Genomic DNA, 54,024 nt, shown 5'->3' with positions numbered 1-54,024 from the left:
GCAGGTCCCAAGGGTATGGCTGTTCGCCATTTAAAGCGGTACGCGAGCTGGGTTCAGAACGGCGTGAGACAGTTCGGGCCCTATCTTCCGTGGGCGTAGGAAAGTTGAAGAGATTTGTCCCTAGTACGAGAGGACCGGGATGAACGTACCACTGGTGTACCAATTGTTCTGCCAAGAGCATCGTTGGGTAGCTACGTACGGATGTGATAAGAGCTGAAAGCATCTAAGCTCGAAGCCAACTCTAAGATGAACTTTCCCTGAAGATCCCAGCAAGACTAGCTGGTTGATAGGCTGGATGTGTAAGCGTTGTAAGACGTTTAGCTGACCAGTACTAATAGATCGTTTGGCTTATTTATATTATTTCAATGGCTACTATCTTATTAAGTGTATTAACGCTTGATAATGACAAGTGTTCGAAATCTAAAGACTTTAACAATTTTTACTTATTCTATATATAGAAGTAAGTAATAAATATTCATTGGAATGTTTATTACTTATTTTCTGGTGATTATAGAGAAGAGGAAATACCCAGCCCCATTTCGAACCTGGTAGTCAAGCTCTTCATCGCTGATAATACTGCAGGGTCCCCTTGTCGGAAACGTAGGCCGTTGCCAGATTTAAGTATTTTATAAAGCTTTATCTTATTCAACTCTAAGTTGTTTAAGGTAAAGCTTTTTTTTTGCCCGTATTCACGGGATTTCATGCCTACTAACTTTTGATTTTAATTGAATAGGATTACATAGCCTTTTTTTCTATGCTTTCATAGAAAAAGGATTTCATGGATAATAATTGAGATTTTATAAAAAAGAGCAGTACTTTTTTTGTGAGTTTATATAAAAATAGAATTATTATAATAAAAATAAAAAAAGGAAGTTCTATGTCAACAAAAAATATTAAAGCAAAACTACCAAAAATAACAAAACCTATTGTTAAAAAACAATCTACTTTTGTAAACAATCGCTCATCAACTCCTAAAAAAATAATTGCTACTAATGATGCAACGATAAGAAGATAGTTTTTTAAAAGTGATTCTTAATTAATGAATACCTTAAAAAAGAAATAATTCTTTATTGGTATTTCTACTAAAAGATTAATTAATGAAATGGTTTAATATTTAATACTATACTAACAATAAAGGAAATAAATTGAGCAATAATATATCTGATTCTTTTATAAATAAAAAGCGTCTTTCTTTAATTGAAACACTGTGTGGCAGCGATGAATTAGATAATATCAAAAACTTATTAAATGAATGTTTTGATAATATCATTTCAAATAAGAGTACTTCTACCTATAAGTTACTTAGTTTTATAAGTAGCCTTGATAACATTCATACTTTAGATGATTCTAATAAAAATTTATATCATAATACTAATAGAAAAGAATACATTATAAATAACGATAATGATCTTAAAGAAATAATTCCTTTAATAAATAAATCAAAAATCTTAGGCTTTGATACGGAACAGAAACCTGTTTTTAAAAAAGGAGTTCCAGAAAGTAAAATTGCAATTATTCAATTATGCGATGCGAATAATTCTTATATTTTTCAGGTACAAAAAATTAAAAACATTTCTTCTTTATTAATGATTCTTTCAAATAAAAATATAATAAAAGTTGGTATTGGTTTAAAAAATGATCTTCAAGTATTATACAAAGAGTTTAATTGCAGAATGAATGCTTGCATAGATTTTGGGATTTTATTTAAAGATAAACTTTTTTCGCCTAATGAATTAGGAGCTAAAAAAGCATGTTTATTATTTCTTGATTTAAAACTTCAAAAGTCAAAAAATATAGCCAGGTCCAATTGGGAAAGAGATGTTTTAAGTGAGGCGCAAATTAAGTATGCTAATGAAGATGCATCCTGCGTTTACGATTCTTTTTGTATGATGATATTAAGATATGAATTTTTATTGGAAATACTTCCTTTGTGGTTTCAAGAGAAACACAAAAACAATGATTATAAAAATATTCTAAATGAGTTTTCTAAAAAGTTTTCTTAATCCTTTTTATTTACTTTAAATAATAATTATTTTTTTATTAAGTAAAAATAAGGTAACATTCGAAATAATTTAATTAAGTGAATTATTTTAATTCATGGGAAATAGGTTAAAAGCCTATGCTGCCCCCGCAACGGTACTACGTATATAATATTTTATTATGACAAAATATAAGCCACTGTTTTTTAATGGGAAGGAATATTTTGTTTTGAAAAAGTGCGTTTAGCCCGGAGACCGACTTAATTTTATCAATACAGATCAGGCGGGGTGTCTTGAAATCTTAGTATATACTAATATTATTGCCTAGCATTCCGCTTTCTGTGTTATTAAATTTTTAATAGGATAGATATGTTTTATAAATTACTTTTTTTATGCCTTTCTTTTGTTTTCCTTAATGCCCAAAGCTCTTCTCTTCAGAAAGAAATGTTTGTCGTAGTATCTGACCGTTCTGCATCTTCTATAAATACAGCTGCAAAATATTATATGAAAGATTCGCCTAATAATATCAAGATAAGAAGTGTTTCCCAAGTATTGCAAATGAGCTTGGATGAATTAAATTCATATATTAACAAAGCTGATATTATCTTATTTAGCTCTGTTTTTGGAGAAATAATTGAAAAACTTTCTGGCCTAAATTATCAAAATAAGCAAATGGTTATTTCTTTGCAAGGGGATAGACGTTTATTAAATATAAACCAAGATTCTTTTTTCACACCTTATAAAAATTTCCCCCTTGAATTATTAAATAAAAATAATAGCACAGCATCTTATTTAGATTATTTAAATAAAAAACAAAAAGAATTTCCCTCTTTTTCATTTTATTTACAAGCAAGAGCCTATTGGGAAAATCGAGGAATTGAAAATATTTCAAATTTATTTTCTTTTTTATTTAAAAGTACTTTAAATAATAATGAGTGGCCAGATATTAAAGAATTAAAACAAATACGTTATTTCCTTAATGCTAATGCTTCTAAAACCTACGATAAAATTGATAATATTATATTAGATAAGAATAAAGATATTTTATTTGTATTAGATAATGATAGGGCTGATAGCTCGTCTTCTTGGGAAATCCATGATAAGATACAAACATATGCGCCTTCTTTACAAGTTGTTTCTGTTTTAAGTTCATGGGGAAAAGCAAGTTATTTGGCACTTAAAAATATTGAGAAGCTTGTAGATAAAGTAGGTGATGGAAAACATTATTCTATTATATCTTTACATGATTTTGTAATTGGTGGAGGAGAGTCTAGATTAGAAGTGAATGACAGTTTTAAAAAATTAAATGTGCCTATTTTAAAAGCACTAAGAGTACTTGATAGTACAAGTTATGCCTATAAACTTTCTTCTACTGGTTTAGCTATTAATTCAGTACATTATCGTATCTCAATGCCAGAATTACAGGGAATTGGGCAGGTTCATATCTTAGCAATGAGTGAAGGTTCAAGTAAAGATGAGCGCACGGGTTTATTGCTGTTAAAGATTAAAGTACTTGATGATGAAGTGAAGAATATAGTCAAAAAATCAAAACGTTGGATTTTGTTAAAGAAAATAAAAAATAAAAACAAAAAACTTGCCATAATATATTACAACCATCCTCCCGGACGTCATAATATTGGTGCAGATAATTTAAATGTTCCAGCTACACTTTTTGAAATTCTAAATAAGCTTAAAAAAGAAGGTTATGATGTGGGAATTTTACCTAAAAGTTCTGAGGCTTTATTGGCAATGTTGCAAGAAAAAGCAGTTAATTTACCCAATGACAAAAGTGTTCTAAAAAAACAAAGTTTAGAAGGAAATACTCTTACTTCAAATGAATATGCGTCTTATCTTAATACTTTGCCAAAACATATTAACGAAGAGATGAAGTTTGGACCTCTTGCTGCTTTACATGTACAAATAAAAGAATTTCTTAATACTGAAATTCAAATCGTAGCTAATAGCGACAAACTAAAAGCCTATAAAGCAATGAATAACTATATGAATAAAACAATGAATAATTTACACCATGCTTTGGATGGAGTTAGAAATAAAAGCAGAAAAAGAGCTCTAAATTTACTTTTACAGCTAAAAAATGAATATACAAGTCTTTTGCAACAATCACAAAATGAAAATAAAATTGTTTTAATGAGTGCGAATACTTTAGTTCAAGCAATTATAGATTTAGAAATTGAAGGTATTAGGGGTTGGGGAGAAGTTCCTGGGGAAGTAATGGTTTTTAATAATAAACTGCTTATTCCTTCTGTTGTTTTTGGTAACATTATTCTTGCGCCTCAACCTCCAAGAGGCTGGGAATTAAATGAAGAGTTATTGCATGCCAATTTATCTTTTCCTCCAACTCATCAGTATATGGCTTTTTATTATTATATGAAAAATAAATTTAAAGCAGATGCTATTATTCATTTAGGAAGGCATTCTACTTATGAGTTTTTACCAAGAAAAGCGGTTGGTTTAAGTGCCAGTGATTATCCTCGTATTTTAATTGATGATTTACCAAGTATTTATCCTTATATTGTAGATGGTGTAGGTGAAGGTATTCAAGCTAAAAGAAGAGGTCACGCTATTATGATTGATCATTTAACGCCTCCTTTAGCAACCACTGATTTATATGACAGTCTTTTAGAATTAAGACAATTAATAGAAAGTGCTGAAGCTGCAAGTGATGATAATTTACGTAAGAATGCAATCACAAAAATAAAAGAAGCTATTGATACTATGCATTTAAGAAAAGAATTAGAGGCAAGTATGGATGAAGAATTAAAAGTAAGAGGTATTGCTTTTGATGAAATTGATGATGAATTTTTATTGCATGAAGTGGGGCATTATTTAACCAAACTGCAAGAAGAATTTATGCCTTTAGGTTTACATACCTTTGGAAAAAAATGGAAAAAAGAAGCAGTTTCTATCATGCTTAAATCCATGGAAGAAGAAAATAATGAAAGGGTTAAAGAAAATCTAATTAGCTCACCAAAAAAAGAAATGCAAGCTTTATTTTCTGCTTTAAAGGGTGGATATATTGAAGCTGGAAAAGGAAATGATCCTATAAGAACACCTGATTCTTTGCCTACAGGAAGAAACTTTTATGCTTTAGATGCGGGTTTGATTCCTTCTAAAATAGCTGTTGATACAGCAGGTATTCTTGCCCAAAAAATACGTTCAAATAATAAAAGTGATGTAAGAAAAAAAGAAGCGCTAATACTTTGGGCCTCTGATACAGTAAGAGATGAAGGTGCAATGATTGCTTTGGGTTTAGATTTATTAGGAATAAAAGTTATTTGGAATAAAAGAGGAATTTTAAAAGGACTTGAACGTATTCCCTTAGATAAAAAAAGAAAATACAGAAGAGATGTGTTATTTACTGCTTCTGGTTTATTTAGGGATTTATATGCATCAAAACTTGTTTTATTAAATAAAGCTGTTTTAATGGCACTTGATGCCTCTTCTTTTACTATTATTAAAAAATATCCAGCATTAAGTTTAAGCCTAAATACTGCTTTATCTTCTTTGGGTGAGCAAAAAAGAGGTGGGAATGAAAGTCTGGATGTAAATATTGTTGCATATAATTGGGTAAAAGAAGCAAGAGAAATATTAAAAAACAATAAGAACTTATCTTTAGAAGAAGTAGGATTAAGAGCTTCTTACAGAGTTTTTGCAACAGCACCTGGTTCTTATGGTGCAGGAATTAATAGGCTGGTTGAGCGTTCTAATTCTTGGAGCACAAGGAAAGAATTAGGAGAAGTATTTATTAAAAGAGTTTCATATGTCTATACCTCAAAAGAGGAAGGAATTTTAGCCAAAGATAGTTATGTTAGACAATTAAAAAATGTGGGAAATACCTACTTAGGACGAGCATCTAACTTGTATGGTTTAATTGATAATAATGATACTTTTGATTATTTAGGGGGACTTAATTTAGCCATTGAAACACTTACGGGAAAACATGTAAATTCTTATGTTATTGATCATTCTAATGCAAAAGATCTTAAAATCAATACTTTGCAAAGTACAATATTAGGCGAATTAAGAGGGCGGTACTTAAATCCACAATGGATAAAACCTTTAATGAAAGAGGGTTATAGTGGAGCTCGTACTATGGGAAGTGAATTTATTGAATATTTATGGGGTTGGCAAGTTACTAATCCAGAAATAATTGATACTTGGGTTTGGGATGAAGTAAAAGCAGTATATATTGATGATAAATTAAATTTAGACTTAGATAAATTTTTATCAAGTGATTATAATGTACATGTTCAAACAAATATCTTGGCTGTTATGTTAGTAGCTATTCAAAAGGATTTTTGGAAAACAGATAAAAAAACTTTAGATGATTTGGCAAACAAATTTGCAAAAAATATTATAAAATATGGAATTCCTGGTAGTGGTCATACCCAAGCCAATCATGAGATTTATAATTTTATTAAAGCTTATATTTCAAGTGAAGATTTATCTAAGCTTGAAAAAGTATTAGAAAATAGTAGATTGGATAAAAAAGCTGCAAAAAAAGAACAGTATAAAAGTATACAAGAAATAAAAATAAATGAGCAAGAAATTAAAAATGATGAAAAACAAGAATCAAAAGAAAATAAGCAGAAGAATATGCAAGACAACTCCTATATTATGTATCTTCTAATGGGATTCTTTTTTCTTTTATTAGTAGGAATTTTTAAATCTGTCTTTTTTAATAAACACAAAGGATTATAATGTTTTCGTCAATATCACTTGGATTAATGCATCAAATTACAGCACTTTTACTTGAACCTGTTTCATGGTTATTGCTTTTTTTTGTGGCATTTTCAATTTATGAAATAGGTATTAGTATAGGGGAAAAATCAATTGAAATCAAAAGACTTATTAAAAGTAAAGATATTCCTTTGGTTTTAATACATGCTAAAAAAAGAATAGAGCGAGCAGATTTTTTAACAAGACTTGCTCCGATGTTAGGTTTAATGGGAACACTTATTCCTTTAGGCCCTGGACTTGCTGCTTTAGGTGAGGGTGATGTGAAGATATTAAGTACAGCTATGTCGGTTGCTTTTGATACAACAGTTTTAGGATTATTGGCAGGAATGACAGGTTTTATTATTTCAAGACTTAGAAAACGCTGGTATGATCAAGCTTTAACTCAAATGGAAATAAACAATGAAATCTAGGTTTTCAAGTGGACACTTTGAAAAAGAAGAGGATGAACCCTTAGGTCCATTGGCAAATCTTGTGGATATTATTCTTGTTTTTGCTTGTGGTTTAATTGCTGCTCTTGTAGCTATTAGTCCTAATTTACAAGAACATTTTAATGTTCAAAATAAAGAAATTATTTCTCAAGGGAAAGAATTGACGCATATTCCAAAAGATTTAAAAGAAGCACAAGACTCTTCCAAAGGCTTTGAATCTTTGGGGCAAGTATATAAAGATCCTAAAACAGGAAAGTTAATTTTAATTAGTAAATAAGGAATGTTTTATTGGAAAAACAGAGACAGTTTATCTCTGTTTTTAGTAGTTTAGTCTTCTTTAGAAGCTAAAATTTCAATGCTGTCTATCACATCTTCTTGTTCTATTGAATCCAATACTTCAAAGGATTTTTCATCATTTTGCTCTATTTCTCCAAATACTGTATGTCCACCATCTAAATGAGGCGTAGCTACAAAAGTAATAAAAAATTGTGAACCACCTGTATTTTTACCAGCATGTGCCATTGATAAAACACCTCTGTTATGCACTTGTTTATCTGCACTTGTTTCACATTCAATTGCCCACTCAGGACCTCCACCACCAGTACCTTCTGGGCATCCAGCTTGTGCCATGAAACCATCAATTACACGATGAAAATTTAAACCATCGTAAAAAGTATCATTTGCTAAACTAGCAAAGTTTGAAACAGTATTTGGAACTGCTTCTACAAATAATTTAACCCAGATTACACCCTTAACAGTAGTAATTTTAGCATATTGAAATTTCTCTAATTCTTCTTTTGAATACGAATATTCTTTTAGTTCTTTGGATGATCCAAACATTATTATCCTTGTAATTTTTTTGAATTATATCAGTTTTTGTTTAATATTATATGTTTTTTTAAAAAGCTTTACTTATTAGGGCTTAAATAATTTAATTTTACCAATGTTTGTATCACTTCTTTGTATAAAGGAACAGCAGATTGTGAAGCATAGTGGTAATACCAATATTTTCCTGTTGATATTGGTTCAACTACAGTAACTCCAATAGTATATTTCATTGTAGAATCATTTGCAAAACCAAAAAAAGAAGAAATATAGCGTTTAAGGTATTTACCTCTTCTTGCTAATTGAGCTGTTCCTGTTTTTCCCCCAATTTCTAAACCTTTAATTGCCGTACCTCTTCCTGTTCCTTTTTGTACGGTATTAATTAACATTTGTTTCATTCTATTGGCTGTTCTTTTTGAGATAACTTTTTCTTTGGTTATTTGTGATTTACTAATTTTTTTATTGTTTATTGTGTAGGTATTAACAATTTTTGGCTGTACTGAATAACCATTATTATTAAAAACACTGTAGGCTTTAAGCACTTGCATAAAGGTTGAAGTCATACCTTGACCGTAAGAAACAGTTGCTTTAAATACATTGTCTCTTCCTTTACTTTCACCTGCTTTAAATCTGTATTTAGGAGGCAAGTATCCTGATTTTTCAAAAGGTAAATCTATTCCTGTTTTTTTAGTAAAACCAAAGCGTACAAAACCTTCATAAAAGTCTTCTGCTTTTAAACGTTGAGCAATTTGAAGCGTACCAATATTACTTGAAAATATAACAGTGTCATTAAGTGTTATGTATCTTTTTTTAAAGTTATGATCATCTTTAATTACAAAACGTCCCAAGGGATATCTTCCTTTTGGATAAAAACCTTTGGCATTTGCTTTACCTTTATTATATGCTGAAAAAAGTTCATTTTTTTTAATAAGATTTTTTTCCATTGCTAAGGATAAAGAAATAGGTTTAATAACTGAACCAGGCTCATATTGATGCTCAATTGCAAAAACATTTAAAGAGGGAATGTCTTTTTGTTTAATATGACCTGGGTTAAAACGATTTGAGGTGGCTAGGGTTATTATTTTTCCTGTTTCACTCTCCATTATTGATACTATAATTTCTTTTGCACCATATTTTATTTTACTTTTATCTAAGATTAATTCAATATTTTTTTGCAGTTTTAATGGAATATTTAATTTAAGATTTGCCCCATCTATTCTGTTTTTAATGACAGAATCTTTATTAAAAGAAATGTAAGAAAGCACATCTTTTTGTCCACTTAATATACCATCTTTATTTTCATTTAAAAGTCTATTGTACGAGCGTTCAATACCTTTAATACCTTTTACTCTTGTTTTTCCATTACTTGCTTCAAATTTTCGTATATAACCAACTACAGGGGTTAGTGTGTCTTTATACGAATAAAGTCTTTTTTCTCCACTTTCTCTTACTTCTAGTCCAACCAACAAGCGTGTTCCATTTCTATATAAAGATTTGAAAATTCCCAAACGTCTTAACTTAAATCCCAGTTCTTTTAAATTTTTTGCAGTTCTAGAATTAATATTATAAGATAGAATGATATAACCAGGTCTTTTTTTTAGTGATTTATTGATTTTATTATAAAGTATTTTTTCTTCTATATTTGAATATATTGATAATAATTTTACAAATAAATCAAGTTTATTTTTATTTAAATATCTTGTATCTATTGCAACTTTATAAATTTTTTTGGAAGAAGCGATTTTAAAATTATCATAGGATAAAATATTCCCTCTAATTGCTAATTCACTTTTTGAGATATTTATTCTTGGAAGTTTTCTTTTTTTTGCAACGGTTGTAAATACAACAAGAATAAAAATAATCATTGCAAGAAGAATTACTGCAAGTAATAAAAAAGTTTTTTTTGTTTTATTAACGTTATTGTTATTGTTTGAAGTCATTTTTATCCATAATATACTATAATACGAGAATTTTATCGAAATTAACCCAAATTATACAATATAAAACAATAATAATTTTCTTTATTGTTTCTCTAATAATAAATTAAGGCAAAAAAACTATGTCAAAAACAAAAGAAGCGGATTATATTTTATTTTTACTTTCTTGTACGTTAATTACTGTTAGTATTTTATTTTCTTATTCTTTGTCTGTTTATACTGTTGTTTATTATGATTACAATCAATTCCATTTTTTTATGAGACAATGTTTTGTTGGTATTTTAGGAATGTTAATTATGTGGGTTTTTTCACAAATTCCTCCTGATAAGATTGTTGGAAAAGTGGGAATGACACTGTTTATCTTGTTTTTTTTTCTTATGGCAATTATGCCTCTTTTGCCAGGCTCTCTTGTAACTGCAGCAGGTGGTGCAAACAGATGGATAAGGTTACCTGGTTTTTCTCTTTCTCCCGTAGAGTTTTTTAAAATTGGTTTTATATATTTTTTAGCCTGGTCTTTTCACCGTAGGGTAATGGACCAGCCAAAAAAAATGAGTTTGAAAGAAGAATTTTTATTATTGTTTCCTTATTTTTCTGCTTTTTTTCTGGTGGTATTTCTAGTCGCTTTTTTACAAAAAGATTTGGGACAAGTTGTTTTATTAGGTCTTGTATTAATGGTTCTTTTGGTTTTTGCAAACAGATCTTTTAAACTTTTTTTAGTACTTGGATTATGCTCTTTATTAACGCTAGCTACCTTAATTATTTCAGCACCCCACCGTATTCAAAGAATTTACTCTTGGTGGGCCCTAAATCAAGACAGAATTTTATCTATTTTACCTGACATTGCTAACTCTTATTTAAGAGTTAAAGAACTTCCTGTGCCATATCAAGTAGGTCATTCTTTAAACGCAATATACAATGGCGGTTTTTTTGGTGTTGGGATTGGGGGCGGAAATTTAAAAATGGGTTATTTATCTGAAGTTCATTCGGATTTTGTTCTTGCTGGAATTACTGAAGAATTGGGATTATTTGGTATAATTGTAATTACAATATTGATTTTTTTAGTAGTATGGCGAATTTTCAGAATTTCAAATAGAGTAGAAAATCCTATTTATCATTTGTTTACTTTAGGTATTGCTTTAATGATAATTATCGCTTTTTTAATTAACTCTTATGGAATAACAGGAATCATCCCTATAAAAGGAATTGCTGTTCCTTTTTTATCCTATGGGGGCTCAGCTTTATTAGCTACTTCAATATCAATAGGTTTAGTATTATCAATTAGTAAAGAAATAAGGAAATAAGTAGATGCATGGAACAGTAGTAATTACGGGTGGTGGGACAGGTGGCCACTTAAACGTAGCAAAAGAATTTATTGATGCTTTTTATAAAAGAGGAATTACTCCTATTTTTGTAGGAAGCGAAAATGGAAAAGATAAAGAATGGTTTGCTAGGGATTTTCATATTAAAAAATGTTATTTTCTTAAATCAAGAGGAGTAGTAAATAAAGATTTTAAAGGAAAAGCACTGGCTTTGTTTTCCATTGCAAAAGAAGTCTCTCATTGTTTGGATCTCTTTTCTACTCTTGATGTTAAAACAGTCATTTCAGTAGGCGGATATTCAGCAGCTCCTGCAAGCATGGCTGCTATTCTTAAATCAGGATGTAAACTGTATATCCATGAGCAGAACTCAGTAACTGGTAAATTAAATCATTATACGAAACGTTTTGCAAGTGAATTTTTTTCTTCTTATGATCTTAACTCAAAAGTAAAAGACTATCCTGTAAAAATGGAATATTTTAATGAAGCAAGAATAAGACAGAATGTAAAAACTATTATTTTTTTAGGTGGGTCTCATGGCGCTGCTGCAATTAATAATTATGCCCTGGAACTTGCTCCTTCTTTGAATAAAGCAGGAATTAAAATTATTCATCAAACAGGAAAAAATGATTTTAATCGTGTTGTAGAAGAGTATTCTAAACTTGGAATTTCCTTAGATATATTTGCTTTTGATCAAAAACTTCATTTAAAAATGTCCCAAGCAGATTTTGCAGTATCAAGAGCAGGGGCCTCAACATTATGGGAACTTGCAGCTAATGCAATTCCTACTTTGTTTATTCCTTATCCGAGCGCAGCAGGAGATCATCAATTCCATAATGCTGCTTTTTTAAGAAATAAAGGTTTGTGTTTTGTAGCAAGAGAAAAAGAATTGCATCCCAACATATTAATCAAATGCTTAAAAAGCAATATTGAAAAAATGTCAAAAGGATTAACGGATTGTATTATGTATGATTCTGTTGAGTCAATGATAGATATTATTTTAGAACAAAATCAATAAAACAATACCAAAAACTATTCTATAAATACCAAAAGCAATAAAAGTAAAATTTTCTAAAAAACGTAAAAATATTTTTATTGCAAGGTAAGCTACTACAAAAGATACAGCAAAACCTATAAATAAAACCAAAAGATCAGAAGATAAAAACTCCTCATAGTGTTTTACTAAATCATAAGCAGTAGTAGCACATAATACAGGAATGGCCAATAAAAATGAAAATTCAGCTGCCGTTTTTCTATCTAATTTTACAAGCATAGCTCCAATAATGCTAGATCCAGCTCGCGAAGTTCCTGGAATTAAAGCAAATACTTGCGCTAAGCCAATATAAAAAGATTGTTTATAAGTAATATCTTCAACATCTTTCGTAAGTGCTTTTTCTTCTTTATAAAATTGTTCTACTATTATAAATACAATTCCTCCAATAATAAACATAACAGCCACTATTTGTACGGAAAATAAGGATTTAATAAAATCTGCGCATAAAAAACCAATAATTCCAAGAGGTAAAAAAGAAAGGGCTACTTTCATCCACAAATCAATATATTTAAAAGTAAATTTAGAAGGATAATGCAAAACAACAGCTAAAATAGCAGCAAATTGAATAATCATTTCATAGGCTTTTGTAATAGCATTTTGTTCCAGCCCTAAAAATTTACTAGCAACTATTAAGTGCCCTGTAGAAGATATTGGCAAAAATTCTGTTAAACCTTCAATTACACCTAAAACAATTGCATCAAATATTTGTATCATTTGTAATCCTTTGTTAATTTTAAAAATAGTTTTACTGCTCTTTTTTCTTTATGGCCTATTTTATAATCTATTATTTTTAGGTATTCTAAGATATTATTTTTACTAATTCCTGATCTTTTAGCATATTGACTTAAGATGTACTGAGGAATTTTTATTTTTCTTTTGTCAAAATTTTTAGTAATTTTTTTTAAATATCTTTCATTTTTATTGAAACATAAACGTGCAAATACAAAAGGAAGATTATACTTATCTATCCACGCTTGTGCTAAATCTACATATTCATTTTTATTTGTATTTTCATGGTAGTATTTAAGGGCTTTATCACCAATAATAACTTGACCTTGAATATTTAAAACCTTTGCAAGTGCATTTGACGTTTCAGATTCTATGTCTTTTTTATACTTACCTTTAATTACTAATACAGAAGTCACTGCACTTTTTGCAACAATTCCTAAATCCAATGCATTCTGCGATCTTGAAGCAATAGAAGAAATAAAAGCTGAATCTATTTGTTTCTTTTTAAATTTTTTATTGATATTGGAAGGATAGGATTTTTTATAATTAATTATAGATTTAATTTGACTGGATCTAATATTTTTTTTGATGTAAACGTTAAAGGGCAATAAATTAATATAATCAATTTTACCAAATATCAAGCTCATCATCTACCTTTTTATTAAAATAATTTTGATATAATAGTGAATATTTAGTAAATAAGGGGTTAAAAATGGTAAAAGTAGAATTTTTAGGACCAATTAGTAATGAAGCTTTAAATATTGACATAAATAATTTATCGCAGTTGGGCGAAATCTTGCAAAAAATTGAAAATGTATCTTCTTGGTTAGAAACCTGTGCAGTGGCTGTAAATGATACTATGGTTTCTTCAAAAGACCATGTTTTAAAAGATGGTGATAGAATTTCACTTTTACCTCCTGTTTGTGGAGGATGATTTTAAAGTGAATATTTCAAATGCTTTACAACTAATTGATGGGGACTTACCTGTTCAAGATATAACAAACGCATGGTATGAAGAGTTTAGAAATTCTAATTATGGAGCTATTATTACTTTTGTTGGTATTGTTAGGGATGAGAATGATATAGAAGGTTTGTCTTTTGATATTTATGAACCTATTTTAATTTCTTGGTTTAACACTTGGCAAGAAAAAGCAAAAAAACAAAATGCACTTGTATTAATGGCACATGCAAAGGGCGATGTAGCTAATCATAGGTCTTCCTACATAGCTGCTGTTTGCTCCCCTAAAAGAAGAGTTGCTTTAGAATTAATTGATCAATTTGTAGAAGATTTCAAAAAATCTGCTCCTATTTGGAAATATGATTTAATTGAGGGAAAAAGAGTGTATGCAAAAGAGCGAAGTACACAAATACAAGGTGCTGGTATTTTAAATTAATGAGAGTAGACCTACACAACCATACTGTTCTATGCAATCATGCCGATGGTTCTATGGAAGATTTTATTAAAAGAGCAATTGATTTAAAAATTGATATTTATGGTTTTTCTGATCATGCGCCTATGCATTTTGACCCCAAATACAGAATGAAATTAAGTGAAAAAAACAAGTATGAACATGATGTATTGTTTTTACAAGAAAAATACAAAAATCAAATTGAAATTCTTTTGGCGTATGAAGTAGATTATATGCAAAATACTTCTTTAATTTTAAAAGATGTTTTAGAAAGTAAGGTGGATTATTTAATTGGTTCAATTCATTTTATAGGCAATAAAAATGACGATGGATTATGGGGTTTTGATAATCCAGAATTCATTGGTAAATACAAAGAAAAAAATATTGATTTAATTTGGGAAGACTATTTTTATGTAATAGAAGCTATGGCTAAAAGTTCTTTATTTGATATCGTGGGACACATCGATTTGATTAAAGTATTTAAATATTTACCTAAAAAAGACATAAGATTAATTGCAAAAAATGCATTAAAAGCTATTAAAAAATCAAATATGGTGCTTGAGTTAAATGCTGCTGGTTTACGCAAACCAATAAAAGAGACTTACCCTTCTTCTTTACTTTTAGAAGAAGCTTTTTCTCTTGATATTCCTATTACTTTTTCTTCAGATGCTCATAGTATTGAGCAAGTTGGTTTTGCTTATGAAGAAGTAAGTGCACTTGCTAAAAAGGTTGGATACAGTAAATGTGTAACTTTTAGAGAGCGAGAAAAGATTTTTCTGGAATTTTAAACCCTTCTTTTTTTTATTGTTTTATGCCAAGTATTTTAAATATCAACGCTTATTAACTTTGCTTTCTTTCCTTTCTTACTTTAGTATTTTTTTTAAAAAAAATACTAAAATGTATATTTTTTATACATATAATTTAAGCCACTTTGTTACTTATTTAGTTAAGATTAAAACATAAATAAAAAGGGGTTAGATTAATGGGAAAATTTGTAAACAATAGAGAAGAATTTTTTAAATACTGTGAAGAAAATGAAGTACAATTTGTTGACTTTAGATTTACAGATTTAAAAGGAATGTGGCACCATATTTCATATATGATGAGCGCTGTTACTGCTGAGCAATTAGAATTTGGTATGCCTTTTGATGGTTCATCCGTTGATGCATGGCAACCAATTAACAAATCTGATATGATTTTAAAACCAGATGTTGTAACTGCATTCTTAGATCCATTTACTGCTGATTCTACAATTATTGTTATTTGTGATGTTTATGACATTTACAAGGGACAATTATATGAAAAATGTCCACGATCTATTGCTAAAAAATCTTTACAGCATTTAACTGAAAGTGGTGTTGGTGATGTTGCTTATTTTGGACCAGAAAATGAATTTTTTGTTTTTGATGATGTTAAAATAATTGATTCAATTAATGAATCGTATTATAGAGTTGATTCAGATGAGGGTGAATGGGCAAGTTCAACTGATTATGAATCTGGTAACATGGGTCACAGACCAGGAACTAAAGGTGGTTACTTCCCCGTACAACCAACAGATTCAATGGTAGATTTACGTGCAGAAATGATGCTTGTTTTAGAACAAGTTGGATTAGAAGTAATCTTAGGACATCATGAAGTTGCTCAAGGTCAAGGTGAAATTGGAATTGTTTTTGATGGTTTAATCGAAGCTGCTGATAATGTACAAAAATACAAATATGTTTGTAAAATGGTTGCACATTTAAATGGTAAAACGTGTACATTTATGCCTAAACCTTTATTGGGTGATAATGGAAATGGTATGCATGTTCATCAATCAATTTGGAAAGATGGTAGAAACTTATTTTACAATGAAGGTGAATATGGTAATTTATCTGATATGGCAAGACATTACACGGGTGGTATATTTAAACATGCACGTGCACTTGCAGCATTTACTAACCCATCAACTAACTCTTACAAAAGATTAATTCCTGGATTTGAAGCGCCAAACATTTTGACTTATTCTTCTCAAAACAGATCAGCTGCTTGTAGAATTCCTTATGGTGCTGGTGAAAAAGCGACTAGAATTGAAATGAGATTCCCTGATTCTGCTGCTTGTCCTTATTTAGCATTTGCTGCTATGATGATGGCTGGACTTGATGGAATTAAAAATAAAATTGAACCAATTGGTCCAATGGATGAAGATTTATTTGAAATGCCTTTAGATGAAATTAGAGAAAGAAATATTCCTCAAATGCCTCATACTTTAAGAGGTTCGCTAGAAGCTTTAATTAGAGACAATGAATTCTTATTACCTGCTTTTACAAAAGATATGGTTGATACGTATCAACACTATAAATTTGAAACACAAGTGTGGCCTGATGAAGCCAGACCAACTGCTTTTGAATTTAAAACAACGTATTCTTGTTAAGAGTATTGTGATACAAAAAGGTGAACAGTTTCTGTTCACCTTTTTTTTTGCAAAAAAAAAGGCTCAAACAATATTGTTTGAGCCTTTTTAAAAGAACATTAAACTTAGAACTCTATTTGTTCTTCTTCATTTTGAGGTACTCTTATCACTTCTGGTAACTTAGAAATATCCGTAAAGTATTCTTTTTTGCCATTAATTATTGATGTTCTGACTTCTTCTGGTTTTATAAACTTTCTTGGAATCTCAGGATGTATTTTTAAATAGTTTTTGTAAAAGTAAGCAAACGCTGGACCTGCTGCTCTTCCTCCTGTTTCACGTCTTCCCATAGGTTTATTGTCATCATTTCCAAACCAAGTGATTGTTAGCATGCTTGGGGTATAACCAGCAAACCATGCATCTACATTGTTATTGGTTGTTCCCGTTTTTCCTGCAACATCTAAACCTTTTACTCTTGCCATTCTTCCCGTTCCACGGTTAACAGTATCGTATAATATACTTGTCATTAAATAGGTTTGAGCAGGTGAGGTAATATAGGTTTCTTCTTTTTCAAAGTTTATTTTTGTATTGTTTTTATTAATAATACTGCTTATAAGATAGGGTTTAACTTGTACACCATTATTTGAAAACATAGAATATGCTTGGGTGAGTTTATAAGGGGACATGGCAAAAGAACCCAGTGTTATAGATAAATCAAAAGGAATTTTTTTCATGCCATATTCTTTTAATCCATTGTATACAACATCTATTCCTAAATCAGTTACTAAATTAATCGTTGCTAGGTTTCTTGAATGAACCAATGCTTCTCTTAAAGGAACAAAACCTTTGTAATTACCTTCTACATAATTTCTAGGTTTCCATTGTTTTTCTTCATCTCCATCTTTATATGAATATGTTCTTGAAATATCAATTAAATTAGTAGCAGGCGAATATCCACTGTCTAAAGCTTTTTGATATAAAAATGGTTTTATAGAAGATCCGGGTTGTCTTTGGGACTGAATTACTCTGTTAAAGGAAGATTTTTTATAATCAATTCCACCCAACATCGTAATAATTTTACCACTAGAGCTCTCAATAGTTATTTGTGCTGCATTTAATGTATCTACACGGGTAGAAATAAGTTCTATGGTACTTATTCCTGTTTCTTCATTAATTACTTCTCTTTCTTTTATATAAGCAAGTTTTTTAGGAATGGATAAAGGATTGATCCAATCTTCTCTTTCTTTTCCTTCTTGGTCATATTTTGAAGGAACAGTAAAACTACCATTTTCTACTTTTATTTTTAATTTTCTTATTTTCTCTTTGGCTTTTACGTAGGCTATTTTATCTCTTTCAAAACTCTTGACATCTCTTTTTAAAATTAATGCATAAGCATGATTTAAACCTTCTCTTGCAATTTGCTGTGCTTTTAAATCTATAGTTAATTGTACTTTATAACCAGAGCTTCTTAGGTCTTTCACATTATTTTTTAACTGTTTTAATGCGTAATCAATAATATAAGGTGCTTTGTTTTGAGTAAGTGTTTGTTTATATACAATAGGAACAGCAGTAATAGAAGCATCATATTCGCTTTTATTAATCCAACCAATTTTATGCATTCTTCTTATAACTTGATTAGCCCTAGCAAGTGAGAATTTTAAATTTCTAGTTGGATCGTAAAAACTTGGAGCTCTTGGAAGTCCTACTAACATAGCTATTTCTTTTAAAGACAATTCATACAATTCTTTTTTAAAATAACCCAAAGCTGCTGTTTTAATACCATAATAACCATGTCCAAAATAAACCTGATTTAAATATCTTTCAAGAATTTCTTCTTTACTTAAAATGGTTTCAAGTCTTAGTGTTAATAAAATTTCTTTTATTTTTCGTAAAATCTTTTTTTCTCTGCTTAATACCAGTGTTTTTACTAACTGTTGGCTTAAAGTACTAGCGCCTTCTACAAGTTTTCTTGCTTTTATATCTTTAATTATAGCTCGTGATATTGCATCTAAGTTAATTCCATTATGTTCAAAAAACATAGTATCTTCAATAGCAATTAGCCCTTCTATAATACGAGGAGGGATATCATCGTATTTAACATATAAACGATGTTCTTTTTGAAAAATATTTGCAACCAACTCTCCATTTTTATCAAAAAATTGTGTGGTCAAAGGTGGATTGTAATTAACAACCTTATCTATATCAAATCGTATATTTGCATATAAATATATAATCCATGAAGCAATACTTAAAGAAAGAATTGCGAAAAAACCTAATACATATTTCATTTATTAATATCCTTTGTTACCTTACACTCTTTAATTTCTTAAAAATTTGTACATAATATTTTATATTATATCTTAGCTTAAAATAATGCTTCATCCATTTCTGTAGGAATTGGGAGATTCATTAATTTTAATACAGTAGGTGCAATATTATTTAAAGAACCATTGTTAATTTTATTAACACCTTCTGATATTACAAAACAAAAAACATCACCAACAGTATGATTGGTTAAGACTTTCCCATTTTCATCTTTCATTCGCTCACAATTACCATGATCTGAAGTTAAAACAAGATTGTAGTTTAACTCTTTTACTTTGTCTATTATTCGTTCCAATTGAGAATCTACTACTTCTACAGATTTAAGCGCTGCATCATAAGAACCGGTATGTCCAACCATATCTCCATTTGCAAAATTAACAACAATAAAATCATTGTTTTCTTCCATAGAAGATATAACCGCATCACAAACTTCAATCGCTGACATTTCAGGTTGTAAATCATAAGTAGCAACATTTGGGCTTGGAATTAAAATTCTTTTTTCATTTAACAAGGGCTCTTCAACTCCACCATTAAAGAAAAAAGTAACATGGGCATATTTTTCAGTTTCTGAGGTATGTACTTGACTTAAACCTGCATTTGAAATCACATCTCCTAAGGTATTAAGTGGTATTTCTTTTGGAAACATGATAGGTAAGGGAAGATTTTTATTATATTGTGTCATGGTTGCTATAAATAAATTCTCTTTAAAACGCTTAAATTCACTAAAAGAAGAATCTGAAATACATGCAGACATTTCTCTCATTCTATCGGACCTAAAGTTAGCAAAAATTATACCATCATTAGCGCTAAAGCCTTGATAATTATTAAAAGTACACGGTTCAATAAACTCATCATAAATGTCATTTTCATAAGAGTTAGAAACATAAGATAAAATATCTTCTGTGGAAGTGTTTTTTGCAAAAACAATTGAATCGTATGCTTTTTGTATTCTCTCCCATCTATTATCCCTATCCATTGCATAATAACGACCAGAAATACTTGCAATACTAATATTTTCATTACAAATATCTAAAATTTCTTTAATATAAATGGCACATGAATCAGGTGCTACATCTCTTCCATCTGTAATTAAATGAAGTTTGACTTTTTTGTTTGTTTTAGAAGCAATTAAAGCCAATGCAATAATATGTGAAATATGCGAATGCACACCTCCATCACTTAATAAAGCAAGTATATGAATATTATTTGCACGCTCTAAGGTGTTTTTTAATACTTCATTGTTTTTTAATTCATCTTCTTGTATTGCTTTATTAATTTTTACTAAATCTTGATATAAAACTCTTCCTGTACCAATAGTCATATGCCCCACTTCAGAATTTCCCATTTGTCCATTGGGTAGTCCTACATGTTCTCCGTAAGTATGAATTAGTGAATTTGGAACGCTTTTAAATAGTTTGTCATAAGTAGGTGTTTTGGCATTTGTAAATGCATTAAATGTATTTTCTTCATTATGTCCAATACCGTCTGTTATTACAAGTAATGTTTTATTTGTCATTATTTAAAGCCTTTTCAATATAATATGTAATATAATCTACGCGATTATATCAAAACTTACTCCTATCTTGGCTGAAAACATTGTCTTGGGCATAGCCACAGTTGGAGTTTGTGTAAACACAGGATTTATTTTCCTAAAAAAGAAGGTTTTAATTTGTTTTATTGGTTTTACAGACATATGGATGTTAACATTTTTCAATACATTACAGTACGCGCAGGTATTGCGTTTTTTATAGCATTTTTTCTTACACTTTTTTTAATGCCAAAATTTATTAAATGGGCAAAAGAAAGGTCAAGTGGTCAGCCCATTTATGAATTAGCACCCCAAAATCATCAAACAAAAGTAGGAACTCCAACCATGGGTGGAGTTGTATTTATTTTTTCTATGTTAGTTGCCACCTTATTAACTGCAAAACTAAATAATTTTTATGTGTTTGGGGGTTTACTTACTATTGTTTTGTTTTCTTTTATTGGAATTAAAGATGATTTAGCAAAATTAATGCATAAATCAAATAGCGCAGGATTAAGTTCAAGAAAAAAATTAATTTTACAATTTTTAGCTGCTCTTGTAGTGGTAGTTGTATTTTTATCTTACGATCACTCAACCCAATTGTATACACCTTTTTATAAATTACCAATGTTTGATATGGGCTATTTCTCAATTGCTTTTTGGATTTTTGTAATGATAGGAACGTCTAATGCAGTTAATTTAACCGATGGTTTAGATGGCCTTGCAACAGTACCTTCTGTTATGGCTTTTTTTACTTTATCCGCCATTGTATATATTACAGGTCATTCTATTATTTCTTCGTATTTATTATTGCCAAACATTCAAATTATTGGAGAACTTACTATTTTAGGCGCTGCTTTTATAGGCTCCTTAATCGCTTTTTTATGGTATAACTCCCATCCTGCTCAAGTATTTATGGGGGATTCGGGTTCTTTACCTATTGGTGCATTTATGGGCTATATGGCAATTGCTTGTAAGAGTGAAATTCTGTTAATACTTATTGGTTTTATATTTGTTATTGAAACGGTATCTGTGATTTTGCAGGTTGGTTCTTTTAAATTAAGACAAAAGCGTGTTTTTTTAATGGCACCCATTCATCATCATTTTGAAGAAAAAGGCTGGAAAGAAAATAAAATCATTGTACGTTTTTGGATAATCTCATTTATGGCTAATCTTTTTGCTTTGATGAGTTTGAAAATACGATAAATGGAAAATAAAACAATAAGAGTCTTGGGTAAAGGAATAACTGCCCAAGCTATCAAAAAGAAGTTTGACAATGTAATCTTATACGATGAAAGTGATTTTTCATCCTATGACAAAAAATCACAAGATATTACAGTGGTAAGTCCTGGAATCCCACCTTATAACAAAATGTTAAAAGACTGTAATAATATTCAAAGTGATTATGACTTATTCTCTTCTGTTATGCCTTATAGTATTTGGATATCTGGAACGAATGGTAAAACAACTACTACTCAAATGTTGCAGCATTTATTAGAAGATAAAGGTTCTGTATACGGAGGAAATATTGGTGTTCCTTTGTGTTCACTTGATGAGAAAAAAAATATATGGATTCTTGAAACCTCTTCTTTTACCTTGCATTATACCAATAAAGCCAAACCCAATTTATATATCCTCTTGCCTATTTCAGAAGATCATATTTCTTGGCATGGTTCTTATGATGAATATATTAAAGCCAAACTAAAACCTCTTGATTCTATGCTTGAAGGCGAAATAGCAATTATTCCTGAAGTTTATAAAGATTATCCAAGCAAAGCCTGTAAGATTACTTATCAAAATGCGCAAGATCTTTGTGATGAATTTGGAATCATTAAAAACGAGGTAGATTTTAAAGAGCCTTTTTTATTAGATGCACTTTTAGCCATGGCATGTAAAATAATTCTATTTGATGAAAAAGATTATAAAAAAATAAATACCTTTGTAATCGATGAACACAAATTAGAAGAGCTTAGAGATGAAAAAAACCGTTTATGGGTGAATGATACTAAGGGTACAAATATTGACGCTACAATGAGCGGTTTGGGCTCTTATAAGGGTAAAAAAATATATTTAATTTTAGGTGGAGATGATAAAGGTGCAAATTTAAGACCTTTATTTGATTTTTTACAAGACTTTAATATTGAAATATTTATCATAGGAAGTAATTTCAAGCGTTTGATTACTTTATGCAAAGAATATTCTTTTATGTATTTTTATGAAGGAAATTATATCAAAACATTGGAAAAAATTGATTCAAAACTGGATTTAGAATCGGTTGGAATCCTCTCTCCTGCTGCTTCATCGTTGGATCAATTTACATCTTATGCGCAAAGAGGAAATATATTTAAAGAATTTGTCCGAAATTTAAGGTTAAATTAATCAAAAATATATATAATTTCAATCCAATTTAAGATGGCTCGATAGCTCAGTCGGTAGAGCAAAGGACTGAAAATCCTTGTGTCGACAGTTCGATTCTGTCTCGCGCCACCATTAAATTGTTGGACGCTGATGTAGCTCAGTTGGCTAGAGCAGCTGATTTGTAATCAGCAGGTCGTAGGTTCAACTCCTATCATCAGCTCCATTTTTTACATCAAAACAAACTTTATAGTCTGCTTTGATTTTTTTTATTCAACCGGGGAGGTTGGAGAGTGGTCAAATCCAAGGGATTGTAAATCCCTCGCCTACGGCTTCGAAGGTTCGAGTCCTTCTCTCCCCACCATTATAAGTTAAGCGGGAGTAGCTCAGTTGGCTAGAGCCTCTGCCTTCCAAGCAGATTGTCGCGAGTTCGAGTCTCGTCTCCCGCTCCACTTAATTCATTGTAAGAAGTGAAATTTATCAAATATTTTTTTTGATTTTTCAAATAATACAAATTTTATGTTTATTTATGTATAATGTCACGACAAAAAACTTGTTGATATTTATGTCTAAATAAATATACAATAAAATCCCCTCTGAATAGAGAAGCTATTGGGCTTATCTACTCAGAGGGTTATAAAAACTTTAAAGGCAATTTTATGGCAAAAGAAAAATTCGAACGTAACAAACCACACGTTAACATTGGTACTATTGGTCATGTCGATCATGGTAAAACTACTTTAACAGCAGCTATCTCAGCAGTTTTAACTAACAAACTGGGTGGAGAAATGATGGATTACGATCAAATCGATAATGCACCAGAAGAAAGAGAAAGAGGAATTACTATTGCTACTTCTCATATTGAATATGAAACAGAAGCTAGACACTACGCTCACGTAGATTGTCCAGGCCATGCGGATTATGTTAAGAATATGATTACTGGTGCTGCTCAAATGGATGGTGCTATTTTAGTTATTGCTGCGACTGATGGTCCTATGGCACAAACTAGAGAACATATCTTATTATCTAAACAAGTTGGTGTTCCTTACATCATTGTTTTCATGAACAAAGAAGATCAATTAGACGACGAAGATAAAGAAGAAATGTTAGAATTAGTTGAAATGGAAATCAGAGAGTTATTATCTATGTATGACTTCCCAGGTGACGATACTCCAATTATTGCTGGTTCTGCTTTTCAAGCATTAGAAACTGCAAAAAAAGGTGAAGAAGATACTTGGACTGCTAAAATTATGGAATTAATGGATGCTGTTGATACTTACATCCCAACTCCAAAAAGAGAAACTGAAAAAGATTTCTTAATGCCTGTAGAAGATGTTTTCTCTATCTCAGGAAGAGGAACAGTTGTAACTGGTAGAATTGAAACTGGTATCGTTAAAATTGGTGAAACAATTGAAATCGTAGGTATCGTTGATACTCAAACTACTACTGTAACTGGTGTTGAAATGTTCCGTAAAGAAATGGATCAGGGAGAAGCTGGAGACAATTGTGGTATTCTTTTAAGAGGTGTTAAAAAAGAAGACGTACAAAGAGGTCAAGTTTTAATTAAGCCAGGTTCAATTACGCCTCATACTGAATTCAGATGTGAAGCCTATATTCTTTCTAAAGAAGAGGGTGGACGACATACTCCTTTCTTTTCTGGTTATAGACCACAATTCTACATCAGAACTACTGATGTAACTGGTTCTGTTACTTTAGCAGAAGGTGTTGAAATGGTTATGCCTGGAGATAACATTGAAATGAATGTTGTTTTAGTTTCTCCTGTTGCTTTAGAAAAAGGTACTAAGTTTGCTATCCGTGAGGGTGGACGTACTGTTGGTGCTGGTGTTGTTGCCGAAATAACTAAGTAGGTATTAGCATGGGAAATGGATCAGCAATTAAAATCGGACTAAAATGTGAAGAGAGTGGAGATATTAACTACACTACTTTTAAGAACCCAAAAACTCACACTGAGAAGATGACTCTTAAAAAATACAGTCCTAGATTGAAAAAACATACACTTCATAAAGAAATCAAATTAAAGTCGTAAGACTTTACTTTGACTCTTTTTGAGTTTCTTAAAATATACACAATAGGTTAGTAGCTCCAATGGTAGAGCGCCGGATTCCAAATCCGATGGCTGTGGGTTCGAGTCCCTCCTGACCTGCCACTTAATACAAAATATCAATTCTCTTTTAATTTTAAAAACTATTTTATATAAGCTTTCTATAAGCTAAATTTCAGTAAAATCTCTTTCCAAAACAGATATGTAGAATTCTCTTTTGATGATATAAGTTTTTTAAAAGTAGTTAATAACTTCTTTTCAAAGAATTATAAAAGCTAAAAATTATTGGAGTTGATTGTGAGTAAACTTAAAAATTATTATAAAAATGCAAAAGATGAAATACAAAAAGTAATATTTCCTATTAAAGAACAAGTAAGAACGGCATTTATTTCTGTTTTTGTTGTTGTAACTGTTATTTCATTGTATTTAGCATTGATTGATGCAATCATGTCAGTAAGCTTATCAGCTATAATAAACTAAGGATTAATAAATGGCACACCAATGGTACGCAATACAAACTCACTCTGGAAGTGAACTTACTGTTAAAAGAGCACTTGAAACACTTGCTAAAGAAATGGGAGATGATCAAATACTAAAAGTATTGGTTCCCACTGAAGATTTAATTGAAGTAAGACGTGGAGTTAAATCAATAGTTGAAAAACCTTTATATCCAGCATATGCTTTTGCACAAATTGATCTTGATACTGCTTTATGGCATAAAATTCAATCAATGTCTAAAGTTGGACGATTTATTGGTGAGTCTAAACGACCTACACCTTTAACAGATAAAGATGTTGCAGCTATCTTAGACAAGGTAGAAAACAGAGCAGCAGCCAGACCAAAAGTATCTTTTGAAGAGGGTGAAATGTTACGAATTAAAGAAGGACCATTTGCTAACTTTAATGGAGTAGTAGAAGACTTTGATTTAGGTTCAGGAATCATTAAATTAAATGTTTCTATTTTTGGAAGAAATACACCAGTAGAAATCTCTTATACTCAAGTTGAACGAGTAGTATAAGAGAATACTTAGTCATTAGGCAAAAAAACTTAGCTTCTTCTATAGTTTTCTTGCCTAATGACTAATCATTAATATATTTAAATACATTTAAAATTAAAAGGAAACACAATGGCAAAAAAAATAGCGGGAATTTTAAAACTTCAAATACCAGCTGGAGCTGCTAACCCATCACCACCAGTAGGACCTGCATTAGGTCAAAGAGGCGTAAATATCATGGAATTCTGTAAAGCATTCAATGAAAAAACAAAATCACAAGCAGGTTTTAAAATCCCAGTTGTAATTACTATTTATGCTGATAAAAGTTTTACATTTGAGTTAAAACAACCACCTATGACTGATTTAATTAAAAAAGTTGCAGGAATCAAAAAAGGTTCTGAAAATCCAGCAAAAAATAAAATTGCTAAATTAACAAAAGAACAAGTATTAGAAATCGTTAAAATGAAAATTTCGGATTTAAATACAAATGATGTAGAACAAGCTGCTAAAATTGTAGCTGGTTCTGCTAAATCTATGGGAGTTGAAGTAGAATAATTCTACTTTAACAATAGTCTTACCAGCTGACTTAAAGCGCTGGTAGCAAAATGAATTTTACATTCATAACAAATAAAATATTGCGGAGATAAAAATGGCAAAAGTTTCAAAAAGATTTAAAGCACTAGTAGAAAAAGTAGAAAGTAAACAATACGAATTAACAGAAGCAGTAGCTATGTTAAAAGAATTGAAATCTGCTAAGTTTGACGAAAGTGTTGAAGTTTCACTTAATTTAAATGTAGATCCAAGACATGCTGATCAAATGATCAGAGGTGCAGTTGTTCTTCCAAATGGTACTGGTAAAACTGTTAGAGTTGCAGTTTTTGCTAAAGGTGCTAAAATGGACGAAGCAAAAGCAGCAGGTGCTGATATTGTTGGTAATGATGAATTAGCAGCTGATATTCAAGCGGGTAAAATTGATTTTGATGTATTAATTGCAACTCCTGATTGTATGGGTATTGTTGGAAAAGTAGGAAGAATCTTAGGACCAAAAGGTTTAATGCCTAATCCTAAAGTTGGTACTGTAACTATGGACGTAACTAAAGCTGTTTCTGACGCTAAAGGTGGTCAAGTTACATATAGAGTTGATAAAAAAGGGAATATGCAAGCAGCTGTAGGAAAAGCATCTTTTTCTGCTGAAGCAATCAAAGAAAATATTGAAGCATTTTTAATTGCAATCAATAAAGCTAAACCTTCAACTGCAAAAGGTAGATTTTATACTAGAGCAGTTGTATCTTTAACTATGAGTCCATCGATTCAATTAGAGCCATTAGCATTAATGGACCTTAAATAAGAGTTTTACTCTTATTTAAGTTTTCTTTTTAAGATTCAATAGTAAAGATAAGGTCTTTATTTTTGAGTGTTACAAAGCACTGATATAAAACTGGAGAAAAAAGGTTAAGAATGCTTCCCATTCTTTGTAAAACCTTTTGAAGTTTCATGTTTTGAAGGGAGGAATTATTAATGAACAAACAACGAAAATCCGAAATAATTGATTTTTTAACTGGTGAATTCAAAGGATCTCAAGCTGTAGTAGTTTGTGGGTACAATGGTGTTTCACATAAAGAGTTAGAAACATTAAGAGCAGCAGCTAAAGAAGCTGGTGCTACTGTTCAAGTTGCTAAAAACTCATTGGTTACAGTTGCTGTAAAAAATGCTGATTATGGTGATATTGAATTAAATGGAAATAACATTTTTGTATGGTCAGAAGATCAAGTTACTGCTTGTAAAGTAGCTGATACTTTTGCAGCAACAATGAAAGATAAGTTTGAAATTAAATCAGGTATCATCGAAGGTAAAATTGCATCTCTTGCAACTGTTAACCAATTCGCTAAACTTGCAACTAAAGATGAACTTCTTGGTATGTTATTATCTGTTTGGACTGCACCTGCTAGATGTTTAGTAACTGGTTTAGACAACTTAATGAAGAAAAAAGAAGAAGAAGCAGCATAGTTTACTAGCTGTTAAAAAAATAAAAAAAATAAAAGGACCTTAAATGGCAATTTCTAGAGAAGACGTATTAGAATATATCTCTAACTTATCAGTATTAGAATTATCTGAATTAGTTAAAGAATTTGAAGAAAAATTTGGAGTATCTGCACAACCTACTGTTGTAGCTGGTGGAGCTGCTGCTGGTGGCGAAGCTGCTGAAGAACAAACTGAATTTGACGTAGTTATCGTTGAAACTGGTGCTAAAAAAATTAATGTTATTAAAGCAATTAGAGCATTAACTGGTTTAGGATTAAAAGAAGCGAAAGCTGCTGCTGAAAACATTCCTTCAACAATTAAAGAAGGAATCTCTAAAGAAGATGCAGAAGCTGCAAAAACTTCTTTAGAAGAAGCTGGAGCTAAAGTAGAAGTTAAATAATTATTTTAACATTTACTATTATACGAGGCATTAGCCTCGTGTAAATCGAGCATCTCTTGAGGGCTAAGCTTAGAATTTAAATGAATTTTAAGCTTATCCTTTTGGGATGCTTTTGTGCTTTATACTATAAAGCAAAAAAATCAAATTTTAATAAGGCCAACAATGCTAAACTCTTTAAAATCTGGTAATAGACTTCGAGTTGATTTTGCTAAAAATCCGCAACAAATTGAGATACCTAACTTATTACAACTACAACAAAATTCTTACGACAATTTTCTTATGGTTGGTTATGAAGACAGAACCCTAGCAGGAATTGAAAAAGTATTTAAATCTATTTTTCCTATTCATGATGCACAAAGTAGACTTACTTTAGATTATTTAGGATCTGAAGTTGGAAAACCTAAGTACAATGTTAGAGAATCTATGGTTAGAGGTTTAACATATTCAATTCCTTTAAAAATCATTATCCGATTAACCCTATGGGAAATCGATGAAAATACTGGTGAAAAAATCGGTGTTAAAGAAATTAAAGAACAAAAATTATTTGTTCGTGAAATTCCTTTAATGACAGACAGAACTTCATTTATTGTAAATGGTGTTGAAAGAGTTGTTGTAAATCAACTTCACAGATCTCCAGGTGTTATTTTTAAAGAAGAAGAATCTAATACTGCTGGTAATAAATTAATCTATACGGGTCAAATTATTCCAGATCGTGGTTCATGGTTATACTTTGAATACGATTCAAAAGATATTTTGTATGTAAGAATTAATAAAAGAAGAAAAGTACCTGTTACTATTCTTTTTAGAGCGTTAGGATATTCAAAAGAAGATATTATCAAATTATTCTATCCAATTGTTAATATTAAAATCCAAGATAATAAATTTTTAACTAAATTTAATCCAGAAGATTTTACAGGTAGAATTGAATACGATATTAAAGATGAAAAAGGTAATGTTGTTATTGCTGCTGGTAAAAGATTAACTGCTAGAAAATCAAAAGCATTAGTTGAGGGTGGTTTAGACCTAGTTGAGTACCCATTAGAATTATTAATGGAAAGACATAATGCTTCTACTATTTTTGATCCTGAATCTGGAGAAGTATTATACGATGCTTTATCTCCTTTAGATGAATTAAAATTAAAAAAATTATTAGACTTAGGTTTTACTAATTTTGATATTGCAAATGATTTAGCTGCTGGTGTTGATAATTCTATTATTAATGCATTCAAAGCAGATTCTGAGAGTTTAAAATTACTTAAAATTACTGAAGGTATAGAAGATGAGAATGACTTATCTGCTATTCGAATTTATAAAGTAATGAGACCAGGTGAGCCTGTTACTAAAGAAGCTGCAAAAGACTTCTTGAAAAAATTATTCTTTGATCCAGAAAGATATGATTTAACACGAGTTGGTAGAATGAAAATGAACCATAAACTGGGTGTTAATGTTCCTGAATACGTTACTGTATTAACATACGAAGATGTTATTAAAACAGTTCAATATTTAATTAAAGTAAAAGCAGGTCATGGTCATATTGATGATAGAGATCACTTAGGAAACAGAAGAATTAGAGCTATTGGTGAATTACTTGCTAATGAATTGCATTCAGGTCTTATTAAAATGCAAAAAGCTATTAGAGACAAAATGACTACTTTATCAGGTACTCTAGAAGATATTATGCCTCATGATTTAGTTAACTCTAAAATGATTACTTCTACTATTACTGAGTTTTTTACATCTGGACAATTGTCACAATTTATGGATCAAACAAACCCATTATCAGAAGTTACTCATAAAAGAAGATTATCTGCACTTGGTGAAGGTGGACTTGTTAAAGAGAGAGCTGGATTTGAAGTAAGAGATGTTCATCCTACTCACTACGGTAGAATCTGTCCTGTTGAGACTCCTGAGGGTCAAAATATTGGTTTAATTAATACTCTGGCTACTTTTGCAAAAGTAAATCCTTTAGGTTTTATTGAAGCACCTTATAAAAAAGTAATTGATGGAATGGTAACGAATGAGATTACTTATTTTACAGCATCACAAGAAGAGGGATTATTTATTGCACCTGGTTCTACTAAAGTGGATGATAAAGGTAAAATTTTAGAAAATCTTGTAGAAATTAGACAAGATGGTGAGATTTTATTGGTTGAAAAATCAAAAGTAGATTTAATTGATATTTCTTCTCAAATGGTTATGGGTGTTGCTGCTTCATTAATTCCATTCTTAGAACATGATGATGCCAATAGAGCACTTATGGGATCAAATATGATGAGACAAGCTGTTCCATTATTAAGACCTAATGCTCCTGTAGTTGGAACGGGTTTAGAAAAAACTGTTTGTAGAGATGCTTGGGAAGCTATTAAAGCTGATCGTCCTGGTATTGTAGAAAAAGCAGATTCTAAAAATATTTATGTTCTTGGTCAAGATGAAGATGGTGCTTTTATTGATAGATATGAAGTACATAAAAATGTAAGAACAAATAATAATACTTCTTTTGGTCAACGAACATCTGTTAAAGCTGGAGATAAAGTAGAAGCTGGACAAGTTATTGCTGATGGTCCTGCAATGGACAGAGGTGAATTAGCTGTTGGTGTTAATGCTATGGTTGCATTTATGCCTTGGAATGGTTATAACTATGAAGATGCTATTGTTTTATCTCAAAAACTTATTAAAGAAGATTCATTTACTTCTATTCATATTTATGAAAAAGAATTAGAATGTAGAGAGTTAAAACATGGAAATGAAGAAATCACTAGAGATTTACCTGGTGTTAAAGAAGAAAGTATTACTCACTTAGATGGTTCTGGAATCATTAAAGTAGGTACATATATTAGACCTGGAATGATTATGGTTGGAAAAGTTTCTCCTAAAGGTGAAATCAAACCAACTCCTGAAGAAAGACTATTAAGAGCAATCTTTGGTGAAAAAGCAGGACATGTAATTAATAAATCTTTATATGCTTCTACTTCTATGGAAGGAACTGTTGTTGATGTTAAAGTATTCACTAAAAAAGGATACGAAAAAGATGAAAGAGCCGTTGCTGAAATTGAAGCTGAAAAAGCGGAACTTGATTTAAGACATCATGATAAACTTCTTATGTTAGATAGAGAAGAAATTCTTAAAATCAATGGTTTATTAGCAGAAAGCTTATTATCTAAAGATTTAGAATTAGATGAAAAAGAATATAAAAAAGGTTCAAAAATTTCTCTTGAAGCTTTAGGTAATGTAAACCGTTTTGCTATGAAAAAAGTAGTAGCATCATTTGATGGCGCTGTTGAAAAACGTTACAATACAATTAAAGAACATTTTATTAAACAAAAAACTGAACTAAGAGAAGAACATGAAGAAAAATTAATTGTTATCGAACACGATGATATTTTAGCTTCTGGTGTTATTAAATTAGTAAAAGTTTATGTTGCAACTAAAAGAAAAATTAAAGTAGGGGATAAAATGGCAGGACGACATGGAAACAAAGGTATTGTTTCTAATATTGTTCCTGAAGTTGATATGCCTTACTTAAAAGATGGTACTGGTGTTGATATTATTCTTAACCCATTAGGTGTTCCGTCTCGTATGAATATCGGACAAATTCTAGAAGTTCACTTAGGTTTAGTTGGTAAAAGACTTGGAGCTCAAATTCAAGAAATATTTGATGCTAAAAAAGAAGAATTTATAGTTGATTTAAGAGCTAAAATGACTTCAATTGCTTCTATCGCTAAACTTATGAATGGTAAAAAATTCATGGATGCTTTAAGCGATGATGAATTAATCGATTATGGTAGAGATTGGTGTAAAGGTGTTCGTTTTGCATCTCAAGTATTTGATGGAGTTCAACAAGCAGAATTTGATAAATTATTTGAATTAGCTAAAATTGATGCGGATGGTAAAACAGAATTATTTGATGGTAAAACGGGTGATCAAATGAAAGAGCGAGTTAATGTGGGTTATATGTATATGCTTAAACTGCATCACTTGGTGGATGAAAAAGTACATGCACGATCAACTGGACCTTACTCTCTAGTAACACAACAACCAGTAGGTGGAAAAGCCTTATTTGGTGGTCAGAGATTTGGAGAGATGGAAGTTTGGGCTCTTGAAGCATATGGAGCAACAGCTGTTCTTAAAGAAATGTTAACGACTAAATCAGATGATGTTGAAGGTCGTACACGAGCATATAGAGCTATTGCAAATGGTGAAAATGTTCCACCTTCAGGTGTTCCTGAAACATTCTTCGTATTGACTAAAGAGCTTAAAGCTCTTGGATTAGATGTTGAAATATTTAAAGAGGTAGAAAACAATGAGTAAAAAAGATATTATTTTAGAACCTATTGAAATCAAAGAGTTAGATAGACCAACTGATTTCTCTGCTTTTCAACTTAAACTAGCAAGTCCAGAGAAAATTCTTTCTTGGTCTTCTGGAGAAGTTAAAAAACCCGAAACAATTAACTACAGAACATTAAAACCAGAACGTGATGGTTTATTCTGTGCTAAAATTTTTGGACCTGTTAAAGATTATGAATGTCTTTGTGGTAAATACAAAAAGATGCGATACAAGGGTGTTGTATGTGAAAAATGTGGGGTTGAAGTAACTTCTTCTAAAGTAAGACGTCACCGAATGGGTCATATTGATTTAGCAGCTCCTGTTGCACATATCTGGATGGTAAGTTCTTTACCAACTAGAATTGGTACACTATTAGGTGTTAAATTAAAAGATTTAGAGAGAGTATTATACTACGAAGCTTATATTGTAAGTTCTGCTGGTGAATCTTTTTACGATAATAATGCTACTAAAAAAATAGCTAAATACGATATTTTAAATGAAGAACAATACCGAACGGTATATGATTTATTTGAACATACTGGTTTTGAAGCTAAAATGGGTGGAGAAATTATTCGTGATTTACTTGCTAACCTTGATTTATCTGAACTTTTAATTACATTAAAAGAAGAAATGAAAGCTACTAAATCAGAAGCTAAAAGAAAAACAATCATTAAACGATTAAAAGTGGTTGAGAACTTCCTTAAATCTGGAAACAGACCTGAATGGATGGTATTTACTCAACTGCCAGTTCTTCCGCCTGATTTAAGACCTTTAGTTGCACTTGATGGTGGTAAATTTGCTGTTTCTGATGTAAATGATTTATACAGAAGAGTAATAAACAGAAATAACAGACTTAAACGATTAACAGAACTTGATGCACCTGAAATCATTATTAGAAATGAAAGAAGAATGTTACAAGAAGCTGTTGATGCATTATTTGATAATGGTAAAACGGCTAATGCTGTTAAGGGTGCTAATAAAAGACCTTTAAAATCTTTATCTGAAATTATTAAAGGTAAACAAGGGCGATTTAGACAGAATTTACTTGGTAAACGAGTGGATTTCTCTGGACGTTCTGTAATTGTTGTTGGTCCTTCTTTAAACATGGATCAATGTGGATTACCAAAAGTTATGGCAATTGAACTTTTCAAACCGCATTTAATGGCAAAACTTGAAGAAAAAGGCTATGCAACTACATTAAAAGCTGCGAAAAGATTAATAGAAGCAGAAACGAATGAAGTTTGGGAATGTTTAGCAGAAATCGTACATGAGTATCCTGTATTATTAAACAGAGCTCCAACGCTTCACAAACTTTCAATTCAAGCCTTTCATCCTGTATTAATTGATGGAAAAGCTATTCAGTTACACCCTTTAGTGTGTGCTGCATTTAATGCCGATTTTGATGGAGATCAAATGGCAGTTCATATTCCTTTATCACAAGAAGCAATAGCAGAAGCTAAAATTCTTATGATGAGTTCTATGAATATATTATTACCAGCATCTGGTCGTGCTATTGCCGTACCATCACAAGATATGATTTTAGGTATTTATTACCTAAGTTTAGAAAAAGATGGTGTTAAAGGTGAACATAAATTATTTACTGGTGTAAATGAAGTTATTATTGCTATTGAAGCAGAACAATTAGACTTACACGCAAAAATTAGAACACAAATTAATGGAAGACTGGTTCATACTACAGCTGGTAGATTAATTGTTCATGAAATCTTGCCTGATTTTGTTCCTCTTGAATTGTGGAATAAAATTTTAAAGAAAAAAGATATTGGCGCTTTAGTTGATTATATTTATAAACATGGTGGTTACAGAGTAACTCCTAGATTCCTTGATAATTTAAAAAATCTTGGTTTTAAATATGCTACTTCTGCTGGTGTTTCTGTATCAATTGATGATATTAGAGTTCCTTCAACAAAACCTGCACGTATTGCTAAGTCTAAAAAAGATGTTATTGAAGTTCAAAAACAATTTGAACAAGGTTTATTAACAGAACAAGAACGATACAATAAAATTATTGATGTTTGGACTGAAGTTAATAATACTTTGGGAACTGAAATGATGGCTTTAGTTGAAAATGATAAGGGTGGTTTTAACTCTATTTATATGATGGCTGATTCAGGGGCTAGAGGGTCTGCGGCTCAAATTAGACAACTTGCTGGTATGAGGGGTCTTATGGCTAAACCAGATGGTACTATTATTGAAACGCCAATTATTTCTAACTTTAGAGAAGGATTAAATGTACTTGAGTACTTTATTTCTACGCATGGGGCTAGAAAAGGACTTGCGGATACTGCTTTAAAAACAGCAAATGCAGGATATTTAACAAGAAAACTAATTGATGTATCTCAAAATGTAAGAATTACAGTTGAAGATTGTGGAACTCACGAAGGTATCTCTATTACTGATATTACATCTGGAAATGATTTAATTGAAGCTTTAGAAGAGCGAATCACGGGACGAGTTATTGCAGAAGATATTATGGATCCAATTTCAAATGAAATTTTATTCACAGAAGGTACATTAATTACTGAAGAAGATGCTGCTGTTGTTGCTGCTGCTGAAGTTAAGTCTGTTGTTATTAGAACAGCACTTACGTGTAAAGTACCTCATGGTTTATGTTCTAAATGTTATGGTCTTAATCTTGGTGAGCAAAGAAAAGCAACTCCAGGTGAAGCTGTTGGTGTTGTTGCCGCTCAATCAATTGGTGAGCCAGGAACACAACTTACTTTAAGAACATTCCACGTTGGTGGGACAGCATCTGCTACTCAAACTGAAAAAGAATTACGAGCTACTAAAGAAGGGTTTATTAGATATTACAATATCAAAACTCTTAAAAACAAAGAGGGTAAAAACCTTGTTGCGAATAGAAGAAATGCAGGTATTTTACTTGTTGAACCTAAAGTTGTAGCACCTTTTTCTGGAGAATTAACAGTTGAAATTATTCATGAAGAAATTGTATTAACAGTTACTTCTAAAAAAGAAACTAAAAAATTCTACTTAAGAAAAAAAGATGTTGCAAAAGCAAATGAACTTGCTGGTGTTGCTGGTAAAATTGAAGGTAAATTATACTTACCTTATAAAACAGGTGATAAAGTTGAAGCACATGAATCTTTAGTTGAAATGATTAAAGATGGTTGGAATGTACCTAATCGTATTCCTTATGCATCTGAATTACGTGTTGAAGATGGGGCTCCTATTACTTCTACTATTATTTCAGGAGCTGCTGGTGTTGTTAAATACTATAAATTATCTGGAGATAATTTAGAGCGAAACGAAAGCATTAAAGCAGGAGATGTAGTTGAAGTTAAAGGACTATTTGCTGTTGTTGTTGATACTGAAGGTAGAGAAGCTTTAAGACATTATATTGCTAGAAATTCAATTATTGAATTTTCTGATGATGAAGAAGTTAAAAAAGATTCTGTTATTTCTAAACCTAAAAGCGAAGAACAAGTAGTAATTGCTGAATGGGATCCATATGCAAATCCTAGTATTTCTGAGTTTGCTGGAACGGTAACTTTTGAAGATATTATTCCTGGTGTTACTGCATCTGAACAATTTGATGAATTAACGGGTACTTCTAAACTTGTAATTAATGAGTATTTACCTACAGGGTATAAACCTACTATTGTTGTAGCATTAGAAAATGATGAGTTAATCAGATATAACCTTGATCCTAAGTCATCATTATTTGTGGCAGAAGGTCAAAAAATTGAAGTTGCAGAAGTTCTTGCAAGAACTCCTAAAGCTACTCAAAAATCAAAAGATATTACTGGGGGACTTCCAAGAGTATCTGAATTATTTGAAGCTAGAAGGCCTAAAAATATTGCAGTTCTTGCATCATTTGATGGGATTGTTTCTTTTGGTAAATCTTTACGAAATAAAACAAGAATTATTGTAACTGGTGACAGTGGAGATAAGTCTGAATATTTAGTAGAAAAAGCAAAACAAATTCTTGTTCATGACGGTGAGTTTGTACATGCTGGTGAGCCATTAACTGATGGTCAAATTGGTTCTCACGATATTCTTAGAATCTTGGGTGATAAAGCTTTACATTATTTCATTGTTTCTGAAGTTCAACAAGTATATAGATCACAAGGGGTAAGTATTGCTGATAAACATATTGAGGTTATTTTATCTCAAATGTTAAGACAGGTTACTATTCTTGATGGTGGAGATACTAACTTTATTGTTGGAGACATGATTTCTAAGAAAAGATTTAGAAAAGAAAATGCTAGAATTATTAGATTAGGCGGAGAGCCTGCTATTGCTGATCCATTATTATTAGGGATTACAAGAGCAGCTGTTACTTCTGATTCAATTATTTCATCTGCATCTTTCCAAGAAACAACTAAGGTTCTTACAGAAGCTGCAATATCTGCTAAAATGGATATGTTAGAAGATCTTAAAGAAAATGTTGTTATTGGTAGAACTATTCCTGTTGGAACTGGTTTATACAAAGATCAAAAAATTAAATTTAGAGATTTAGAAGAAGAACAAGAATAAAGCTCAGGCTTTATTCTTCCAAGTATTATAATGGATTATTATTTGTTATTAATCTTTTTTATAATACTTGAACTTTTTGAATCCACTTGGCAAAAATCGCCTGACTTATATTCTTATTTAAATAAAAACTACTTCCTTTTTTCACAAAATTTACCTTTATACTTATTTTCACATACAAGCTTTTTTTATTCTATCTTTTTAAGTATTTATCTGCACAACTTTACTTTTTTAATGAGCTCCATTATAATTATAAAATTTTTTGATATTGTATTTAAACTAAGTATTATGAAAAAAATATCTCAAGGTAATGAACTCTGTGATATTATTCCAATGAATATAAATATGGGACTTCTCTTTAGATATATGAATGTTATAATTTATCCTTTTCTTTTTATTATTACTACTATTTTACAATAATTAAAATATATCAATAGTTATTATCAATACTAATTAAGTTTATTCCGCTATTATTCGAACATGAATAAACAAGAATTTAAAGATATTATCTCCCAAGCAAAGTATTTTACAAAATATGAGCCTATATTTAAAAAAGACAATTTAGATATTTTTGCTTATGAAGCTTTGAGTAAATTTGACATTTGTGATAGTATTATATCAACAGAAGAAATATTTAGAGAATTACATCATTTTAATGATTTATTTTTCGAACTTGAAAAAAGAAATAAAGAAAAACAAATTAAAGATTTTAATATTGATAAAAAACTTTTTGTTAATTTTGATGCAGATATTGTAGTTACTAAAGAACAACAAAAATATTGGAGTGGTTTTTTACAAAAAAACAGCAAAAATTTAGTTGTAGAAATAACAGAAAATGGTAGTGATGATGAAACAAGTGCCAGTGTGATGCGTGATTTTGCGCTTTGGCTTAATGAACTTAATATTGAAGTTGCTTTAGATGATTTTGCACAAGAAGGGTCAATGTTTTCTTTTTATATTATGAACCAAAGTAAATATATAAAAATTGATAAATCTTTTTTACGAATGATTGAAAAAAACAAAAATTTTATTCCTTATTTAGAAGGCTTATTAACTACAATTCGATTAAACAAACAATACTCTATTATTGAAGGTGTGGAAACACAAGAAGACTTTGATTTGGTGCAAAAACTTCCTTGCGATTATATTCAAGGTTATTATTTTAAAAATCAAGTGATAATTAAATAGCTTAGTGTATAATACAAAAAACTACAAGGATATAAATGCAATATTTAATTATAGCTTATGATAATGAGAATGCGCTTGAGAAAAGATTAGCAGTAAGAGATGAACATGTTAAAGGTGCAAGAGCATTAATGGCAGAAGGTAAGATTCTTAATGCTGGAGCTTTAATTGAAGAAGATCAAATGGTGGGTTCTACACTTTTTGTTAATTTTGACGATGAAGATGAATTAAATGCATGGTTAGAAACAGAACCTTATGTTACAAATGATGTTTGGAATATGGATGAATTCCAAATAGTTCCTATGAAAGTACTTCCTAAAGAATAATTTTGCCTTGAGGCAAAATTGTTTGATATACTTATTTATTTATTTTAATATTTAAATTAATATCTTATTTATCTCTAAAGAACTATCATTAGTAAAGGATTTATTTTGAGTATAAATGAAATTTTAGAAAGGGTCAATCTTTCTGATAGTATACTAGAAGAAGAGAAAAACCTGAAAACACTTAATCTTCTTATTTCTGCTTTTTTACAAGAAATCCCTTATGAAAACTTAGACTTTTTTCACAAAAAAATTCCCTCTTTTCACCTTTATAATGTTTATGAAAAAATAGTTGAAAACAATAGAGGTGGTATTTGTTATGAAAATAATACACTTTTTGCTTATCTTTTAAATGAGCTTGGTTTTGATGTGTATATGATTTTTTGTAAAATAAAAGATACAACTTATATTTCTTCTGATTTCCCCCATTTAGCATTAATAGTGAAACTTAATAATAAAAGTTATTTAGTAGATGTTGGTTTTGGACAAAATGTTAGAGAAGCTCTAGATACGAACAATGATAAGTATATATCCGTGTATGAGGATATTGAGTATTATATTAAAGAAAATAAAAATACTTTTTCTTTGTTTTCACGCTATAAAAATGATAAAGAAAATGAATCTTATTCTTTTGATTTAACAAAAGTTTCTTTACATGATTATGAAAATATTTTTGATAATGTAAGAAAAGATGTTACGGTACCCTTGTTAGTAAGTAAAGCTTCAAAAGAGGGCAGAGTCACTTTAACCGACAGTTTCCTAAGCATAAAAACAAAAGACTTAAAACGAAAATGGGAAATTTCTTCTGAAAATAAATATGAAGTGTTAAGAGATTATTTTAATATACATGTCTAAATAGATTTTTTGTATAGTATGCCATATAAATTAAATGTTAAACATGAGTGCTATTACTGATATCTATTTATTTATTCTTGCAGGTTTATTATTGAATATTACACCTGGCGTTGATTTATTGTATGTTTTAAATAAAAGCATAGCTAAAGGATTTAAAGTTGGTATTGTGGCATCTTTAGGCATTAGTGCGGGTTGTTTGTTTCATTTTGTATTAGTTGTTCTTGGATTATCTGCTTTACTTGAAGCTTCTCCTACTGCATTTTTACTTGTTAAATATATTGGCGCTTTATACTTATTGTATCTTGGTATTGCTATGTTCTTAAGTTCTAAGAAAAATACGAATAAAAAAGAAGATAACTCAAAAGCACAGTACAAAAAAATATACTATTCTGGTATTTTAATTAATATTTTAAATCCAAAAGTGGCATTGTTTTTTATTACTTTTTTACCACAATTTATTAATGTAGATTCGAGTGAAAAAAGTATGGGTTTATTGATATTGGGATTGATTTTTATAGCTCTTGCAAGCATTGTTAATAGTATAATTGCTTATGTATCTTGTAATATAAGTAATAAATTTACCTATAAAGATTCTTTTACTAAATATATTAAAAAAATTGTAGGCACATTATTCATAGGATTGGCTATTAAATTATCATTGGATGTGTGATAAGCTTAAATTTTGGCTATAATTGCAAAAAAACCAAGGGTAAACTATGAATTATGAACTTTTAGATGAAGCTCAAAAAATTACAATCAAAAAAGAATTAGAAGAGGCTGCATCAAAGCTTGGTGGTGTTAACTTCTTTTTACAAATGATTGAAGACGTACGTGAAGAAAAACCAAAAGCATTATTGAATAAATCGGCAACGTTTCATTATTCAAAAGGAAAAATCACATGGACGAAGAGTATTTTTAAAGATACACTTGCTGTTTTATTTGATGCAATTAGAAATGAAGAAAGAAACGGAGATATTCTTAAAGGTATTGAAACAAAATTATACAAAGCTACAATGAATATGATGAGAACATTAAAACCAGTAAGCATAACTATTGTTCCAAAAGATGGTACTGAGTTTTACTTAGACATTCTTGATACATCTGAGCCTAAAAAAACTAAAGTATCTTTAATGTTTAAAACAATCTTTTTTTATAATGTTGATTTTGCAAAAACGGTATTATTAGGAAAATAAAATGATTAGAGATCACAGAGAAAGAGAAGATATTACTATTGGTTTAAAAGTTAAAGTAGTATTAAAAAAAGATCAACGATCTGGCATTTTAACAGCTGGAAAAGTTAAAAAACATTTAACTTCTTCTGCTTATCATCCAAGAGGTATAAAAGTTATGCTTGAAGATGGTCAAGTTGGACGTGTACAAGAATTTATACTATAAAAGATTTTTTTCTTTTTTTAAGATAAATTAAATTCATCATTTTCTTTCAAATACTTATATTTTAATTGAATATTATTTTTTAAAATATAGTTTTGTGTTGTATGTGAAATGTGCATTAAATATGAATTTTTAGCGTTTAATATATCTAATACTTTACTTGCTTGAATATAATTAAAATGATTTCCTTTTGTTTTGTTTTCATCATAACATGCATCTATAAAAACATAATCTAAATTTTTTGTTTTTAAAAAATCCATAGTTTTTTCTTTGATATTAAAACAATCAGATAAATATGCTATTTTTTTATTCTTATATTCAAGTAAATAACCAAGAGTTTTTTTTGAATGTTCCAAAGGAATAGCTGTAAATTTTATACCTTTTATTTCTTTTGATTCGAAATCCTTAATTATATTATATTGCATCGAATGTGGATGTTTAAATAAATCAGAAAAACCATTTTTATCTTTAGGGTGGAAACATTTAATAGCATCAAGCGAATGCCTTAATCGTAGTAGGCCTAAACAATGATCTGCATGAAAGTGCGTTAAAAATACAGCTTCTATTTTCTTAGAATCAAAAATATTACTTATGTTTTCTATTCCAGCATCTAATAAAATAATTGAATTGTCTATTTCTACATATGCACAAGTAGATAAATTGACTTTTTTGTCTTTTCTATATAATTCACATACTTCACAAAGGCAATTATGTACAGGAATTCCTGCACTATCAGCTGTTCCTAAAAATGTAATTTTCATTTTTCTTCTTTTATTTGAGATAATAAATTTAATAAACTTTCACTACTTCTACCAATATCCTCTGAGTTGTCAAAATGAATAAGATTATTTGATTCTATGCAATCATAAGATCTGTTTAATCTTTCTTCTATTTCATCTTTATTTTCTCTTGCTCTTTTTATTAATCTTTTTCTAAGTTCTTCTTTTGGTACAGTGATATTTATTGTATAAACATTATCATAAAAAGCTTCAAAATCTTTAATACTTGAACGAGAAATAGAAATTATATTTAATCCCTCTTTTATGGAATTTTTTGAAATTCCATAAAAATTATTATGAGCAGCCCAAGAAGATACGAAAAATTTGTTAATTTTCAAAAGATCAAAAGCCAAAGGATCCAGAAAATAGTTCTTTTCATTTAAATCCGCTTCTCTTGTAATATATCTTGTAATAAAATTAGCTTTGTTTTTTAAAGACTTCTTTATATTCTTTAATAAAGTATCCTTGCCAACGCCACTAGCTCCAACAATTAAAACTATTTTCTTTTGCATTTTTTATAAACCTAAAATGCATCTATATGTATGTACCATGTAATCTCCTTATAATTTGTAGTTTTTCATAGCATTATAAATAGGTTCGCCATCTTTAATTGTTAAAATAACTTTTGGAATATGGGAATCATCTATTACAATAATATCTGCTATTTTATTCTCTTTTATTTCACCTCTGTCTTCTAAGTTTGCATATTTAGCAGGTGTGCATGTAATCATGGAAAAAGCTTGAGCAAGAGATAAGTGGCTATCTTCTTGTATTTTATATACTGCTTGTAACATAGAAGCGGGGTGGTAATCAGAGCATAAATATTTACACACATTTTCTTTTACTAATGTTATTGCTGATATGTTCCCACCTTGTGAGCCACCTCGTACAATATTTGGTGCTCCCATTCCAGTTGCCATACCGTTTTTTACTGCATGTTTAGCAACCTCTAAATCAAGTGGGAATTCTGATATTTTAACACCTAAAGAAAACAAAGCATCAAGTTTTTCAATACAATCATCATCATGACTTAAGAGTGTTAAATTATGCTCTTTTACACAAGCTATTAAATCATTGATTTTTGCATCATTTTTATTTGCTTTTTTATCTACTACTTTTTGTACTTCTTCTTCATTTAGGCCATAATAATTAGAATAGTATGTTTTAAAACTTTGCAAAGATTTAAATTGTCCTTGTCCTGGAGTATGGTCCATTAAAGAAACTAAATTTACCATGCCTTTTTTAATTACTTCTTTTATTGGTTCAACTGCTTCATCGCTTGATAATTCAAATCTTGCATGAATTAAATTATCAACTCCCAGATGTTTTTTATTAGCTTCGTAAATTTCTTCTATTTGCTCTTTGGCTAAGTCAATACTTCTTTGTTTTTTTGGATTGTCTTCAAAGCCAATAGCGTGAAACATAGTTGTAATTCCACACATTGATAGTTTTTTATCTAATTGTGCTACAGCAAATGCTATTGGAAAATTGGCACCCACTCTTGGCTCAATCTCTTTTTCAATTGCATCTGAATGTAAATCAACAATTCCAGGTACAATTTTTTTGTCTCCTAAATCTAGGGCAAACTCATTTGATTTATAAGTATCAATACTTTTTATTATTGAACCTTGTATTACAATATCAGCCTCTATAAACTCTTCATTTATTAATACGTTTTTACTTCTTAATACTGTTTGCATTTTTTATCCTACTCTTTTAAGTTCATAAATTGAATCACTTATACTTTGCATTGCTTCTAAGTCATGGAAAATACCAATCATTGCAACACCTTGTTTTTTAATTTCTTTTAATTTTTCAATTACTTTCATTGTATTCGTTTTGTCTAAAGATGCAGTTGGTTCATCAAGTAATAAGAGGGATTTAGGAGCTATTATTCCTTTTGCAATATTTACTCTTTGCTGCTCTCCTCCTGAAAAACTTAAAGGAGAGAGATTAAATAACTCTTCTCTAATTGATAAATAAGAAAGCATTTCTTTTGCTTTTAATCGCGAAATTACTTCACTTTCTCCTTTTAAAATTAACTGTTCACTAACAACATCAACAGCTGATAATCTGGGTAAGATTTGTAAAAATTGAGATACATAGCCTATACTAGATTTTCTTAATTTTAAAATTTCACTCTGGGTAGCTTTGGCTAAATTTATTAAAGAGCCATTGTCTGTGTAAAAATTAATCTCACCAGAGCTTGTGGTATATGTTCTGTATAAGGTTTTTAATATTGAAGATTTTCCTGCTCCACTTGGTCCATAAAGAGATAAAAATTCTCCTTTTTTAACTGTTAAATTTATATTTTCAAAAGCTTTTACTTTCACTCCTCCTTGGGTATGAATTGTAAATGTTTTATGTAAATTTTTGACGTCTAATCTAATCATTTTTTTCCCTTAAAGTATTGAAGATACAAGTAATTGTGTATATGGATGTTGAGGATCTTCTAAAATTTGATCGGTTAAACCATTTTCTACAATTTGCCCATTTTTCATAACAACAGTAATATCGGTAAGGTGTTTTATTACCCCTAAATCATGCGAAACAACAATCATTGCAAAACCAATTTCATGTTGTAATTCTTTAATTAAGTCTAGTATTTTTGCTTGCACTGATAAATCAAGTCCTGTTGTTGGTTCATCTAATAAAAGAATCTTAGGATTTGAAGATAAAGCTTTTGAAATTTGTATTCTTTGTTGCTGTCCCCCTGAAAAGTATTCAGGATAATCATCAATTCTCGATGTTGGAATTTCTGTTTTTTCTAAAAAGTATAAAGCTCTTTGTCTAATCTCTTTATATTTTTTATTACCACTCATTATTATTTTCTCTGCAATATTACCACCTGAAGAAAAATTATAATTTAAACCCAATCTTGGATTTTGATAAATCATTGACATTAAAGAATTTCTTAAATAAGCCAATTCATTTAAATTAGCATCTAAAATATTCTTTTTTTTGCCATTTTTATTTACAAAATCTTTAACAAATATTTCTCCATAACTTTTTTCTAGGTCTTGGTAAATAAGTTGTAAGAGTGTTGATTTTCCAGAACCACTCTCTCCTACTATTCCTAAAACTTCGCCTTTATTTAAAGATAAGTTTATATTATTAACGCCAACGACACTATTACATCTAGGGCAAATTGAGCTATTAACATTGGCACCTGTTGAATTTAAACACTGTGAACAAAATTTTCCAAATACTTTTGATAAATTTTTTATATTTAATACCATTATTTCTCTCTCTTTTGACTATCGCAAAAATCTGTATCATTACAATAAAAATTTACTTTTCCATTATCATCATAAACTTCATCTAAGAAGGAAGTAGAACATCCACATCGCTGGCATTCTTTATTATCAAAATGCTCAACTTTAAACTCTCTATCCTCAAACTTTAAAGGTTCGACTTTTGTATATGGAGGAATGGCATAAATCTTTTTTTCTCTTCCTGCTCCAAAAAGTTGTAAAGCTTTACAATTATTTAGCTTTTGCGTATCATATTTAGGAATAGGACTTGGGTCCATTGCATATCTATCATTTACCATTACTGGATATCTATTTGATATTCGGCTATCTCCAAACATTGAAGTATCTTCATATAACAAAACCCAAAGTTTTGAATAATCAGCATTGGCATGTAGAATCTTTTGTTTAGAAGAATTTGGTTCAACTGGTTCTAAAATATCAGGGGTAGGTACTTGATATACTAAAACTTGATTCTCTTCTAAGGGCCGTTCTGGAACTCTGTGTCTTGTTTGTATAATTGTGGCATCTTTTGTATGACTTGTTGTTTTAACATTGGTAACAGATTTAATGAAATTTCTAATATTTACTGCATTTACACTACCATCACAACCTTGATCAATGACTTTCAAAGTATCTTTTTCATTTATTATTGACAAAGTAATTTGCAAACCTCCCGTTCCCCAACCCCTTGCAATAGGTAATTCTCTTGATGCAAAAGAAACAATATACCCAGGAATTGCAATTGCTTTTAAAATAGATCTTCTAATCTCTTTTTTTGCGTCTTCATCTAAAAAACCATATCTCATTAATTTGTCTCCTTTACATATTCTTTAGCACATTTAAAAATCTGATAATCCGTTTGGAAGGTTACATAATGTGGTAACTTAAAATGACTTGTCATTCCAAAAGATTCAATACCGTCTAAATGATGCATAATCATTTCGTAATCAGCTGCTAGAATATAATCTGAACCAACAGAATAAGGTTTGTTATAAAGTGTTAAATCTGTAATAGCCATAGAAATAGTTTTTGTTTCATTTTTTCCAAAACAAAAACCAAAACCAGTCGTTAGTTTTGTCTCTCCTTGCTCATCTTTATTAAATGTTCCCGCACATTCAACTGCTGTTGCTTCAATTTCACCTATTAATACTTCTTTTTTTGTAAAAGGATGTGTGAATTTAATATCTAATGTACCAATTCTTAAATCTCCAATAGTAGGATGCACATCACCATACCCTCTCATTGTTGTATAAGAAACTGCTAATAAACTCCCACTCTCAGCTCTGCTCATAACTTGTAACACTGCACTTCTAGGATAAGGAGCATTTGGATAGTTTCTTGTAATATCCCAAATAGTTTTATCTTGTTTAAGTTTTTTAATTAAGTTTTGCTCACGTAAAGGAGTAAGTGCTGATTTAATTACATTGTTTTTATCTGAATAGTTTTCTAAGTTTACGTATTCTTTTTTTGTTTCATTTAAAAGTTTTATTTCATAATCATTTGAAGGTCCTAATAACTGTCCTCCTTTTATATCTTTAAATGCTGATGAAATACGCCTTTGTAATTTCATATCATTTACATCAAGCTCTTTTGCTATTCCAATTCTTTGACACGTTGACCGGTGAGCTCTTAAAAAAAATGAAGCATTTAAGAGATCTCCTGCTGATCTTTTGATCGCTTTCGCTGCTAGTTTTTTACTGTATAAAGAAGCTTCACTAATTACTTTATCAATTGAAAATGTTAAGGTATTTATTAAATCTTCATCGTTAATATTGTTTTGTTCTTTTGAATAATCATTATAATAAGATAAAGAATTTTTAATAGCTTCTTCTCCACCTTTTATTGCGTAAAATGCCATTATATTAACTCCAGTTTTGTTGTTCTCGATATTGCGAGGACTTCATTTATTTCATTTAAAAAAAATACTTCATTTCCCAAAGGATATAAAGAATTTTTTTCATTAAAAGAGTCAATAAAAGATTTATTTATTGGTAAAAATACTTCTCTAGATTTATTAATTCCAGGTCCTGTTAATAAAACCTTTAAACCTTTAAAATTTTTACACTTAAAAATTAGTGTTGCTGATAACTCGGGATCTTTATCTTTTCCTATTTTTGCTTTTAATAATAAGTTTTCATTTACTTCATCACAAAAAATATAATCAGCATTTGTGATTTCTTCTTTAGTACTATTTGTTATTGCTTCAATTAAAGTAAAATCTTCATCTCCTTCATAATAAAAACTTACTTCTGAATACAAAAGTGTATTTGCAAGTGCTAATATATTCGAGTTAAAAAGAGTTTGAACTTTTTGGATTTTTCCAGGTTGTGATAAAACATTCATTAAGACTTTAAAGTTATTTCTATTTATTTGTTCAAGATCATTATTTTTCATCTGTTTTCCTTACATTAAATCAAAAGAGACTTTAGTTGAATTGACTTTTTTATTTCTCATTTTTATTTTTTTATTTTTATCTTCTTTTGCTTTTTCTAAGAGTTCGATAATTTCATTTTTGTAAATATCTGCTTCAAAACAAGCATCTACAACAGCTGTATATAATGATAAATCATAATTAGAATCCATCACCATGCTCCAGCCTTTTGTTTTGTTCACTTCCAAAATAGTAGAAGTAACTAAAACTTCTCCTGCATAAAAACTTCCATTTGAGATAGGGTCTTTTACTGGAACTAAAAGTGTTTGTTCACTCGCTTTTGTTAAAACTCTGATCTTATGGTTTTTGTTAATTATTTTATATATATTTTCTAGTTTTTTAATGTCTACTTCTTGGCATAAAACATTAATATCTTCTCTTTTCATTAAATAAACCTTTTTCTAATACTTGAACTTATTTTGTCTAAAGTCCATACGGTAATAATTATAATTATGATAATTGTACATACATCTGAGTTCTCAAAAGATCTCATTTTGTCAAATAAATAAAAACCAATTCCACCTGCCCCTACAAATCCTAAGATTGAAGCGGATCTTACATCTGATTCAAATCTATATAAAGCCATGGATATAAAATGAGGCATTGTTTGAGGAATCACTGCAAAAATTAAAACTTTAATAAAACCTGCTCCTGTTGTATTTAAAGCTTCTACTGGGCCTGGATCAATAGCTTCATTGCCTTCACTTAGTAGTTTTGATAAAACGCCTGCTGTATGAATTGCAAGTGCTAAAATTCCAGCCATTGGGCCAAGGCCTACTGCTGATACAAAAATTAAAGCCCATATGATTTCATTAATGGATCTAAAAACATTGGCTATAAATGTAGCAGTAGAATAAATGACATTTTTCAAAACTCTATGAAAAAAAGTCTGTCCAGGTATTAGAATATTAATAATATTTTTTGAACTCATATATGATAATGGAACAGCTAAAAGTATTGATAAAAACAAAGCAACAACTGCCATTTGAATAGTTTCTAACATAGACAGTGCATAGGTATAAATATCCGCTGTATTTAAATTTGGTGGGAAAAAACCACTTCCTTCAATGTCTTTTATTCCTCCAATATAATCCCTCATATAATCAAAACCGTTGATTAATGAATAAAAACTCATCTCAGTATCATTCCAACTTTGAGCTAGAATAAATAAAAAAACAATAATTACGCTTAGTTTTGTTTTTGTAAAAGGATTGCTACTAACTCTTAACTCTTCAATATTCATTTCTTTTCCTGTTCTAAGGCAAAGTTAAACTTTGCCTAAAATATTATTTTTTATTTTTTAATTCTTTTTTTAATTTTATTAATGCTCTTACAGAATCATATAAAGAATCATCAGCTTTTATGAAACCCTTGTTTTTAAGTTTTTCTAAACCTTTTGGATCGTTATATGATAAAAAAGCACCTTTGATTGCCATTTTTAGTGATTGAGGCATATCTTTTCGTACAGCTATTGGAGCTCCTGGAATTAGTTCTGAAGTCCAAATAATATTAAAATCATCTCTTTTCCATTGTTTTCCTAAACCTCTATTAAAATCTAAGTTATTAGTAGATGCAGCATCTATTTTTCCAGCTTTAATTGAAAGAATCGAAGCTTCATGACCACCTGAATATAATACTTTTGAGAAATATTTTTGTGGATCAATATTGTTTTTTGCAAACATAATACTTGGAACTAATGTTCCTGATGTTGATTGTGATGAGGTAAATGCCCATCTTTTATTTTTTAGATCGGCTAAAGTTTTTAAACCAGAACCTTTTTTTGTAATAATAGTTCCTCTATATCCTGGTAGTCCTGATTCAGCATCCACTTCAACAACTAAGGCTTCTGCATTTGCTCTTCTTGCAGCTTCTACATATGACTTAGGTCCTAAATAAGCAACATCAATACTTTTATATCTCATACCTGTAATAACACCTGTATAATCCCCCGCTAATTGAAGTTTTACTTTAATGCCTAATTGTTTTTCTAAAAAATCGGCTAAGGGTTGAAAGTTTTCTTTCATAGACGTAGAACCAGCAACTGGAATAGCTCCAAAAGTAATTTGATCTGGCCATTTTTCTTGTGCCATTAGACTTGAGCTTAAAACCAAAGCGCTAAGTGTTAATTTTTGTATTAATTTCATGTTATTCCTTAATTATTTGTAGTGTAAATTTTGTCAATTATTTCATCACTTAAGTTTTCGCATTTATCATCAAAAACAATAAGTCCATCATTGACACCTATAACCCTAGTACAGTATTCTTTTGCATATTCAATATGATGCAAATTTGCAATAACTGTAACCCCGTATGTTTCATTTACTTTTTTTAAAATCGTCATAACTTTTTTTGCACTTTTAGGATCAAGTGCAGAAACTGGCTCATCTGCTAGTATTATTTTGGGTTGCGCGGCTAAAGCCCTTGCTATCGCTACACGCTGCCTTTGTCCACCTGAAAGTTCATCACATCTTTTAAGTGAATATTTACTCATATCTACAATATCCATGAATTCTTTTGCTTTTTTTAGCTCCTTTTTTTTATAAAATTTAAGTATGGCTCTGGTTAGAGGTATTTCTTTTAACATGCCACTAATGACATTATCAAGTACATTTAATCTATCTACAAGGTTGTAACCTTGAAAAATAACACCTATTTGTTCTCTTAATTTTCTTAAGTTCTTCTTTTTGATATTGTGTAAATCATAATCCAAAACTTCAAATTTTCCATCAAATACTTTTATCCCTCCTGTAATTGCCATAAGAAGTGTGGATTTACCAGCACCAGAAGGCCCAATAATTCCAATGAATTCTCCTTTTTTGATTTTGATATTTACATCTTTTAAAATTACTTCTTTTTTATAACCTAAGGTTAGGTTTTTCATTTTTATCAATTTATTTCCTTAATTTAAATTTACTTTAATTTTGCAGATATCTGATCTGAAATAACTTGTTCCGCATTCAACTATATTTCCATTTTTGTCTTTTGATATTGTATTAACAGCTAAAAGGGCTACATTATTTGATAATAATAAAAGCTCTGAAATTTGTTTATTTGCAATAAGGGCGTGAAAAATACAGTTTTGTTTTTTTGTTTCTAAGTTTGGATAGGCTTTTTCTAGTGTTTTATATAAAGAAAAATTGTTTTCATCAATATTTAAAAGTAGTTTTGAGTATAAAAAAGCATCAAAATAGGAATAGGAGAGTGATACAGCTATGTCATTTACATGACGCAAAAGAATAAATTCTATTACTTTCATTTCTTCATTTAAGTTAAGTTCTTTTTGTACTTCTTTAGGACAGGCAATAATTTTAGCACTTAGAAGTTTTGTATTGGGTTCATATCCTAAGTCAATTATTTCAGAAGAAAAAGAACTTTTATTAGAAATAGAATAAGGAATGTTTATATTAGAAATAAACGTACCTTTTCCTTTTATTGTATAAATATAATTATTATCTTTTAATACTTGTAAGGCTTGTCTAATTGTATGTCTATTCACATTATATGTTTGTGCTAAAATATTTTCAGAAGGAAGTTTTTGTGAAGTTTTATATTTTTTGTTTTTAATATCATCTAAGAGTGTTTCAAAAATTTGAATATAAAGATGTTTTTTTACTTTCATAATCTTCCTTTTTTTACTAAAGGCAGTATAAAATTTTATAATTACATGATGATTACATCTTGTATAGACAAGTTCATGTACTTGTCTAGTTAAAGACTAATTTACATAAGACTTTTGCATGTCCTTCAATAATATTTTTCTAAAGATGTAATAACCTTTAATTATTTTTATATCTTTTCTTAATTAAGTTTATTTTTAAAAAATTATTAATAATTAAACCTAATAATATGTTATAGTTTATGACTATAAAAAAGCTTATATTGGGGAAAACTTCTGGAAAATAAACTACTTCAAAAATTATTAAATATTCCAAATATGTTGATTCTTTTTGTAAATAAGAATGAACAAATAATTGTTTCTTATGGAAAAAATCAAAATCATTTAACGTTAAAAAATAAATATTTAAAAGATGTTTTTGTTGATAATTATGATGAAATTAGCATTTTTATGAAAATAAAAAAAGATAAAAAAAATATTTATTGGAATAAAAAAAGATATGAACTAAGATATGAAAAACTTGAAGACTCTTCTGACTTTATTCTTTATTTTTCTCATCTTTTAGAAGAAAAAGACTTTTCACTCAAAAATACTAAGGTTAAAGAAACTACACTGCGCAAAACAGATGAATTTCAAGCAGCTTTTGATTTAGCAGCGAATGGTATTTCTATTTTAGATTCAAATGGAATGTTTTTATATGCAAATGATTTTTTTCAAAAAATGATGGCTTATAGTATGGAAGAGCTCTATGAAGAATCTTGTATTTCTTTATCTTCTGATGAATATAAAGAAAAATCCAAAGCAGCTATTTTAAAAGTTATACAAGAAGGCAGTATTATAAATTTTAAAAAAGTCTGTGTAACTAAATATGGTTTGCATATTAATGCAAGTATGTCTTTGCGGTATATTAAGTCTCAAAATGAGATTATAATGATTACTTCAGATATTACTGATGATATTAAGTATCAAGTTAATTTAGAAAAACAAATTGAAATTGAACTTGAAAAACATGAAAAACAATGCAAGCTCATGTCTCATCAATCGCGATTAGCAAGTATGGGAGAAATGATTGAGTCTATTGCACATCAATGGAGACAGCCCTTAAATGCGCTTGGATTACTTGTTCAAAGTTTAAGGCATTTAAGTTCTTTTGAGAAAATAAGTCAAGAAACACTTAATAAACTTGAACAAGAAATGATGAGTAAAATACATTATATGTCCCAAACAATAGATGATTTCAATGATTTTTTTCAAGCTTCTAAAGAAAAAAAACATTTTAATATATTTAATACTATACATGATTCTTTGGGACTTATTAATGCTCAATTAGAAGTAAATCAAATAGAAGTTGTTATTAACTGTCAAAATAAAAAAAATGAACTATTGGGTTTTGTGAATGAATTTAGACAAGTTATTATTAATATCGTTCATAATGCAATGATAGCAATTGTTAATACGAAAAGAAAAAGAGGTTTAATATATATAGAGCTTCTTGTTACATCCTCCCATACAATAATAAATATATGTGATAATGGAGGGGGCATTCAAGGTAAAAACTTAAATAAAATATTTAACCCTTATTATACAACAAAAGAAAATGGAACGGGAATAGGTTTACATATGTCAAAAGTCATTATAGAAGAGCATATGAACGGTATCTTAAGTGTAGAAAATTACCAAAAGGGTTCAAAATTTTCTATTGCTTTTAAACATAAGGAAAATAATAAAAATGCAGAGCTTATATAATTCATTAAAAGAAAAAACATTATTAATTGTAGAAGATGATGAAAGTACTTTAAACAGTCTTCACAAAGTTCTTAGTCTTTATTTTAAAGAGGTTCATTCTGCTTCAAATACCTATGATGCTCTATTTTTATTTAATAAATATGAAAACGATATAGTGCTTAGTGATATTCAAGTTCCAGGAATAGATGGTTTGTCTTTTATAGAAAAAATTAAAAGAATTAAAAAGGATACATATTGTATCGTTATGACTGCTTTTAATAATGAAGTGTATTTAGACAGAGCAGTAGAAGTTGGTATTTCCTTGTATTTGAAAAAACCAATAGATATGGATGAAATATTAGTAAGTGTTGCTTCTTTTTGTTTGAAAGAAAAAGAGAAAGACACTGCTATAGTTCTTGGACAATCTTATTCTTATGACTTAGTTAAAAATATTATTCTTAAAGATAATAAAAGTATCAATTTAACAAAAAAAGAGTTATTAGTAATGGCCTTGTTATTAAAAAATAAAGATTCTTATGTTAGTTTTGAAGTATTAGAGCAAGTAGTTTGGCAAGATGATGCCAGTTCTGACGCTATTCGAATGGTAATACTTGGTTTACGAAAAAAATTATTTTCTTCTTTAATTGAAAATCGAAAAGGTTTGGGATACAGAATTAATTTAGAATAAACCTTATACTAATCTTATGAATCACTTATACTAACCTTATTCTGCTTTGCTACACTTTTGAATAACTTTTAAAGGAGCAAGAATGAAGAAAAGAATTCTAATTGTTGGTGGTGGTACAGCTGGCACAATGACTGCAAATAATTTAGCAAAAAAACTAATGGATGAAATTAATAGGGATGAAATTGAAATTTTGATGTTATCTAACTCAAGTAAACATATTTATAGACCAGGGGCTATGTATGTTGCTTTTCATAAATCACATGGAAATGAATTTGTTAGAGATCAGAGATCCTTGCTTATGCTGGAAATTGATTTCATTGTTGATGAAGTAGTAGAAATTAAAGCAGATCAAAATTGTGTTAATACCAAAAGTGGAAAAAAATATGAATATGATTATTTGGTTTTAGCAACAGGTTGTGAACTTGCACCAAAT

Annotated in this window: 51 protein-coding genes, 5 tRNA genes, 2 rRNA genes and 1 riboswitch (1 of these 59 cut by a window edge); of the genes, 39 read left to right on the top strand and 19 right to left on the bottom strand. The window is 29.7% G+C overall.

Features of this window, described 5'->3' with window-relative positions; all coding sequences use genetic code 11:
* The 7 genes from HRT41_01920 to HRT41_01890 form a co-directional block, all read left to right on the top strand.
* Positions 1-360: ribosomal RNA gene (locus tag HRT41_01920) — 23S ribosomal RNA — on the top strand; the annotation flags it as partial.
* A gap of 140 nt (positions 361-500) precedes the next feature.
* Positions 501-617 (top strand): 5S ribosomal RNA (rrf, locus tag HRT41_01915).
* 260 nt (positions 618-877) lie between these two features.
* The gene (locus HRT41_01910) at positions 878-1,015 is read left to right on the top strand and encodes a hypothetical protein (GenBank protein ID NQY22762.1); all 138 of its coding nucleotides are present in this window, start codon (positions 878-880) and stop codon (positions 1,013-1,015) included.
* Between the two features lie 130 nt (positions 1,016-1,145).
* Entirely contained in the window at positions 1,146-2,003 is an 858-nt protein-coding gene (locus HRT41_01905; protein NQY22761.1) for a 3'-5' exonuclease domain-containing protein 2, read from the top strand.
* 58 nt (positions 2,004-2,061) lie between these two features.
* Positions 2,062-2,258: riboswitch (cobalamin riboswitch) on the top strand.
* Positions 2,259-2,348: 90 nt separating this feature from the next.
* A complete protein-coding gene (locus HRT41_01900) occupies positions 2,349-6,701 on the top strand; it encodes a cobaltochelatase subunit CobN (protein ID NQY22760.1) in 4,353 nt (1,450 codons plus the stop codon).
* The gene (locus HRT41_01895; protein NQY22759.1) at positions 6,701-7,150 is read left to right on the top strand and encodes a MotA/TolQ/ExbB proton channel family protein; all 450 of its coding nucleotides are present in this window, start codon (positions 6,701-6,703) and stop codon (positions 7,148-7,150) included. Before HRT41_01900 ends, HRT41_01895 begins: the two co-directional genes overlap by 1 nt.
* Positions 7,140-7,445 (top strand): DUF2149 domain-containing protein, encoded by a 306-nt coding sequence (locus HRT41_01890; protein NQY22758.1) that lies wholly within the window; start codon positions 7,140-7,142, stop codon positions 7,443-7,445. Before HRT41_01895 ends, HRT41_01890 begins: the two co-directional genes overlap by 11 nt.
* Before the next feature lie 50 nt (positions 7,446-7,495).
* Here the strand turns inward: HRT41_01890 and HRT41_01885 are convergent, their stop codons facing one another.
* Together HRT41_01885 and HRT41_01880 are read right to left on the bottom strand one after the other, a co-directional pair.
* A complete protein-coding gene (locus HRT41_01885) occupies positions 7,496-8,008 on the bottom strand; it encodes a peptidylprolyl isomerase (protein NQY22757.1) in 513 nt (170 codons plus the stop codon).
* Between the two features lie 68 nt (positions 8,009-8,076).
* Entirely contained in the window at positions 8,077-9,933 is a 1,857-nt protein-coding gene (locus HRT41_01880) for a penicillin-binding protein 2 (protein NQY22756.1), read from the bottom strand.
* Between the two features lie 119 nt (positions 9,934-10,052).
* On the opposite strand from HRT41_01880, the gene HRT41_01875 reads away from it, so the two are divergent.
* Together HRT41_01875 and HRT41_01870 are read left to right on the top strand one after the other, a co-directional pair.
* Positions 10,053-11,231 carry an FtsW/RodA/SpoVE family cell cycle protein gene (locus HRT41_01875; GenBank protein NQY22755.1) on the top strand — a complete coding sequence of 393 codons (1,179 nt, stop codon included), beginning with the start codon at positions 10,053-10,055 and terminating at the stop codon, positions 11,229-11,231.
* Positions 11,232-11,235: 4 nt separating this feature from the next.
* Positions 11,236-12,264 carry a UDP-N-acetylglucosamine--N-acetylmuramyl-(pentapeptide) pyrophosphoryl-undecaprenol N-acetylglucosamine transferase gene (locus tag HRT41_01870; protein ID NQY22754.1) on the top strand — a complete coding sequence of 343 codons (1,029 nt, stop codon included), beginning with the start codon at positions 11,236-11,238 and terminating at the stop codon, positions 12,262-12,264.
* Here HRT41_01870 and HRT41_01865 read toward each other — a convergent pair.
* Positions 12,247-13,011, bottom strand: coding sequence for an undecaprenyl-diphosphate phosphatase (locus HRT41_01865; protein NQY22753.1), 765 nt, complete (start codon positions 13,009-13,011; stop codon positions 12,247-12,249). The two genes, HRT41_01870 and HRT41_01865, sit on opposite strands and share 18 nt — an antisense overlap.
* A complete protein-coding gene (locus tag HRT41_01860) occupies positions 13,011-13,670 on the bottom strand; it encodes a hypothetical protein (protein NQY22752.1) in 660 nt (219 codons plus the stop codon). The genes HRT41_01865 and HRT41_01860 overlap by 1 nt, the downstream gene beginning before the upstream one ends.
* A gap of 71 nt (positions 13,671-13,741) precedes the next feature.
* Between HRT41_01860 and HRT41_01855 the strand changes: the two genes are divergently transcribed.
* From HRT41_01855 to glnA, 4 genes are all read left to right on the top strand, one after another.
* Entirely contained in the window at positions 13,742-13,963 is a 222-nt protein-coding gene (locus HRT41_01855; GenBank protein NQY22751.1) for a MoaD/ThiS family protein, read from the top strand.
* Complete coding sequence (locus tag HRT41_01850) at positions 13,920-14,423, top strand: molybdenum cofactor biosynthesis protein MoaE (protein NQY22750.1); 504 nt, start codon at positions 13,920-13,922, stop codon at positions 14,421-14,423. Before HRT41_01855 ends, HRT41_01850 begins: the two co-directional genes overlap by 44 nt.
* Entirely contained in the window at positions 14,423-15,226 is an 804-nt protein-coding gene (locus HRT41_01845) for a histidinol-phosphatase (protein ID NQY22749.1), read from the top strand. The genes HRT41_01850 and HRT41_01845 overlap by 1 nt, the downstream gene beginning before the upstream one ends.
* Before the next feature lie 194 nt (positions 15,227-15,420).
* A complete protein-coding gene (glnA, locus tag HRT41_01840) occupies positions 15,421-16,848 on the top strand; it encodes a type I glutamate--ammonia ligase (protein ID NQY22748.1) in 1,428 nt (475 codons plus the stop codon).
* A 104-nt stretch (positions 16,849-16,952) separates the two neighbouring features.
* On the opposite strand, the gene HRT41_01835 is transcribed toward glnA, so the two are convergent.
* Together HRT41_01835 and HRT41_01830 are read right to left on the bottom strand one after the other, a co-directional pair.
* Complete coding sequence (locus tag HRT41_01835; protein ID NQY22747.1) at positions 16,953-19,112, bottom strand: PBP1A family penicillin-binding protein; 2,160 nt, start codon at positions 19,110-19,112, stop codon at positions 16,953-16,955.
* Positions 19,113-19,189: 77 nt separating this feature from the next.
* Complete coding sequence (locus HRT41_01830) at positions 19,190-20,665, bottom strand: 2,3-bisphosphoglycerate-independent phosphoglycerate mutase (GenBank protein ID NQY22746.1); 1,476 nt, start codon at positions 20,663-20,665, stop codon at positions 19,190-19,192.
* Between the two features lie 153 nt (positions 20,666-20,818).
* Here HRT41_01830 and HRT41_01825 point away from each other — a divergent pair, with 153 nt between their 5' ends.
* From HRT41_01825 to HRT41_01715, 23 genes are all read left to right on the top strand, one after another.
* The gene (locus HRT41_01825) at positions 20,819-21,880 is read left to right on the top strand and encodes a phospho-N-acetylmuramoyl-pentapeptide-transferase (protein NQY22745.1); all 1,062 of its coding nucleotides are present in this window, start codon (positions 20,819-20,821) and stop codon (positions 21,878-21,880) included.
* A complete protein-coding gene (locus HRT41_01820) occupies positions 21,881-23,053 on the top strand; it encodes a UDP-N-acetylmuramoyl-L-alanine--D-glutamate ligase (GenBank protein ID NQY22744.1) in 1,173 nt (390 codons plus the stop codon).
* 35 nt (positions 23,054-23,088) lie between these two features.
* A tRNA-Phe gene (locus tag HRT41_01815) sits at positions 23,089-23,164 on the top strand.
* Positions 23,165-23,178: 14 nt separating this feature from the next.
* Positions 23,179-23,255: transfer RNA gene (locus HRT41_01810), tRNA-Thr, on the top strand.
* Between the two features lie 53 nt (positions 23,256-23,308).
* Positions 23,309-23,393 (top strand) — tRNA-Tyr (locus tag HRT41_01805).
* Positions 23,394-23,404: 11 nt separating this feature from the next.
* Positions 23,405-23,481: transfer RNA gene (locus HRT41_01800), tRNA-Gly, on the top strand.
* A gap of 207 nt (positions 23,482-23,688) precedes the next feature.
* Entirely contained in the window at positions 23,689-24,897 is a 1,209-nt protein-coding gene (gene tuf / locus HRT41_01795; protein ID NQY22743.1) for an elongation factor Tu, read from the top strand.
* Positions 24,898-24,905: 8 nt separating this feature from the next.
* A complete protein-coding gene (rpmG, locus tag HRT41_01790) occupies positions 24,906-25,076 on the top strand; it encodes a 50S ribosomal protein L33 (protein NQY22742.1) in 171 nt (56 codons plus the stop codon).
* A 44-nt stretch (positions 25,077-25,120) separates the two neighbouring features.
* Positions 25,121-25,196 (top strand) — tRNA-Trp (locus HRT41_01785).
* A gap of 192 nt (positions 25,197-25,388) precedes the next feature.
* Positions 25,389-25,571, top strand: coding sequence for a preprotein translocase subunit SecE (gene secE, locus HRT41_01780; protein ID NQY22741.1), 183 nt, complete (start codon positions 25,389-25,391; stop codon positions 25,569-25,571).
* A gap of 10 nt (positions 25,572-25,581) precedes the next feature.
* Positions 25,582-26,109, top strand: coding sequence for a transcription termination/antitermination protein NusG (gene nusG / locus HRT41_01775; GenBank protein NQY22740.1), 528 nt, complete (start codon positions 25,582-25,584; stop codon positions 26,107-26,109).
* A gap of 108 nt (positions 26,110-26,217) precedes the next feature.
* On the top strand, positions 26,218-26,640 hold the full coding sequence (gene rplK / locus HRT41_01770; protein ID NQY22739.1) for a 50S ribosomal protein L11: 423 nt from the start codon (positions 26,218-26,220) through the stop codon (positions 26,638-26,640).
* Between the two features lie 94 nt (positions 26,641-26,734).
* The gene (locus tag HRT41_01765) at positions 26,735-27,433 is read left to right on the top strand and encodes a 50S ribosomal protein L1 (GenBank protein ID NQY22738.1); all 699 of its coding nucleotides are present in this window, start codon (positions 26,735-26,737) and stop codon (positions 27,431-27,433) included.
* Between the two features lie 170 nt (positions 27,434-27,603).
* The gene (locus HRT41_01760) at positions 27,604-28,092 is read left to right on the top strand and encodes a 50S ribosomal protein L10 (GenBank protein ID NQY22737.1); all 489 of its coding nucleotides are present in this window, start codon (positions 27,604-27,606) and stop codon (positions 28,090-28,092) included.
* A gap of 43 nt (positions 28,093-28,135) precedes the next feature.
* Positions 28,136-28,507, top strand: coding sequence for a 50S ribosomal protein L7/L12 (gene rplL / locus HRT41_01755; GenBank protein ID NQY22736.1), 372 nt, complete (start codon positions 28,136-28,138; stop codon positions 28,505-28,507).
* 162 nt (positions 28,508-28,669) lie between these two features.
* The gene (gene rpoB / locus HRT41_01750; GenBank protein ID NQY22735.1) at positions 28,670-32,815 is read left to right on the top strand and encodes a DNA-directed RNA polymerase subunit beta; all 4,146 of its coding nucleotides are present in this window, start codon (positions 28,670-28,672) and stop codon (positions 32,813-32,815) included.
* Positions 32,808-37,346: a DNA-directed RNA polymerase subunit beta' gene (rpoC, locus tag HRT41_01745; protein ID NQY22734.1), complete on the top strand. Its 4,539-nt coding sequence runs from the start codon at positions 32,808-32,810 to the stop codon at positions 37,344-37,346. Before rpoB ends, rpoC begins: the two co-directional genes overlap by 8 nt.
* A 477-nt stretch (positions 37,347-37,823) precedes the next feature.
* A complete protein-coding gene (locus HRT41_01740) occupies positions 37,824-38,531 on the top strand; it encodes an EAL domain-containing protein (protein NQY22733.1) in 708 nt (235 codons plus the stop codon).
* Between the two features lie 35 nt (positions 38,532-38,566).
* A complete protein-coding gene (locus HRT41_01735) occupies positions 38,567-38,854 on the top strand; it encodes a hypothetical protein (protein ID NQY22732.1) in 288 nt (95 codons plus the stop codon).
* 105 nt (positions 38,855-38,959) lie between these two features.
* Positions 38,960-39,706, top strand: coding sequence for an arylamine N-acetyltransferase (locus HRT41_01730; GenBank protein ID NQY22731.1), 747 nt, complete (start codon positions 38,960-38,962; stop codon positions 39,704-39,706).
* A gap of 43 nt (positions 39,707-39,749) precedes the next feature.
* Complete coding sequence (locus HRT41_01725) at positions 39,750-40,376, top strand: LysE family translocator (protein ID NQY22730.1); 627 nt, start codon at positions 39,750-39,752, stop codon at positions 40,374-40,376.
* 46 nt (positions 40,377-40,422) lie between these two features.
* On the top strand, positions 40,423-40,899 hold the full coding sequence (locus HRT41_01720; protein ID NQY22729.1) for a hypothetical protein: 477 nt from the start codon (positions 40,423-40,425) through the stop codon (positions 40,897-40,899).
* 1 nt (position 40,900) lies between these two features.
* Complete coding sequence (locus HRT41_01715) at positions 40,901-41,101, top strand: YwbE family protein (protein ID NQY22728.1); 201 nt, start codon at positions 40,901-40,903, stop codon at positions 41,099-41,101.
* A gap of 17 nt (positions 41,102-41,118) precedes the next feature.
* Here the strand turns inward: HRT41_01715 and HRT41_01710 are convergent, their stop codons facing one another.
* Genes HRT41_01710 through HRT41_01650 form a run of 13 tightly spaced genes read right to left on the bottom strand, consistent with a single transcriptional unit; the run spans position 41,119 to position 51,181 of the window.
* Positions 41,119-41,859, bottom strand: a complete 741-nt coding sequence (locus tag HRT41_01710) for an MBL fold metallo-hydrolase (protein ID NQY22727.1) — start codon at positions 41,857-41,859, stop codon at positions 41,119-41,121.
* Positions 41,856-42,389, bottom strand: coding sequence for an AAA family ATPase (locus tag HRT41_01705; protein ID NQY22726.1), 534 nt, complete (start codon positions 42,387-42,389; stop codon positions 41,856-41,858). Before HRT41_01705 ends, HRT41_01710 begins: the two co-directional genes overlap by 4 nt.
* Positions 42,390-42,437: 48 nt before the next feature.
* The gene (locus HRT41_01700; protein NQY22725.1) at positions 42,438-43,577 is read right to left on the bottom strand and encodes an alpha-D-ribose 1-methylphosphonate 5-triphosphate diphosphatase; all 1,140 of its coding nucleotides are present in this window, start codon (positions 43,575-43,577) and stop codon (positions 42,438-42,440) included.
* A 3-nt stretch (positions 43,578-43,580) separates the two neighbouring features.
* Positions 43,581-44,270: a phosphonate C-P lyase system protein PhnL gene (phnL, locus tag HRT41_01695; protein ID NQY22724.1), complete on the bottom strand. Its 690-nt coding sequence runs from the start codon at positions 44,268-44,270 to the stop codon at positions 43,581-43,583.
* A gap of 9 nt (positions 44,271-44,279) precedes the next feature.
* Positions 44,280-45,116: an ATP-binding cassette domain-containing protein gene (locus HRT41_01690; GenBank protein NQY22723.1), complete on the bottom strand. Its 837-nt coding sequence runs from the start codon at positions 45,114-45,116 to the stop codon at positions 44,280-44,282.
* Positions 45,116-45,937: an alpha-D-ribose 1-methylphosphonate 5-phosphate C-P-lyase PhnJ gene (locus HRT41_01685; protein ID NQY22722.1), complete on the bottom strand. Its 822-nt coding sequence runs from the start codon at positions 45,935-45,937 to the stop codon at positions 45,116-45,118. Before HRT41_01685 ends, HRT41_01690 begins: the two co-directional genes overlap by 1 nt.
* Positions 45,937-46,989: a carbon-phosphorus lyase complex subunit PhnI gene (locus tag HRT41_01680; protein ID NQY22721.1), complete on the bottom strand. Its 1,053-nt coding sequence runs from the start codon at positions 46,987-46,989 to the stop codon at positions 45,937-45,939. Before HRT41_01680 ends, HRT41_01685 begins: the two co-directional genes overlap by 1 nt.
* The gene (gene phnH, locus HRT41_01675; GenBank protein ID NQY22720.1) at positions 46,989-47,525 is read right to left on the bottom strand and encodes a phosphonate C-P lyase system protein PhnH; all 537 of its coding nucleotides are present in this window, start codon (positions 47,523-47,525) and stop codon (positions 46,989-46,991) included. Before phnH ends, HRT41_01680 begins: the two co-directional genes overlap by 1 nt.
* A gap of 9 nt (positions 47,526-47,534) precedes the next feature.
* Positions 47,535-47,948, bottom strand: coding sequence for a phosphonate C-P lyase system protein PhnG (locus tag HRT41_01670; GenBank protein ID NQY22719.1), 414 nt, complete (start codon positions 47,946-47,948; stop codon positions 47,535-47,537).
* Positions 47,948-48,805 carry a phosphonate ABC transporter, permease protein PhnE gene (gene phnE / locus HRT41_01665; protein ID NQY22718.1) on the bottom strand — a complete coding sequence of 286 codons (858 nt, stop codon included), beginning with the start codon at positions 48,803-48,805 and terminating at the stop codon, positions 47,948-47,950. Before phnE ends, HRT41_01670 begins: the two co-directional genes overlap by 1 nt.
* Before the next feature lie 43 nt (positions 48,806-48,848).
* Entirely contained in the window at positions 48,849-49,706 is an 858-nt protein-coding gene (gene phnD, locus HRT41_01660) for a phosphonate ABC transporter substrate-binding protein (protein NQY22717.1), read from the bottom strand.
* Positions 49,707-49,714: 8 nt separating this feature from the next.
* Positions 49,715-50,452 carry a phosphonate ABC transporter ATP-binding protein gene (phnC, locus tag HRT41_01655; GenBank protein ID NQY22716.1) on the bottom strand — a complete coding sequence of 246 codons (738 nt, stop codon included), beginning with the start codon at positions 50,450-50,452 and terminating at the stop codon, positions 49,715-49,717.
* Positions 50,453-50,461: 9 nt separating this feature from the next.
* The gene (locus HRT41_01650) at positions 50,462-51,181 is read right to left on the bottom strand and encodes a GntR family transcriptional regulator (protein NQY22715.1); all 720 of its coding nucleotides are present in this window, start codon (positions 51,179-51,181) and stop codon (positions 50,462-50,464) included.
* 315 nt (positions 51,182-51,496) lie between these two features.
* On the opposite strand from HRT41_01650, the gene HRT41_01645 reads away from it, so the two are divergent.
* From HRT41_01645 to HRT41_01635, 3 genes are all read left to right on the top strand, one after another.
* Positions 51,497-52,924 carry a PAS domain S-box protein gene (locus HRT41_01645; GenBank protein NQY22714.1) on the top strand — a complete coding sequence of 476 codons (1,428 nt, stop codon included), beginning with the start codon at positions 51,497-51,499 and terminating at the stop codon, positions 52,922-52,924.
* On the top strand, positions 52,908-53,591 hold the full coding sequence (locus tag HRT41_01640; protein NQY22713.1) for a response regulator transcription factor: 684 nt from the start codon (positions 52,908-52,910) through the stop codon (positions 53,589-53,591). The genes HRT41_01645 and HRT41_01640 overlap by 17 nt, the downstream gene beginning before the upstream one ends.
* Positions 53,592-53,673: 82 nt before the next feature.
* Positions 53,674-54,024, top strand: the 5' portion of a protein-coding gene (locus HRT41_01635; protein NQY22712.1) for an NAD(P)/FAD-dependent oxidoreductase. It continues 840 nt past the right edge of the window; the window shows 351 of its 1,191 coding nt (coding positions 1-351); it begins with the start codon at positions 53,674-53,676; its stop codon lies beyond the right edge, outside the window.

The sequence above is a fragment of the Campylobacteraceae bacterium genome, assembly GCA_013215945.1.
Classification (GTDB): domain Bacteria; phylum Campylobacterota; class Campylobacteria; order Campylobacterales; family Arcobacteraceae; genus NORP36.
This window is presented reverse-complemented; position numbering and strand designations above follow the sequence as displayed.

What these genes read in the sequence shown, in the direction of transcription:
- HRT41_01910 (NQY22762.1), top strand. Translation starts at nt 878, where the DNA reads ATGTCAACAAAAAATATTAAAGCAAAACTACCAAAAATAACAAAACCT.
- HRT41_01900 (NQY22760.1), top strand. Translation starts at nt 2,349, where the DNA reads ATGTTTTATAAATTACTTTTTTTATGCCTTTCTTTTGTTTTCCTTAAT.
- HRT41_01895 (NQY22759.1), top strand. Translation starts at nt 6,701, where the DNA reads ATGTTTTCGTCAATATCACTTGGATTAATGCATCAAATTACAGCACTT.
- HRT41_01890 (NQY22758.1), top strand. Translation starts at nt 7,140, where the DNA reads ATGAAATCTAGGTTTTCAAGTGGACACTTTGAAAAAGAAGAGGATGAA.
- HRT41_01885 (NQY22757.1), bottom strand. Translation starts at nt 8,008, where the DNA reads ATGTTTGGATCATCCAAAGAACTAAAAGAATATTCGTATTCAAAAGAA.
- HRT41_01880 (NQY22756.1), bottom strand. Translation starts at nt 9,933, where the DNA reads ATGACTTCAAACAATAACAATAACGTTAATAAAACAAAAAAAACTTTT.
- HRT41_01875 (NQY22755.1), top strand. Translation starts at nt 10,053, where the DNA reads ATGTCAAAAACAAAAGAAGCGGATTATATTTTATTTTTACTTTCTTGT.
- HRT41_01870 (NQY22754.1), top strand. Translation starts at nt 11,236, where the DNA reads ATGCATGGAACAGTAGTAATTACGGGTGGTGGGACAGGTGGCCACTTA.
- HRT41_01855 (NQY22751.1), top strand. Translation starts at nt 13,742, where the DNA reads ATGGTAAAAGTAGAATTTTTAGGACCAATTAGTAATGAAGCTTTAAAT.
- HRT41_01850 (NQY22750.1), top strand. Translation starts at nt 13,920, where the DNA reads ATGGTGATAGAATTTCACTTTTACCTCCTGTTTGTGGAGGATGATTTT.
- HRT41_01845 (NQY22749.1), top strand. Translation starts at nt 14,423, where the DNA reads ATGAGAGTAGACCTACACAACCATACTGTTCTATGCAATCATGCCGAT.
- glnA (NQY22748.1), top strand. Translation starts at nt 15,421, where the DNA reads ATGGGAAAATTTGTAAACAATAGAGAAGAATTTTTTAAATACTGTGAA.
- HRT41_01835 (NQY22747.1), bottom strand. Translation starts at nt 19,112, where the DNA reads ATGAAATATGTATTAGGTTTTTTCGCAATTCTTTCTTTAAGTATTGCT.
- HRT41_01830 (NQY22746.1), bottom strand. Translation starts at nt 20,665, where the DNA reads ATGACAAATAAAACATTACTTGTAATAACAGACGGTATTGGACATAAT.
- HRT41_01820 (NQY22744.1), top strand. Translation starts at nt 21,881, where the DNA reads ATGGAAAATAAAACAATAAGAGTCTTGGGTAAAGGAATAACTGCCCAA.
- tuf (NQY22743.1), top strand. Translation starts at nt 23,689, where the DNA reads ATGGCAAAAGAAAAATTCGAACGTAACAAACCACACGTTAACATTGGT.
- rpmG (NQY22742.1), top strand. Translation starts at nt 24,906, where the DNA reads ATGGGAAATGGATCAGCAATTAAAATCGGACTAAAATGTGAAGAGAGT.
- nusG (NQY22740.1), top strand. Translation starts at nt 25,582, where the DNA reads ATGGCACACCAATGGTACGCAATACAAACTCACTCTGGAAGTGAACTT.
- rplK (NQY22739.1), top strand. Translation starts at nt 26,218, where the DNA reads ATGGCAAAAAAAATAGCGGGAATTTTAAAACTTCAAATACCAGCTGGA.
- HRT41_01765 (NQY22738.1), top strand. Translation starts at nt 26,735, where the DNA reads ATGGCAAAAGTTTCAAAAAGATTTAAAGCACTAGTAGAAAAAGTAGAA.
- HRT41_01760 (NQY22737.1), top strand. Translation starts at nt 27,604, where the DNA reads ATGAACAAACAACGAAAATCCGAAATAATTGATTTTTTAACTGGTGAA.
- rplL (NQY22736.1), top strand. Translation starts at nt 28,136, where the DNA reads ATGGCAATTTCTAGAGAAGACGTATTAGAATATATCTCTAACTTATCA.
- rpoB (NQY22735.1), top strand. Translation starts at nt 28,670, where the DNA reads ATGCTAAACTCTTTAAAATCTGGTAATAGACTTCGAGTTGATTTTGCT.
- rpoC (NQY22734.1), top strand. Translation starts at nt 32,808, where the DNA reads ATGAGTAAAAAAGATATTATTTTAGAACCTATTGAAATCAAAGAGTTA.
- HRT41_01740 (NQY22733.1), top strand. Translation starts at nt 37,824, where the DNA reads ATGAATAAACAAGAATTTAAAGATATTATCTCCCAAGCAAAGTATTTT.
- HRT41_01735 (NQY22732.1), top strand. Translation starts at nt 38,567, where the DNA reads ATGCAATATTTAATTATAGCTTATGATAATGAGAATGCGCTTGAGAAA.
- HRT41_01725 (NQY22730.1), top strand. Translation starts at nt 39,750, where the DNA reads ATGAGTGCTATTACTGATATCTATTTATTTATTCTTGCAGGTTTATTA.
- HRT41_01720 (NQY22729.1), top strand. Translation starts at nt 40,423, where the DNA reads ATGAATTATGAACTTTTAGATGAAGCTCAAAAAATTACAATCAAAAAA.
- HRT41_01715 (NQY22728.1), top strand. Translation starts at nt 40,901, where the DNA reads ATGATTAGAGATCACAGAGAAAGAGAAGATATTACTATTGGTTTAAAA.
- HRT41_01710 (NQY22727.1), bottom strand. Translation starts at nt 41,859, where the DNA reads ATGAAAATTACATTTTTAGGAACAGCTGATAGTGCAGGAATTCCTGTA.
- HRT41_01705 (NQY22726.1), bottom strand. Translation starts at nt 42,389, where the DNA reads ATGCAAAAGAAAATAGTTTTAATTGTTGGAGCTAGTGGCGTTGGCAAG.
- HRT41_01700 (NQY22725.1), bottom strand. Translation starts at nt 43,577, where the DNA reads ATGCAAACAGTATTAAGAAGTAAAAACGTATTAATAAATGAAGAGTTT.
- phnL (NQY22724.1), bottom strand. Translation starts at nt 44,270, where the DNA reads ATGATTAGATTAGACGTCAAAAATTTACATAAAACATTTACAATTCAT.
- HRT41_01690 (NQY22723.1), bottom strand. Translation starts at nt 45,116, where the DNA reads ATGGTATTAAATATAAAAAATTTATCAAAAGTATTTGGAAAATTTTGT.
- HRT41_01685 (NQY22722.1), bottom strand. Translation starts at nt 45,937, where the DNA reads ATGAGATATGGTTTTTTAGATGAAGACGCAAAAAAAGAGATTAGAAGA.
- HRT41_01680 (NQY22721.1), bottom strand. Translation starts at nt 46,989, where the DNA reads ATGGCATTTTACGCAATAAAAGGTGGAGAAGAAGCTATTAAAAATTCT.
- phnH (NQY22720.1), bottom strand. Translation starts at nt 47,525, where the DNA reads ATGAAAAATAATGATCTTGAACAAATAAATAGAAATAACTTTAAAGTC.
- HRT41_01670 (NQY22719.1), bottom strand. Translation starts at nt 47,948, where the DNA reads ATGAAAAGAGAAGATATTAATGTTTTATGCCAAGAAGTAGACATTAAA.
- phnE (NQY22718.1), bottom strand. Translation starts at nt 48,805, where the DNA reads ATGAATATTGAAGAGTTAAGAGTTAGTAGCAATCCTTTTACAAAAACA.
- phnD (NQY22717.1), bottom strand. Translation starts at nt 49,706, where the DNA reads ATGAAATTAATACAAAAATTAACACTTAGCGCTTTGGTTTTAAGCTCA.
- HRT41_01650 (NQY22715.1), bottom strand. Translation starts at nt 51,181, where the DNA reads ATGAAAGTAAAAAAACATCTTTATATTCAAATTTTTGAAACACTCTTA.
- HRT41_01645 (NQY22714.1), top strand. Translation starts at nt 51,497, where the DNA reads ATGTTGATTCTTTTTGTAAATAAGAATGAACAAATAATTGTTTCTTAT.
- HRT41_01640 (NQY22713.1), top strand. Translation starts at nt 52,908, where the DNA reads ATGCAGAGCTTATATAATTCATTAAAAGAAAAAACATTATTAATTGTA.